38 protein-coding genes (1 of these 38 cut by a window edge) are annotated in these 46,124 nt (G+C 69.9%); 23 read left to right on the top strand and 15 right to left on the bottom strand.

The genetic code is table 11. The features are described from left to right. Positions 1 to 317: 317 nt before the first annotated feature. The 3 genes from ppdK to J2850_RS22165 all read right to left on the bottom strand — a co-directional run bounded on the left by ppdK (position 318) and on the right by J2850_RS22165 (position 9,629). Positions 318 to 3,011: a pyruvate, phosphate dikinase gene (gene ppdK, locus J2850_RS22175; protein ID WP_209986417.1), complete on the bottom strand. Its 2,694-nt coding sequence runs from the start codon at positions 3,009 to 3,011 to the stop codon at positions 318 to 320. Between the two features lie 351 nt (positions 3,012 to 3,362). After that, entirely contained in the window at positions 3,363 to 5,612 is a 2,250-nt protein-coding gene (locus J2850_RS22170) for a putative bifunctional diguanylate cyclase/phosphodiesterase (RefSeq protein ID WP_209986416.1), read from the bottom strand. 252 nt (positions 5,613 to 5,864) lie between these two features. After that, complete coding sequence (locus tag J2850_RS22165; protein ID WP_209986413.1) at positions 5,865 to 9,629, bottom strand: vitamin B12-dependent ribonucleotide reductase; 3,765 nt, start codon at positions 9,627 to 9,629, stop codon at positions 5,865 to 5,867. Positions 9,630 to 10,389: 760 nt separating this feature from the next. Between J2850_RS22165 and J2850_RS22160 the strand changes: the two genes are divergently transcribed. From J2850_RS22160 to rpmB, 4 genes are all read left to right on the top strand, one after another. After that, a complete protein-coding gene (locus J2850_RS22160) occupies positions 10,390 to 10,851 on the top strand; it encodes a PRC-barrel domain-containing protein (protein WP_209986411.1) in 462 nt (153 codons plus the stop codon). Between the two features lie 107 nt (positions 10,852 to 10,958). Next, a complete protein-coding gene (gene meaB / locus J2850_RS22155; protein WP_209986409.1) occupies positions 10,959 to 11,981 on the top strand; it encodes a methylmalonyl Co-A mutase-associated GTPase MeaB in 1,023 nt (340 codons plus the stop codon). Positions 11,982 to 12,182: 201 nt separating this feature from the next. After that, positions 12,183 to 12,929 carry a phasin family protein gene (locus tag J2850_RS22150; protein ID WP_209986406.1) on the top strand — a complete coding sequence of 249 codons (747 nt, stop codon included), beginning with the start codon at positions 12,183 to 12,185 and terminating at the stop codon, positions 12,927 to 12,929. A gap of 238 nt (positions 12,930 to 13,167) precedes the next feature. Continuing rightward, positions 13,168 to 13,467 (top strand): 50S ribosomal protein L28, encoded by a 300-nt coding sequence (gene rpmB, locus J2850_RS22145; protein WP_209986404.1) that lies wholly within the window; start codon positions 13,168 to 13,170, stop codon positions 13,465 to 13,467. Positions 13,468 to 13,683: 216 nt separating this feature from the next. Here rpmB and J2850_RS22140 read toward each other — a convergent pair whose 3' ends face one another. Beyond that, complete coding sequence (locus tag J2850_RS22140) at positions 13,684 to 14,268, bottom strand: regulatory protein RecX (RefSeq protein WP_209986401.1); 585 nt, start codon at positions 14,266 to 14,268, stop codon at positions 13,684 to 13,686. Between the two features lie 130 nt (positions 14,269 to 14,398). Here J2850_RS22140 and J2850_RS22135 point away from each other — a divergent pair, with 130 nt between their 5' ends. The 5 genes from J2850_RS22135 (at position 14,399) to J2850_RS22115 (ending at position 19,309) form a co-directional block, all read left to right on the top strand. After that, positions 14,399 to 15,202 (top strand): ABC transporter permease, encoded by an 804-nt coding sequence (locus J2850_RS22135; protein WP_209986398.1) that lies wholly within the window; start codon positions 14,399 to 14,401, stop codon positions 15,200 to 15,202. Between the two features lie 125 nt (positions 15,203 to 15,327). Then, positions 15,328 to 16,500, top strand: coding sequence for an aspartate aminotransferase family protein (locus tag J2850_RS22130; RefSeq protein ID WP_307354505.1), 1,173 nt, complete (start codon positions 15,328 to 15,330; stop codon positions 16,498 to 16,500). Next, positions 16,497 to 17,438: an ornithine carbamoyltransferase gene (gene argF / locus J2850_RS22125; protein ID WP_209986395.1), complete on the top strand. Its 942-nt coding sequence runs from the start codon at positions 16,497 to 16,499 to the stop codon at positions 17,436 to 17,438. The genes J2850_RS22130 and argF overlap by 4 nt, the downstream gene beginning before the upstream one ends. Positions 17,439 to 17,677: 239 nt before the next feature. Further along, positions 17,678 to 18,619: an Hsp33 family molecular chaperone gene (locus J2850_RS22120; protein ID WP_209986393.1), complete on the top strand. Its 942-nt coding sequence runs from the start codon at positions 17,678 to 17,680 to the stop codon at positions 18,617 to 18,619. 93 nt (positions 18,620 to 18,712) lie between these two features. Next, positions 18,713 to 19,309: a YajG family lipoprotein gene (locus J2850_RS22115; protein ID WP_209986390.1), complete on the top strand. Its 597-nt coding sequence runs from the start codon at positions 18,713 to 18,715 to the stop codon at positions 19,307 to 19,309. Between the two features lie 74 nt (positions 19,310 to 19,383). Here J2850_RS22115 and J2850_RS22110 read toward each other — a convergent pair whose 3' ends face one another. After that, positions 19,384 to 21,276 (bottom strand): potassium transporter Kup, encoded by a 1,893-nt coding sequence (locus J2850_RS22110; RefSeq protein WP_209986447.1) that lies wholly within the window; start codon positions 21,274 to 21,276, stop codon positions 19,384 to 19,386. A 356-nt stretch (positions 21,277 to 21,632) separates the two neighbouring features. Between J2850_RS22110 and J2850_RS22105 the strand changes: the two genes are divergently transcribed. From J2850_RS22105 to J2850_RS22080, 6 genes are all read left to right on the top strand, one after another. Further along, positions 21,633 to 23,201 carry a diguanylate cyclase gene (locus J2850_RS22105; protein ID WP_209986385.1) on the top strand — a complete coding sequence of 523 codons (1,569 nt, stop codon included), beginning with the start codon at positions 21,633 to 21,635 and terminating at the stop codon, positions 23,199 to 23,201. Between the two features lie 115 nt (positions 23,202 to 23,316). Beyond that, positions 23,317 to 23,883, top strand: a complete 567-nt coding sequence (locus J2850_RS22100) for a hypothetical protein (protein ID WP_209986384.1) — start codon at positions 23,317 to 23,319, stop codon at positions 23,881 to 23,883. Between the two features lie 20 nt (positions 23,884 to 23,903). Beyond that, the gene (locus J2850_RS22095) at positions 23,904 to 24,416 is read left to right on the top strand and encodes a hypothetical protein (protein WP_211113997.1); all 513 of its coding nucleotides are present in this window, start codon (positions 23,904 to 23,906) and stop codon (positions 24,414 to 24,416) included. Positions 24,417 to 24,521: 105 nt separating this feature from the next. After that, a complete protein-coding gene (locus tag J2850_RS22090; protein ID WP_209986378.1) occupies positions 24,522 to 27,704 on the top strand; it encodes an error-prone DNA polymerase in 3,183 nt (1,060 codons plus the stop codon). A gap of 122 nt (positions 27,705 to 27,826) precedes the next feature. Then, on the top strand, positions 27,827 to 28,204 hold the full coding sequence (locus J2850_RS22085) for a VOC family protein (RefSeq protein ID WP_209986375.1): 378 nt from the start codon (positions 27,827 to 27,829) through the stop codon (positions 28,202 to 28,204). Positions 28,205 to 28,228: 24 nt separating this feature from the next. Further along, on the top strand, positions 28,229 to 29,077 hold the full coding sequence (locus tag J2850_RS22080) for a helix-turn-helix transcriptional regulator (RefSeq protein WP_246513354.1): 849 nt from the start codon (positions 28,229 to 28,231) through the stop codon (positions 29,075 to 29,077). Here J2850_RS22080 and J2850_RS22075 read toward each other — a convergent pair. From J2850_RS22075 to tsaD, 3 genes are all read right to left on the bottom strand, one after another. Beyond that, the gene (locus J2850_RS22075; protein ID WP_209986371.1) at positions 28,963 to 29,409 is read right to left on the bottom strand and encodes a DUF2141 domain-containing protein; all 447 of its coding nucleotides are present in this window, start codon (positions 29,407 to 29,409) and stop codon (positions 28,963 to 28,965) included. The two genes, J2850_RS22080 and J2850_RS22075, sit on opposite strands and share 115 nt — an antisense overlap. Before the next feature lie 153 nt (positions 29,410 to 29,562). Then, entirely contained in the window at positions 29,563 to 30,582 is a 1,020-nt protein-coding gene (locus J2850_RS22070) for an NAD(P)H-dependent glycerol-3-phosphate dehydrogenase (RefSeq protein ID WP_209986368.1), read from the bottom strand. A gap of 92 nt (positions 30,583 to 30,674) precedes the next feature. Beyond that, on the bottom strand, positions 30,675 to 31,748 hold the full coding sequence (gene tsaD, locus J2850_RS22065; RefSeq protein ID WP_209986365.1) for a tRNA (adenosine(37)-N6)-threonylcarbamoyltransferase complex transferase subunit TsaD: 1,074 nt from the start codon (positions 31,746 to 31,748) through the stop codon (positions 30,675 to 30,677). Positions 31,749 to 31,951: 203 nt separating this feature from the next. Here tsaD and hemC point away from each other — a divergent pair, with 203 nt between their 5' ends. From hemC to J2850_RS22045, 4 genes are all read left to right on the top strand, one after another. Continuing rightward, entirely contained in the window at positions 31,952 to 32,890 is a 939-nt protein-coding gene (hemC, locus tag J2850_RS22060) for a hydroxymethylbilane synthase (RefSeq protein ID WP_209986363.1), read from the top strand. A gap of 25 nt (positions 32,891 to 32,915) precedes the next feature. Beyond that, the gene (locus J2850_RS22055) at positions 32,916 to 33,674 is read left to right on the top strand and encodes a uroporphyrinogen-III synthase (RefSeq protein ID WP_209986360.1); all 759 of its coding nucleotides are present in this window, start codon (positions 32,916 to 32,918) and stop codon (positions 33,672 to 33,674) included. 131 nt (positions 33,675 to 33,805) lie between these two features. After that, positions 33,806 to 35,524 (top strand): mitofilin family membrane protein, encoded by a 1,719-nt coding sequence (locus tag J2850_RS22050; protein ID WP_209986358.1) that lies wholly within the window; start codon positions 33,806 to 33,808, stop codon positions 35,522 to 35,524. Further along, positions 35,521 to 36,870 (top strand): heme biosynthesis protein HemY, encoded by a 1,350-nt coding sequence (locus J2850_RS22045; protein WP_209986356.1) that lies wholly within the window; start codon positions 35,521 to 35,523, stop codon positions 36,868 to 36,870. Before J2850_RS22050 ends, J2850_RS22045 begins: the two co-directional genes overlap by 4 nt. A gap of 133 nt (positions 36,871 to 37,003) precedes the next feature. On the opposite strand, the gene J2850_RS22040 is transcribed toward J2850_RS22045, so the two are convergent. Beyond that, positions 37,004 to 38,908 (bottom strand): right-handed parallel beta-helix repeat-containing protein, encoded by a 1,905-nt coding sequence (locus J2850_RS22040; protein WP_246513352.1) that lies wholly within the window; start codon positions 38,906 to 38,908, stop codon positions 37,004 to 37,006. A gap of 263 nt (positions 38,909 to 39,171) precedes the next feature. On the opposite strand from J2850_RS22040, the gene J2850_RS22035 reads away from it, so the two are divergent. Both J2850_RS22035 and J2850_RS22030 read left to right on the top strand, forming a co-directional pair. Further along, positions 39,172 to 40,650, top strand: a complete 1,479-nt coding sequence (locus tag J2850_RS22035) for an O-antigen polymerase (RefSeq protein ID WP_246513361.1) — start codon at positions 39,172 to 39,174, stop codon at positions 40,648 to 40,650. Next, on the top strand, positions 40,647 to 41,642 hold the full coding sequence (locus tag J2850_RS22030) for a glycosyltransferase family 2 protein (RefSeq protein WP_307354507.1): 996 nt from the start codon (positions 40,647 to 40,649) through the stop codon (positions 41,640 to 41,642). Before J2850_RS22035 ends, J2850_RS22030 begins: the two co-directional genes overlap by 4 nt. Here the strand turns inward: J2850_RS22030 and J2850_RS22025 are convergent. After that, positions 41,578 to 42,150, bottom strand: coding sequence for an MAPEG family protein (locus J2850_RS22025; RefSeq protein ID WP_209986351.1), 573 nt, complete (start codon positions 42,148 to 42,150; stop codon positions 41,578 to 41,580). The two genes, J2850_RS22030 and J2850_RS22025, sit on opposite strands and share 65 nt — an antisense overlap. Before the next feature lie 239 nt (positions 42,151 to 42,389). Between J2850_RS22025 and J2850_RS32115 the strand changes: the two genes are divergently transcribed. Beyond that, complete coding sequence (locus tag J2850_RS32115; protein WP_281415006.1) at positions 42,390 to 42,518, top strand: hypothetical protein; 129 nt, start codon at positions 42,390 to 42,392, stop codon at positions 42,516 to 42,518. Between the two features lie 164 nt (positions 42,519 to 42,682). On the opposite strand, the gene J2850_RS22020 is transcribed toward J2850_RS32115, so the two are convergent. From J2850_RS22020 to J2850_RS22000, 5 genes are all read right to left on the bottom strand, one after another. Then, a complete protein-coding gene (locus J2850_RS22020) occupies positions 42,683 to 43,807 on the bottom strand; it encodes an alpha/beta hydrolase family protein (RefSeq protein WP_209986348.1) in 1,125 nt (374 codons plus the stop codon). 76 nt (positions 43,808 to 43,883) lie between these two features. Then, entirely contained in the window at positions 43,884 to 44,285 is a 402-nt protein-coding gene (gene pspC / locus J2850_RS22015; RefSeq protein ID WP_209986345.1) for an envelope stress response membrane protein PspC, read from the bottom strand. Positions 44,286 to 44,422: 137 nt separating this feature from the next. Further along, on the bottom strand, positions 44,423 to 44,650 hold the full coding sequence (gene pspB / locus J2850_RS22010; protein WP_209986341.1) for an envelope stress response membrane protein PspB: 228 nt from the start codon (positions 44,648 to 44,650) through the stop codon (positions 44,423 to 44,425). 100 nt (positions 44,651 to 44,750) lie between these two features. Next, positions 44,751 to 45,422, bottom strand: coding sequence for a phage shock protein PspA (gene pspA, locus J2850_RS22005; RefSeq protein ID WP_209986339.1), 672 nt, complete (start codon positions 45,420 to 45,422; stop codon positions 44,751 to 44,753). A gap of 17 nt (positions 45,423 to 45,439) precedes the next feature. Next, the gene (locus tag J2850_RS22000) at positions 45,440 to 45,604 is read right to left on the bottom strand and encodes a hypothetical protein (RefSeq protein WP_209986337.1); all 165 of its coding nucleotides are present in this window, start codon (positions 45,602 to 45,604) and stop codon (positions 45,440 to 45,442) included. Between the two features lie 179 nt (positions 45,605 to 45,783). Here J2850_RS22000 and pspF point away from each other — a divergent pair, with 179 nt between their 5' ends. Further along, a protein-coding gene (gene pspF / locus J2850_RS21995; RefSeq protein WP_209986442.1) for a phage shock protein operon transcriptional activator crosses the window boundary here: on the top strand, positions 45,784 to 46,124 show its start. Its footprint extends 691 nt past the window's final position; only the first 341 of its 1,032 coding nucleotides appear in the window; its start codon is at positions 45,784 to 45,786; its stop codon lies beyond the right edge, outside the window.

The raw sequence follows: 46,124 nt of genomic DNA, 5'->3' as shown, positions 1-46,124 counted from the left end.
TCCACCGGCCGAGTTCGAAGAAAAATTCCCGCCACCAGGGCCGGGCGGCCGCCCGGCCCTGGTGGCCTGACCAATCCGGAACGTTTTATCAGTCGCCTCAGCTTCGGGGGGCGGTCCACCCCGGAAAACCGTTCCAACCTGTTCCAAACGTTCCATCCGCCCACCACCGCCCCTGTTGGGCGCCCCCGATGGAACAGTGAACACTCCGCCGAAATCTGTTCCACGATGTTCCACCCACCCACCTCCGCCCCCAAAACGAAACGGCCCCCTTCCCTTGCGGGAAGAGGGCCGAAGTCGTTTCAGCTACCGGAACCGGCTCAGTCGCGCTTGACCGTGTCGCTGTTCAGCGCGGCCTGGGCGGCGGCGAGGCGGGCGATCGGCACGCGGTAGGGCGAGCAGGAGACGTAGGTCAGCCCGACCTTCTCGCAGAAGGTGATCGAGGCCGGGTCGCCGCCATGCTCGCCGCAGATGCCAAGCTTGATGTCCGGACGGACCTTGCGGCCGCGCTCGGTGGCGATCTCCACCAGTTCGCCGACGCCGGTGACGTCCAGCGACTGGAACGGGTCCTGCTCCAGGATGCCCTGGCGCTGGTACTCCGGCAGGAAGCTGCCGGCATCGTCGCGCGACAGGCCCAGCGTGGTCTGGGTCAGGTCGTTGGTGCCGTAGCTGAAGAACTCGGCCGACTCGGCGATCTCGCCGGCCTTCAGGGCGGCGCGCGGGATCTCGATCATCGTGCCGGTCAGGTATTCCACCGTCACGCCGGTCTCGGCCTTCACCTGCTCGGCGGCGCGGTCGATCACCGCCTTGAGGATGTCGAACTCCTTCTTCGTGATGATCAGCGGGATCATCACTTCCGGAATGACGGCCTCGCCGGTGGTCTTGGCGACCTCGGCGGCGGCGGCGAAGATGGCGCGGGCCTGCATCTCGTAGATCTCGGGGTACGAGATGCCGAGACGGCAGCCGCGATGGCCCAGCATCGGGTTCGCTTCATGAAGCTGGATCGTGCGGTGGCGCACCCGCAGCGGATCGGTGCCGGTGGCCTGGGCGACCTCCGCCATGTCCTCTTCGGTGTTGGGCAGGAACTCGTGCAGCGGCGGGTCGAGCAGGCGGATCGTCACCGGCAGGCCGGCCATGATCGTGAACAGCTCGACGAAGTCCTTCTTCTGGAAGGGCTCCAGCTTGGCGAGCGCCTTGCGGCGGCCGGCCTCGTCCTCCGCCAGGATCATCTCGCGGACGGCCAGGATGCGCTCCGGGTCGAAGAACATGTGCTCGGTGCGCGACAGGCCGATGCCCTCGGCGCCGAACTTCCGCGCGGTGCGGGCGTCCAGCGGGGTCTCGGCGTTGGCGCGGATCTTCATCCGGCGGATGCCGTCGGCCCAGCCCATCAGGGTGGCGAAGTCGCCCGACAGTTCCGGCTGGATGGTCGGCACCTCGCCCAGCATCACCTCGCCGGTCGAGCCGTCGATGGTGACGATGTCGCCTTCCTTGACGGCGACGCCGCGGACCGACATCTGCCTGGTCTTGTAGTCGATGCGCAGGTCGCCGGCGCCCGAGACGCAGGCGCGGCCCATGCCGCGCGCCACCACGGCGGCGTGGCTGGTCATGCCGCCGCGGCTGGTCAGGATGCCGCGGGCGGCGTGCATGCCGTGGATGTCCTCGGGCGAGGTCTCGATGCGGCAGAGGATCACCGCCTCGCCTTTGCCGGCCATCTGCTCGGCCTCGTCGGCGGTGAAGACCACCTTGCCCGACGCCGCACCCGGCGAGGCCGGCAGGCCCTTGGCGATCACCTTGCGATCGGCCTTGGGGTCGAGCGTCGGGTGGAGGAGCTGGTCGAGCGAGGCCGGGTCGATGCGGCGCACCGCCTCGTCACGGTCGATGACGCCCTCGTTGGCCAGATCGACCGCGATCTTCAGCGCCGCCGGGGCGGTGCGCTTGCCGTTGCGGGTCTGCAGCATGAACAGCTTGTTCTGCTGCACCGTGAACTCGATGTCCTGCATGTCCCGGTAATGGTTCTCCAGCTTGAGGCGGACCTCGTTCAACTGGTTGAACACTTCCGGCATCACCTCCTCCATGGCGGGGAGGTCGGACTTGTTGGCGAGCTTGCCGGCGACGGTCAGGTGCTGCGGCGTGCGGATGCCGGCGACCACGTCCTCGCCCTGGGCGTTGACCAGATACTCGCCGTAGAAGGCGTTCTCGCCGGTCGACGGGTTGCGGGTGAAGGCCACGCCGGTGGCGCAGTCGTTGCCCATGTTGCCGAAGACCATGCACTGCACGTTGACCGCGGTGCCCCAGTCGGCCGGGATGTCGTGCAGCTTGCGGTAGGTGATGGCGCGGGCGTTCATCCACGAGCCGAAGACGGCGCCGATGGCGCCCCAAAGCTGCTCCTGGACATCCTGCGGGAAGGGCTTGCCCAGCTCGCGCTCGACCGCCGCCTTGTAGTCCTCGATCACGGCCTGCCAGTCCTCGGCCGACAGGTCGGTGTCGAGGTTGTAGGACTTGTCGCGCTTGTGGCCGTCGAGGATGTCCTCGAAATGGTGATGCTCAACGTCGAGCACGACGTTGGAATACATCTGGATGAAGCGGCGGTAGCTGTCGTAGGCGAAGCGGGCGTCGCCCGACCGCTTGGCGAGGCCGGCGGCGGTCACGTCGTTCAGGCCCAGGTTGAGGACGGTGTCCATCATGCCCGGCATCGAGGCGCGGGCGCCGGAGCGCACCGACACCAGCAGCGGGTTGGCCGGGTCGCCGAACCTGGCGTCCATCGCCTGCTCCAGCCGCGTGATGGCGGCGTTCACCTGCGCCGTCAGTTCCGGCGGATAGGAACGGCCGTTGGCGTAGAAATAGGTGCACAGCTCGGTGGTGATCGTGAAGCCCGGCGGAACGGGCAGGCCAAGATTGGCCATCTCGGCCAGGTTGGCGCCCTTGCCGCCCAGCAGGTTCTTCATATCGGCCCGTCCTTCGGTGGCACCGGCCCCGAAGCTGTAGACCCACTTGGATTCACCGTGGCTCGCCATTGCGGATTTCCTCTCGCCCCATGGTCGTCCGGCATGCGGGTGCTCCCCTTGTGCTCCATGGACGTTCCACCGGGCGGACCCCCGCTCAGCGAAACACCGTGGTCAGTTTGCTTGACCGCACATGCCGCTGAGTGGACCTTCTATCGCCCCAAACGTTGGGATACAAGACGGTCGCGTGGCCTAGAACGGGATGATCCGCGTTTCCCCGGCAAAGGTGCGTTGCGACTATATCGGATTGCACTGTTCGCCATTACTCTGGCGGAACCGCATAATCGCCGGTTCCATCGGCGGAGTTCAGCCGAAGTACCCCGCCGTTCAAAGGAAAACGTGACGGTTTCCTCGGCAAATGTTTCAGATGCTGATGCAGGCGCCCGGCTGGTGCCCGGTCCAGTGCCTGCCCTCGCCCTGCAGCCAGTCGGCCAGCGCACCCGCCGCCATCGGCCGGGCGAAGCGGTACCCCTGGCCGACGGCGCAACCCTCCGCCTCCAGCATGCGGTGCTGCGTCTCGCGCTCCACCCCCTCGGCCACCACGGTCAGGCCCAGCGCCTCGCCGATCTGGATGATCGCCCGCACCAGCGGCCGGTTGGCGGCGTCGATGTCGAGCTCCTTGACGAAGCTGCGGTCGATCTTCAGTTCGGTCACCGGGAAGCGCTTCAGGTAGCCCAGGCTGGAATAGCCGGTGCCGAAATCGTCGATCGACAGCGTCACGCCCAGGGCGTGCAGGGCGTCCAGGCCGTCATGGACGTCGATCTCCTCGCTCATCATCAGACGCTCGGTGATCTCCAGCGTCAGGTCGTTGGCGGGGATGCCGTTGGTCGCCAGGACGGCGCGGACATGGTCGGGCAGGTCGCCGCGGGCGAAGCGGGCGGCCGAGACGTTGACCGCCACCCCCGGCACCGGCACCCCCGCCTCGCGCCAGCGGGCGAGCTGCGCCACCGCCGTCTCCAGCACCCAGGAATCCAGCCGGTCGATCAGGCCGCATTCCTCGGCCAGCGGCACGAACTCCGCCGGCGACACCGCCCCCCAGCGCGGGTGGGTCCAGCGGACCAGCGCCTCCACCCGGTACAGGCGGCGCGGGTCGAGGCTGACCTGCGGCTGGTAGTGCAGCTCGAACGGGGCGCCGCCGCCGCTTTCCTGCAGCACCAGCGCCTCGCGCAGCGCCGCTTCCATCTCCAGCCGGCGGACCGCCTGGTCGTTGATGTCCTGGCGGAAGAAGTGGCAGCGGTTGCGGCCGGCCTCCTTGGCCCGGTACATGGCGGCGTCGGCCTGGCGCATCAGCGTGTCGAAGTCCAGCCCATCGTCCGGATGCACGGCGATGCCGATGCTGGCGGTCGGGGTCAGCACCAGGTCGGCGACGGTCAGCGGTGCCGACAGGGCGGCCAGGATGCGCTCGGCCAGCAGCGCCGCCTGGGCGGCCTCGCAGCCCGGCAGCAGCAGCACGAACTCGTCGCCGCCGAGCCTGGCCAGCGTGTCGCCGTCCAGGACCAGCCGCCCCAGCCGCTCCGCGACCTCGGTCAGCAGGCGGTCGCCGACCGCATGGCCGAGCGAGTCGTTGACCGTCTTGAAGCGGTCGATGTCGAGGAACATCAGCGCCACCGGCTGGCGCGTGCGCCCGGCCAGCGCCAGCGCCGCGGTGGCGCGGTCGGCCAGGAGCTGGCGGTTGGGCAGCCCGGTCAGCGTGTCGAAAAAGGCGAGGCGGTTGATCTCGGCCCGCGCCCGGTCATGCTCGATCGCCAGCGCGCACAGATGGACGCAGGCGTCGACCAGCCGCCGGTGGAAGGCGGCGGACCCGCGCGGCTCGCGGTAGAACAGGGCGAAGGTGCCCAGCACCTGGGCGTTGCGGCCCTTGATCGGGTTGGACCAGCAGGCGGCGATCCCGTTGGCGAGCGCCCGGTGGCACCGCCCGTCGGCGGTCCAGCGCGGATCGCTGGCGATGTCGGTGCAGACGACCGGCTCCCCGCGCCACACGGCGGCGCCGCAGCACCCGTTGTCCGGCCCGACCTCCATGCCGTCGATCTCGGCGCAGTAGCCAGCCGACAGCGACGGGGCGGCGGCGACGCGCAGGTGCCGGCTGCCGTCCAGCAGCATCACCGAGCAGATGACGTCTGGCGCGCTGGCCTCCACCTGGCGGCAGAGGAAGTCCAGCACCAGCTTCAGCGAGCGGCCGGTCGCCACCAGTTCCAGCACGTCCTGCTGCAGGCGGGCCACCGCCCCGGCGTGCTCGCGCTCGTCGAAGCCGCGCATCTCGCACATCAGCAGCCGCTCGCCGCCGTCTGTCAGGCTCTGCCAGTGAAGGCCGACCGGCACCGGATCGGCCCGCGGCACGCACAGCGAGCCGGTGCCGGGCAACTGGCGGCCGTCGCAGGCCGCCTGCCACACCGCGCTCCAGACGCGCCCGCCGAAATCGAGAAGGGCCGGCAGCGGGCGGCCGACCAGCGCGTCGAGCGGCTGGCCGGCCAGCCGGGCGAAGCCGGGGTTGGCGCCGACGATGGCGCCGCTGGCGGACGCCCAGACCAGCGCGGCGTTCCATTGCGCGGCGGTCGCCCGCAGCAGGCGGTCGGACGGCAGATGGTCGTCCAGCGCAGCCCCGGCCGAATCCATGAACGCTCTTCTCCCGACATGAGCAGGCGGCGCGCCGGTTCGGCACGACCTGGGGAAAGAGCTAACATGAATACACGCGAGGCGGTCAAGGCTCCTCGCATGCCGCAGAGGACGTTGCAGCGGCCCAAGAAGGAGTCACGCCATGAACTTCAAGAAAAACGTCATGAAAAAAAGGGGAGAGAGCGGCCTCCCGCTCTCTCCCCTTCATTCCGGATCACCATGCGGTGCCGTCCGGCACCGCTGCCCGTGACTTCAGCTACAACCGGTGGTCGAGCCGCAGCTATCGCACTTCAGGCAGGTGCCGTTGCGCACCAGGGTCATGTTCCCGCACTCGCCGCAGGGGTCGCCCTCGTAGCCGCGGGCCCGCGCCTCGCGGATGCGGTCGAAGCGCTGGTCGCTGGTGCTGCCGCCATAGGCGGTGCCGGTGGCGGCGGTCGCCGCGACATGGCCCTTGGCGGTGGCGGCGCCGACCGCCGGGCTGGCGCCCAGTGCCGCCTGCGCCGCGCCCTGGGTGCCGACTGAGACGCTGGCGCTGACCGCCGCGGTCTCGGTGCCGGTGGCGGCGAAGGCCGCCGCGGCGCTGGCGCGCTGGACCTGGCCACCCATCTGGCCGCCGGTCTGGCCGCCATGCAGGACGCGCAGGTTGTTGCGGACATAGCCGGTCGAGGCGATGCGGCGGACGATGTCGGCCGGCTGCACCGGGCTCTCCGGCAGGTCGCCCTGCTTGTCGCCGCTGCCCACCGTGAAGGGAACCAGATCCTCCGGCGTGGCGTGCGCCAGATCGGTGCGGTTCAGGTAGGAGATGGCGATCTCGCGGAAGATGTAGTCGATGACCGAGGTCGCCATCTTGATGGTGTCGTTGCCGGTCACCATGCCCGACGGCTCGAAGCGGGTGAAGGTGAAGGCCTCCACGAACTCCTCAAGCGGCACGCCGTACTGCAGGCCGATCGACACCGCGATGGCGAAGTTGTTCATCAGCGACCGGAAGGCAGCACCCTCCTTGTGCATGTCGATGAAGATCTCGCCGAGACGGCCGTCCTCATACTCGCCGGTGCGCAGGTAGACCTTGTGGCCGCCGACATTGGCCTTCTGGGTGTAACCCTTGCGGCGGTGCGGCAGGCGCTCGCGCGAGGAGCTCTTCCGCTCCACCACCCGCTCGATCACCTTCTCGACGATCCGCTCGGTGATCATCTGGGCGCGGGCGGCGGCCGGCGCCTCGATCACCGCCTCGACCGCCTCGCCGTCCTCCTCGTCGTCGAGCAGGGCGGCCTGCAGCGGCTGGCTCAGCTTGGAGCCGTCGCGGTACAGCGCGTTCGCCTTCAGGCCCAGGCGCCAGGACATCAGGTAGGCGTCCTTGCACTCCTCGACCGTCGCCGTGTTCGGCATGTTGATGGTCTTGGAGATCGCGCCGGAGATGAAGGGCTGCGATGCCGCCATCATCGTGATGTGCGATTCCCACGACAGGAAGCGCTTGCCGATGCGGCCGCAGGGGTTGGCGCAGTCGAACACCGGCAGGTGCTCTTCGCGGAGGAAGGGAGCGCCTTCCAGCGTCATCGCGCCGCAGCAGAAGGTGTTGGCCTGCTCGATCTGCGCCTTGGTGAAGCCGACGTGGCTCAGCAGGTCGAAGCCGGGGGCGTCCAGCGTCTCGGCCGGGATGCCCAGCGTCTGGGTGCAGAAGTCGGCGCCGACGGTCCAGCGGTTGAAGACGAACTTGATGTCGAAGGCGGTGGCGAGGTTGCCCTCCAGCCGCTCCAGCAGCTCGTCGGTGAAGCCCTTGGCCTTCAGCGCCTCGTGGTTGACGCCCGGCGCGTTCTTCAGCGTGCCGTGGCCGACCGCGTAGAGGGCGATCTGCTCGATCTGGTCCGGGGTGTAGCCGAGCGTCTTCAGCGCCTCCGGCACCAGCCGGTTGACGATCTTGAAGTAGCCGCCGCCGGCCAGCTTCTTGAACTTCACCAGGGCGAAGTCGGGCTCGATGCCGGTGGTGTCGCAGTCCATCACCAAGCCGATGGTGCCGGTCGGGGCGACCACGGTGGCCTGGGCGTTGCGATAGCCGTGGGCCTCACCCAGTTCCAGCGCCTCGTCCCACACGCGGACGGCGGCCAGCGCCAGATCCTGGTCGGGGCAGAGGTCGGCGACGAAGGGCACCGGCTCGACCGCCAGCCCCTCATAGCCGTTCATCTCGCCGTTGGCGGCGCGGCGGTGGTTGCGGATGACCCGCAGCATGTGGTCGCGGTTGGCGTCGAAGGCCGGGAAGGCGCCCAGCTCCTGCGCCATCTCGGCCGAGGTGGCGTAGGCGACGCCGGTCATCACGGCGGAGATGCCGGCGCAGTAGGCGCGGCCCTCGTCACTGTCGTAGGACAGGCCCGACGCCATCAGCAGGCCGCCGAGGTTGGCGAAGCCGAGGCCGAGCGTGCGGAACTCGTAGGAGAGCTGGGCGATTTCCTTCGACGGGAACTGCGCCATCAGCACCGAGATTTCCAGCACGATGGTCCACAGCCGGCAGGCGTGCTCGAACGCCTCGACGTCGAAGGAACCGTCCTTCAGACGGAACGACATCAGGTTCAGCGACGCCAAGTTGCAGGCGGTATCGTCGAGGAACATGTACTCCGAGCACGGGTTCGAGGCGTTGATGCGCCCCGAGGCCGGGCAGGTGTGCCACTCGTTGATGGTGCTGTCGAACTGCACGCCCGGATCGGCGCAGGCCCAGGCGGCATAGCCGACCTTGTCCCACAGGTCGCGGGCGCGGACGGTCTTCACCACCTTGTTGTTGGTGCGGCCGACCAGGTTCCAGTCGGAATCGTCCAGCACCGCCTGCACGAACTCGTTGGAGATGCGCACGGAGTTGTTGGAGTTCTGGCCCGAGACGGTCAGGTAGGCTTCCGAATCCCAGTCGGTGTTGTAGGTCTTGAACTCGATCGAGGTGAAGCCCTGGCCGGCGAACTGGATCACGCGCTGGATGTAGTTCTCCGACACCTGGTCCTTGCGGGCTGCGAGGATCGCCTTCTTGAGCTCCTTGTTCTCCTTCGGGTCGAGGCCCGACTGGGCGGCGGCCATCACCGCCGTCAGGTGCTTCTGGCAGATCTTGGAGCCGGTCACCAGGGCGGCGACCTTCTGCTCCTCGTTCACCTTCCAGTCGATGTAGGCCTCGATGTCCGGATGGTCCATGTCCACCGTGACCATCTTGGCGGCGCGCCGGGTGGTGCCGCCCGACTTGATGGCGCCGGCCGCGCGGTCGCCGATCTTCAGGAAGCTCATCAGGCCCGACGACTTGCCGCCGCCGGCCAGGCGCTCGCCCTCGCCGCGCAGCTTGGAGAAGTTGGAGCCGGTGCCCGAGCCATACTTGAACAGGCGCGCCTCGCGCACCCACAGATCCATGATGCCGCCCTCGTTGACGAGGTCGTCGGCGACCGACTGGATGAAGCAGGCGTGCGGCTGCGGGTGCTCGTAGGCCGAGGCGGACGAGGTCAGCAGGCCGGTCTTGAAGTCGACGTAGAAGTGGCCCTGGCTCGGGCCGTCGATGCCGTAGGCCCAGTGCAGGCCGGTGTTGAACCACTGCGGGCTGTTCGGGGCCGCCATCTGGGCGGCCAGCATGAAGCGCATCTCGTCGAAGAAGGCGCGGGCGTCGGCCTCGCCGTCGAAATAGCCGCCCTTCCAGCCCCAGTAGGTCCAGGTGCCGGCCAGACGGTCGAAGACCTGGCGGGCCGACTGCTCACCGACGAAGCGCTTTTCCTTCGGCAGGGCCGCCAGCTTCTCCTGGTCGGCTTCCTTGCGCCACAGCCAGGACGGGACGGTGTTCTCCTCCACCGCCTTCAGGGCGGCGGGGACGCCGGCCTTGCGGAAATACTTCTGGGCCAGGATGTCGCTGGCGACCTGCGAGAAGTTCTCCGGCACCTCGATGCCGGTCTGCTGGAAGACGATCGTCCCGTCCGGGTTGCGGATCTCGCTGGTCGCCTGGCGGAAGCCGAGGCTGGCGTAGGCGTCCTGACCTTCGTTCGTGAAACGACGCTCGATCCGCATGATGAGACTGTCCCCTGCTTGGAGCCCGCCGCGGCGGGCTCGAATGGAAATGGTGTGCGACCCTGTCCGGTGAACCGCCCTTGGTTCCGCCAAAGGACAAGGCGCCGTACGGCAGGGGCCGAAGCCCGACTGCGCGCCGTCGCCGCTATCCTTGCCGGGACCGGGGCCGCCGTTTCGCCGGCCGGGTCACGAGGCGGGCATCCTAGCCAGCGTGACCGGGGCAGGCAAGCCCCGTCTTCCATATATTGTGGTTGACATCGGAGAACTCCACAAAACCTTGGGATCTTGCTGTTCAACCCGCGACCGGGGATCCTGTTCCCGCCATCAAGCGTTTTTTTTGGCGGCTGTCCCCGGCGCATCCGGGACGCGGTCCCGGGACCATCCCCGGACACCGGGGGAGGAGGCGAGGCGCGGCCGGAAAAGGCAGGCCGCGGCGCCCGATGATTAGAACGCAAATCACGCCGTTTCGCCAGCGCTTCCTCACGGCGAAAATCAATATCTTGTTACCTATGACCGGCCGGACACACCACCGATTCGCATGGACGGCGACTCGGGGCCGACTCGTTGCCAATCCTGGACCGACTCGGCGCCGCCGTGTTTTCGCGCGTCGAGTCGGTTTCCGCGAGGGGACCGGCGGAGCGTCCGGACGCTCCGGCGGGCGCCCCCGTGGGTCCCCCACCGCCGGCCTGCCACCGGCCCGCCGCAATCTTTTCCGATGCCCCCGGTTGGAGTCGGCGGAGCCGAGGAGGAGGACTGCCTCATGCACAAGATGTGGTTCATGCTGCCCGCGCTGACCCTGCTGGCGGGGGCCGGGGCGGGGGGCGGACTGGGCACCGCCGCCGATGCGGCCGCCCAGACGCTCGGGACCGCCACCGTCGGCGCGGCGACGGAGCGCCGCACCGGTCCCAGCGTCGACCAGTTGATGAACCGCGGTGTCGTCGGCGCCGACGGCAAGCGAATCGGCACCGTCACCGACGTCATCCTCGACGAGAAGGGACAGGCACAATATATCGTCATCCACTCCGGCGGGCTGTTCGGTTTCGGCGGCAAGGACATCGCCGCCGACCTGAAGCTGGCCGACATCCGCCCCGGCGGCGACTCGATCACCCTGCGCGAGGTGACGGCCGCCAGCGTCCGCGAGATGCCGGAATTCCGCTATGACGACAGCATCACCTCGCTGACCCGCAGCCCGGAGACCCGCAGCCCGGAACCGCAGCGCTAGCGGCAGCGGCGGCCGCAGCGCCCGCCCGGCGCTTTATCGGCCGCGCGTCCGCGGGTAGGGTGGCTGTCCCGCCGACCCTGCACGCACGCGCCGCGATGACCGAGGCCATGACCGAGACCGCCACTCCCGACAGCCTTCCCCCCGAGGCCGCCCGACTCGCCGATGCCGTCCGGTCCGGGGACCGGCGGGCGCTGGCGCGGGCGATCACGCTGATCGAATCGACCCGCGCCGACCACCGCGCCGTCGCCGACGCGCTGCTGGCCGCCCTGCTGCCCCATACCGGCGACTCGGTCCGCCTCGGCATCTCCGGCGTTCCCGGGGTGGGCAAGTCGACCTTCATCGAAGCCTTCGGGCTCCACGTCATCGGGCTGGGACACAAGGTCGCGGTGCTGGCGGTCGATCCCTCCTCGCAGCGCACCGGCGGCTCCATCCTCGGCGACAAGACCCGTATGGTCGAGCTGTCGCGCGACCCGGCCGCCTTCATCCGCCCCTCCCCCGCCGGCGCCACGCTGGGCGGGGTGGCGCGGCGCACCCGCGAGGCGATGCTGGTCTGCGAGGCCGCCGGCTTCGATGTGATCCTGGTGGAGACGGTCGGAGTCGGCCAGTCGGAGACCGCGGTCGCCGACATGGTCGACCTCTTCATGCTGCTGCTGCTGCCGGCCGGCGGCGACGAACTGCAGGGCATCAAGAAGGGCATCGTCGAGTTGGCCGACCTCGTCGTCGTCAACAAGGCCGACGGCGACCTGACCGCCACCGCCCGCCACACCGTCGCCGATTACCGCCATGCCCTGGCCCTGCTGCGCCATGGCGACTGGCTCGTCCCGGTGCTGAGCTGCTCCGCGGTGCGCAAGGCCGGCATCGACGCCATCTGGCAGACGATCGGCGAGCACCGGGCCCTGACCACCGGCAACGGCCAGCGCGACGCCCGCCGGGCCGAGCAGGCGCGCGCCTGGCTGTGGAGCGAGATCCGCGAGACGCTGATCGACCGGTTCCGTGCCCATCCGGCCGTGCGCGCCGATCTGGCGCGACTCGAGGCGGAGGTGACCGCCGGAACCGTCCTTCCGGCCGTCGCCGCCCACGCCCTGCTGGCGCGCTTTCTCGGGCCGGCCCGGGGCAGCGGCGGCGCATAATCCGAACAGCTTATGCTGCACCGCAACAAAACCGTTGCGCCGCACCGGCCATTGGGGATATTTTGAATCGGGCGGGAAAGGGGCGTCTTGCAACCGATGCCGGTAACGACGCTTGGGCCGGGGTGCCCGCAGTCTCCTGGGGTTAAGCCGGAGCGGCCTTTCCGTTTCCGCCAACCGCCTTGATCCACGGGAGACAACGCCATGACCGCTCAGCCGACCCCCGCCAGCGTCCTTTCCATGTTCGCGCAGGCCGGTTCGCTCGCCAAGACCAACACCGAGACCACGACGGCCAAGTCCGCCCGCGTCGTCAGCCTGATGCAGGACGGCTACCGGCGCTGGTTCGAGAGCGTGACCGCCTCGGTGAACGACGCGAGCCGCCTCGCCGCCGGCCTGGGCAAGGCGCGCAACGCCGCCGACCTCGCGGCCCTGCAGCGCGACTGGCTCTCCACCACCCAGGCGCGGGTGACCGAGGGCGTGCAGGATTTCCTGGACGTCTCCGCCAAGATCGCCGCGGAGATCACCGCGCTGCCGCTGCCGGCCAAGCCCGTTCCGCCTGCCGCGCCTGTTTCGGAAGCCCCCGTTTCGCAAGCCGCCGTTTCGCAAGCCGCTGCCCCGAAGGCCGAGGCCCCTGAAGCTCCGGCAGCCGATGCCATGGTCAATGCCGCTGCCGCCGAACCGGCGGTGCCGGCGACGGTTGCCGACATCGCTCCGGTCGCCACCGCCGTTGCGGCCGAGCCGGTCGAAGTGCCGGTGAGCAAGCTGGTGGAGGCGATCGAGGCCGAGAAGGCCACCGCTCCCGCCGCCATCGCCCCTGCCGCCTCCCCCGCCGCCGCGCCCATCCCCGCCGCGCTCGCGGCCGCCGTCAAGGTCCCGGCCGCCAAGGCCGACGCCAAGCCGGCGCCGCGGCGCAGCGCCAAGCCGGCGAAGGCCCCCACCAGCCTGAACTGACCCCCTTCCGTGAACTGAGCGGCGGCCGGACAAGACGAAGGCAAGGCGCGTCTCTTCACCAGTTCGAAGAGGCCGCCGCGCTTCGACTCGCGGCCCGCCGCGACGACTCGGGCTTTTGATGGTTTCCTCGCGGATCCCGGCTTGACGACGACGGTTTTGTTCGACTATATAGCGGCCTCCTTCGGGCGGCAGGCCGTCCGTTACCGGGTTTCATTTGCTAAAATAAAGGATCAGTCCGATGGCACGTCGGTGCTCCGTGACCGGCAAGGGCACGCAGTTTGGCAACAACGTCAGCCACGCCAACAACAAGAATCGCCGCCGCTTCCAGCCGAACCTGCAGGAGACTTCGCTGCTGAGCGACTCCCTGGGCCAGTTGGTGCGTCTGCGCCTCTCGGTCAACGCCATCCGTTCGATCGAGCACAAGGGCGGCCTCGACGCCTTCCTGCTCGATGCGAAGGACGCGGTGCTGAGCCTTGAGGTCCGCCGCCTGAAGCGCCGCATTGCGAAGGCGCAGGAGAAGCAGCAGGCCGCAGCCTGACCGCTTCCCCGATCTGGGGCGCGTTTGGTGTGCTGAGGCGGGACGGCCAGCCGTTCCGCCGATGAGAAGATAAGACGCGTACAGGACGAATCCGACTCCCGGTAGAGAGCGGCGCGCGGCATCCGAAAGGAGGCCGCGCGTTTCGTCGTTTTTGCGGCCGGACAACGCCCTCTTCCCGCCCGACGGCCCCGTCCTTGCGGGAATCGCGGCGGAGGCTCAGCCGTCCCCGCCCAGCAGTTCGTCCGGATCGTCGGCATCCACCACCCGCCGGGCGATCTCGTAGCCGAAGCCAGCCCGCCCCAGAGCCGCCATGTCCTTCTCCCGCTGCGCCGCGCGCTGGTCGGGCCGGCGGTAGGGTCCCAGCCGGCGCCGTTTCGCCAGGGCAAGCGCCGCTGACAGGTCGAGGTCGGGCCCGACATCCTCGCGCAGGCTGTCCAGCGCCCGTGCCGCCTCGTCGCGGCCGATCCCCTTCCCGGCCAGCTTCTGGGCGATCAGCCGGGTCGAGGCGCCGCGGCGGTGCAGGCTCTCCGTGCGCATGCGGGCATAGGTCTCGTCGTTCAGCAGCCCGCTGCGGACATAGCGCGCCAGCAACTCCTCGACCCAGCGCGCGCCCTCCTCCCGGTCGGTGCCGTGCGCCTCGGCCGAGCGGGCGACCTTGCGCATCAGCACCCGGCGCAGGTTGGCGGTGGAACTGGCGAAGCGCTCCAGATAGTGCAGCGCCGCGTTCTCCAGATACTGCGGCGTCACGCGCTTCGGCGGCTTGCGCGCCGGGTCCGGCGTACGCTTATCGGCGGCGTTCATGGCAGTCCCTTCGGTGGCGGCTGTTGTCGGACGGGCAGGGGACACGTACAGTCCGGCACTCTTCCGGTGGCGCGCCGCCGGCCCGCCCGGCCCCGCAGCACTGCGAGCTTCAAAGGCAGATCGTGACGCGATGACCCTCCCCCTTCCTCCCATGCCGCGCAACGTCGGTTCCGTCAACTGGATCGGCCTGTGGACGCTCTATGCACGCGAGGTGCGGCGCTTCATCAAGGTGCACCAGCAGACGGTCTGGGCGCCGGTGGTGACGACGCTGCTCTACTACGCGGTGTTCGCCCTGTCGCTGGGCTCGGCGGTGCGGATGGTCGGATCTGTGCCCTACCTGGAATTCCTCGCTCCCGGCCTGATCATGATGGCGATGGTGCAGAACGCCTTCGCCAACACCTCCTCGTCGGTGGTGATCGCCAAGGTGCAGGGCAACATCGTCGACATCCTGATGCCGCCGCTGTCGCCGATGGAGCTGGTCAGCGGCTTCGTCTTCGGCGGCGTCACCCGCGGCATCGTCGTCGGGCTGGTCACCGGGCTCGCCATCTGGGCGGTGATCCCGCTGCATATGCCGCATCCGGGATTCGTGCTGTTCCACGCCGTCATGGCCTCGATGCTGCTGTCGCTGCTGGGGCTGGTCGGCGGCGTCTGGTCGGAGAAGTTCGACAACATCGCCGCGGTGACGAATTTCGTGGTGACGCCGCTGTCCTTCCTGTCCGGCACCTTCTATTCGGTCGACACCCTGCCGGAGATCTTCTGGTGGGTCGCCCACTTCGATCCCTTCTTCTACATGATCGACGGCTTCCGCTACGGCTTCGTCGGCACGTCGGACGGGTCGCGCTGGCTGGGCGTGGCGGTGATGCTGGGCGTGAATGCCGGTCTTTGGTGGCTGGCCTGGCGCATGTTCAAGACCGGGTACAAGCTGAAGGCGTAAAAGAGCCGCCGAAGCAGGGACTTTTCCGACCTGTCCGTTGACAGAACCCTTCAATCTCCGGATATTTGCCCTTCCCGGCGGCCAGCCTTGGCCGCCGGCTTTTCCTTTTTTGGGAGACCAAAGCCGTGATCCCCGTCGTTATGCCCACATACGCCCGCGCCGACGTCGTGTTCGAGCGCGGTGAAGGTCCGTATCTGTACGCGACCGACGGGCGACGATTCCTCGATTTCGCCGCCGGCGTCGCGGTGAACGCCCTGGGTCACGCGCATCCCTATCTGGTCGAGAAGCTGGCCGAGCAGGCGAGGAAGCTGTGGCATACCTCCAATCTGTTCCGGGTCGCCGGGCAGGAGAGCCTGGGCAAGCGCCTGACCGAGGTGACCTTCGCCGACACCGTCTTCTTCACCAACTCCGGTGCGGAAGCGTGGGAATGCGGCGCCAAGGCGATCCGCAAGTACCATTATGAATCCGGCAACCCGCAGAAGAACCGCATCATCACCTTCGAGCAGGCCTTCCACGGCCGCACGCTGGGCGCCATCTCGGCCGCCAAGCAGGAGAAGCTGATCCACGGCTTCGACCCGCTGCTCGACGGCTTCGACCAGGTGCCCTTCGGCGATCTGGACGCCGTGCGCGCCGCCATCACGCCTGCCACCGGCGGCATCTGCGTCGAGCCGATCCAGGGCGAGGGCGGCATCCGCGCCGGCTCGGTGGAGTTCCTGCGCGGCCTGCGCGCGCTGTGCGACGAGCATGGCCTGCTGCTGTTCCTGGACGAGATCCAGTGCGGCATGGGCCGCACCGGCAAGCTGTTCGCCCATGAATGGGCCGGCATCACCCCCGACGTCATGTGCGTCGCCAAGGGCATCGGCGGCGGCTTCCCGCTCGGCGCCTGCCTCGCGACCGAGCGTGCGGCGTCGGGCATGACCGTCGGCACCCACGGCTCGACCTATGGCGGCAACCCGCTGGCCACCGCCGTCGGCAACGCGGTGCTGGACGTCATGCTGGCGCCGGGCTTCCTGGACACGGTCCAGAAGACCTCGAACACCCTGCGCGGCCGCCTTGAGGCGCTGATCGCCAAGAATCCGTCGATGTTCCTGGAGCTGCGCGGCCAGGGCCTGATGCTGGGCCTGAAGCTCGGCCAGCCGGTGGGCGAGGTGGTGGCGAAGCTGCGCGCCAACGGCCTGCTGTCGGTCCCGGCCGGCGACAATGTGGTGCGGCTGCTGCCGCCCCTGAACATCGGCGACGCCGAAGTGGATGAGGCCGTCGGGATTCTCGACCGGACGGCGCAGGAGTGCGTGGGATGAGCGGCGGCGATAACACTGTTCGGCATTTCCTCGACATCGACCGGATGGACGGCGCCACCCTGCGCCGCCTGCTCGACCATGCCGTCCGCATCAAGGCCGACCTGAAGAAGGACCGGCTGGCCCATTCGACCCTGCTGGCCGGCCGCGCGCTGGCCCTGATCTTCGAGAAGCCCTCGACCCGCACCCGCGTGTCGTTCGAGGTCGGCATGCAGCAGTTCGGCGGCAACGTCGTGGTGCTCAAGCCCGACGACATGCAGCTCGGCCGCGGCGAGACCATCGGCGACACCGCCCGCGTGCTGTCGCGCTTCGTCGACGCGGTGATGGTCCGCACCACCGGCGAGGAGCGCGTGCACGAACTGGCCGCCCATGCCAGCGTTCCCATCATCAACGGCCTGACCGACCAGACCCACCCCTGCCAGATCATGGCCGACCTGATGACCTTCGAGGAGCATCGTGGTCCGATCAACGGCCGGACCATCGCCTGGATCGGCGACTGCAACAACGTCGCGGTCAGTTGGGCCCATGCCGCCGTCCGCTTCGGCTTCGAGCTGCGCCTGGCCTGCCCCGGCGTCTATGGCCCGTCGCCGGAGCTGCTGGCCTGGGCGGAGCGCGAGGGCAGCGGCCGTCTGGTCCTCACCGAATCGCCGGAAGAGGCGGTGCGCGGGGCGGAATGCGTCATCACCGACGCCTGGGCCTCGATGCACAACACCGACGTGGACGAGCGCACCGCCATCCTCGCCCCCTATCAGGTGAACGAGGCGCTGATGGCGCATGCCCATTCCGAGGCGCTGTTCATGCATTGCCTGCCGGCCCACCGCAACGAGGAGGTGACCGACGGCGTGATCGACGGCCGCCACTCGGTGGTCTGGGACGAGGCGGAGAACCGCCTGCATGCCCAGAAGGCCATCCTCGGCTGGTGCATGGGCGTGCTGGACTGAGGTTTTGCCCCCTCCCCAACCCTCCCCCGCGGGGCGGGGGAGGGGACAAGGGCTTGTTTGGAGGGGCGGCGGCAGTCCCTCCCCCGCCCCGCGGGGACGGTCAGGTGGGGGCAAAACGCCCGCGACACGACAGGCGACACCGCGCATGGGTGCCCTGCCTGCCTTGATTCGGCTCTCGCCAGCCCCGATCTTGCGGCCTACGCCTGCATCGCCGGTCTCTGTCTTAAGGAATCCGCCCTATGGACGATCCGTCCGTCCGCCCGCTCACCGATGATTTCGTCCTGCCGTTCCAGATCGAGGCGTCGCGCCTGCGCGGCCGCGTCGTCAAGCTGGGACCGGCCATCGACGAGATCCTGACCCGCCACGATTATCCGCCCACCGTCGCCCGCTTCCTGGCGGAGACGGCGACGCTGGCCGTGCTGCTCGCCAGCATGCTGAAATACGAAGGCATCTTCACGCTCCAGACCAAGGGCGACGGGCCGATCCGCCTGATGGTGGCCGACGTCACCTCGGTCGGCGACGTGCGCGCCTATGCCCAGTTCGATCCCGAGGCGCTGGCCAAGGCCGAGCGGGACGTGGACATTGCCCCGGCCGCGGCGCTGCTCGGCAAGGGCTACATCGCCTTCACCGTGGACCAGGGCTCCGACACCGACCGTTACCAGGGCATCGTCGAGCTGTACGGCAAGACGCTGACCGACTGCGTCCAGCATTACTTCCGCCAATCGGAGCAGATCGACACCGGCCTGACCGTGTCGGTCGACCGCGCCGTGATGCCGGACGGCTCCTTCGGTCCCTGGCGGACCGGCGGCATCATGGTCCAGCGCCTGCCCCAGGAACAGGGGCTGGTCGCGTCGGACAACGAGGACGACTGGCGCCGGGCCATGGCGCTAATGGCCAGCGTCTCCGGCGACGAGTTGCTGTCGACCGACCTGCCGGCCGCCGATCTGCTCTATCGCCTGTTCCACGAGGACGGCGTGCGGGTCTATGACGGCCACGCCCTGCGCTTCGGCTGCCGCTGCTCGCGCGAGCGGGTGGAGAACATGCTGCGCAGCCTGCCCCGCGAAGAGGTGCAGGAGTTGAAGATCGACGATGGCCGGGTCGAGGTCACCTGCCAGTTCTGCTCGACCGGATACTATTTCACCGACGCGGATCTCGACCGCGTGTATGGTCCCGCCTCCTGACGGAGGAATAGGGGCCGGTCCCAGCGCGTTCATCGGGGGGCGCGGCGTCCGCGCCGCGCCCCCTTTCCTTGTCCATCCCCAACCGGAGCCTCCATGCTGTCCCGCCGCCTCGCCCTTGCCGCCGGAATGGCCACCCTGCTGCTCGCCGCTTGCCAGAGCGCGCCGCCGCGTCCCTCCCCCCGGCAGATCGACTTCTCGAACTTCGGGCCGATCGTGCTGAATGCCGGGACGGTCGACGTGGTCGACGCCTATCGCCCGGTCGGCGGCACGCATGTGGAAAACCGGTCGGCGGTGCCGCCGGCCGAAGCCGTGCGGCGCTGGGCGACGGAGCGGCTGCAGGCCGCTGGCGGTCCGGGCCGCGTCCGCGTCACCATCCGCGACGCCAGCATCGTCGAGGTGGCGCTGCCCACCAAGAAGGGCGTCACCGGCTATTTCACCAACGACCAGGCCCAGCGCTACGACGGGCGCATCGAGGTCGAGATCACCGGCGAGGTGCCCGATACCGGCAGCGGCGGCTTCCGCGGCATGACGCGTGCGACCGTCACCCACTCCACCACGGTGCCGGAGAACATCTCGCTGGCCGACCGCGAGGCGACCTTCCTGGACATCACCCGCCGGATGACGGAAGACCTGAACGCCCGGCTCGATGCCGGCATCCGCAAGGACCTGGCGCCGATGGTCCGGCGCTGATCCGGTAACCGGGCAGGACCGCCGCCCCGGCGGCGGTCCTGCCCGGATCGCCCCCTTTCCGGCCTGCCCGCCCCCTAGATCTCCAGTTGCATGCCCAGCTCGACCACCCGGTTGGGCGGGATGCAGAAATACTCCGATGCGCTGCTCGACATCTTCGAGAGGAAGATGAACAGCGGCTCCTGCCAGCGCGGCAGGCCGACCTTGCCGTGGCTGCGGATCAGCGTCTCGCGGCTGACGAAATAGGTGGTTTCCATCGGCTCGAAGGGCAGGCCCGGGATTCGCTTGATCTCCAGCGCCTGGGGGATGTCGGGCTCGTCCTTGAAGCCGAAATGGACGATCAGGCGGAAGAATCCCGCCGACAGCGGTTTCAGCTCGAAGCGATGCTCGTCGGGGACGTGCGGCACGTCCTCGATGTCGACGGTCAGCAGCACGACGCGCTGGTGCAGCACCTTGTAGTGCTTGATGCTGTGCAGCAGCCCCGGCGGCAGGCCGCGCGGGTTGCCGGTCAGGAACACCGCGGTGCCCGGCACGCGCTGCACCGATCCCCCCTTCAGCCGTTCCAGCAGCAGGTCGAAGGGCAGGGCGTCCTCGGCCAGCCGGCGGCGGACCAGTTCGCGCCCGCGCCGCCAGGTCGCCATCAGCAGGAACACCAGCCCGCCGATCACCAGCGGGAACCAGCCGCCCTCCTCGACCTTGACCAGGTTGGCCAGGAACAGCGCCATGTCGACGGTCAGGAACACCGCCAGCGCCAGGATCGCCTGCCACAGCTTCCAGCGGCCGAGCGAGCGCGCCACCTTGTAGGCCAGCAGCGTGGTGGCGACCATGGTTCCGGTGACCGCGATGCCGTAGGCGGCGGCGAGGTTGCTGGAGCTTTGGAAGCTCAGCACCAGTGCGAGGACGCCGGCAAGCAGCAGCCAGTTGAGCTGCGGCATGTAGATCTGCCCCTTCGCCTCCTCGGAGGTGTGCATCACCTCCATGCGCGGCAGGTAGCGCAGATGCATCGCCTGCAGCGTCACCGAATAGGCGCCGGAGATCACCGCCTGCCCGGCGATGATGGTGGCGGCGGTGGCCAGCAGCAGCAACGGCACCTGCGCCCATTCGGGCGCGAGATGGAAGAAGGGGTTCTCGATCGCCTCGGGCTCGTGCAGCAGCAGGGCGCCCTGGCCGAAGTAGCAGAGCAGGAGCGACGGCAGCACCAGCCCGTACCAGGCGATGCGGATCGGCTTGCGCCCGAAATGGCCCATGTCGGCGTAGAGCGCCTCGGCCCCGGTCACCGCCAGGACCACGGCGCCCAGCAGCAGGAAGCCGTGCCAGCCGTGCTCGAACAGCATCTCCACCGCATGGCCCGGCCACAGCGCACCCAGCACGCCGGGATATTGCACAATCTGCCCGATCCCCAGTGCCGCCAGCGTGACGAACCAGACCAGCATCACCGGCCCGAACAGCCGGCCGACCTTCTCGGTGCCGAAGCGCTGCAGGACGAACAGGCCGATCAGGATGGCCAGCGTGATGGGAATGACGTAGTCGTCGAGCGCCGGTGCCACGACATGCAGCCCTTCCACCGCGCTCAGCACCGAGATGGCGGGGGTGATCAGGCTGTCTCCGTAGAACAGGGAGGCGCCCATCACGCCGATCGCCATGACGATGCCGGTGCGCCGGTGCCCGGGACGCATGCCGCGCAGCGCCAGCGCGGTGAGCGCCAGGATGCCGCCCTCGCCCTGGTTGTCGGCGCGCATGATGAAGACCACGTACTTGACCGTCACCGTGATGATCAATGCCCAGAAGATCAGCGACAGCACGCCCAGAATGACTTCCGGCGTCAGCGGAAAGCCGCCTCCCTCGGTCAGGCATTCACGCAGCGTGTAGAGCGGGCTGGTGCCGATGTCGCCATAGACGACCCCCAGCGCCCCCAGCGCGAGCGCCCGCAGCTTCGACGCCTGCTCCCGCCCGTCCATGCTTGCTTCCATCACCCTGGTCCGCTCCTGTCCCGTTCCACCGTCCGCACCCATTCCCGGGGCTTTCCCCCGGGAACCGGCCACACCCCCGGCCGGGGACCGGCTAAGGCCATGCCTAAGGTGGCTTGCGGTGACCGCGCAAGCACCGAATGGCGAAACACGCAATCAGCCCGACCGATCCGCGGCCGATCGTCCGCAGCCGATCATCTGCAGCCCCGCTGGACGTGGATATGGGGCGCCATGTCGTGGAACGGGGCTCCCGCGTTCGCCACCCTCGCCTTTCCGGACGGGAATCGGAACCATTGCATCCCCTGCGGCCGCATGCTTCCATTCCCGCGTGCACCGTCCAGCGTCCCGAGCCGCGAACCATGCCCAACGACTTCCTGTTCGCCGCGGACGATCCCCGGGACCCAGAGGGCGACGGCCGGGAACCGGACGCTCCCGAGTCGCACGGTCATGCCGCGCCCGCTCCCTGGCTGGTGCTGGTCGCCGACGACGAGCCGGAGGTGCTGGCCGTCACCCGCCTCGCCCTGTCGCGGCTGTGCTTCCGCGGCCGGATGGTCCGGGTTCTCGGCTGCGGCAGCGCGGCCGAGGCGAAGCGGATCCTGCACGAGGTCCCGGACATCGCCGTCATCCTGCTGGATGTGGTGATGGAGACCAACGATGCCGGACTGAGGCTGGTCCGCATCATCCGCGAGGAGATGGGCAACAGCGCCGTCCGCATCATCCTGCGGACCGGCCAGCCCGGCGAGGTCCCGGAAGAGGATGTCGTCCTTTCCTGCGACATCGACGACTACAAGACCAAGACCGAGTTGACCGCACGCAAGCTTCTGACCTGCGTGGTGGCAGCGCTGCGGTCTCATGCCGCCATCCGGGCGCTGGAAAACGGGCGGCGCGGGCTGGAGCGCGTGCTCCATGCCGCCGACCGGCTGTTCGCGCCACGGGACTCCGCCACCTTCGCCGCCGAGTTGCTTGCCCAGATGCCCGACGTGCTGGACGCCACGCCCCACGCCGTCCTCTGCCGCGGCGCGGAGGTGGTGGCGGCATCCGGACGCTACGCCGCCGGAACCGCACCGCCTGCGCCGACGCTTGCCGCGGCACGGCAGCGCGGCGGCTGCGTGGCCGGCACGGAGGGGGACGGCACGCACGGGCACAGGGAGCGCCATGGCATCGCCCTGCCCATCCGCAGCCCCGACGGCGAGGAGATGTCCGCCTGGATCGAGACCGGGCGCCGCCCGGATGCCGCCGACCTTGGGCTGGCGGAGCTCTACGCCTCCAAGATCGGCACGGCCTATGCCACGTTGCGCCTGACCGAACGGCTGCGCGAGGCGGCGGAAACGCTGGAGGCGCGGATCGCCGAGCGCACCCGTGCCCTGGAGGAGGCCAATGCGCGGCTGAACCGGCTGGCCACGCTGGATCCTCTGACCGGCATCTGGAACCGCCGCCGCTTCCTGGAGCTGGCGGCGGCCGAACTCACGCGGGCCAAGCGGTACGGCCGGCATCTCGGGCTGTTCCTGCTCGACCTCGACGGTTTCAAGGCGATCAACGACACCCACGGGCATGCCGCCGGGGATGCGGTCCTGCGCACCGTGGTCAAGCGGACGCGGGCCGCACTGCGCTCCTCCGACCACATCGCCCGCTTCGGCGGCGAGGAGTTCGTCGTGCTGCTGCCGGAAACCGATGGCGACGGCACCGCCGTGGTGGCGGAGCGGGTGCGCGCCGCCCTTGCCGACAGCCCGGTGATGGTCGGCGAGACGGCCATCGCGGTCACGGGCAGTCTTGGGATCGCCGCCTGGCGGCCGGAAGAACCGACCATCGACGACACGCTGGGCCGTGCCGACCGCGCGCTCTACACCGCCAAGCAGGCCGGCCGCAACCGGGTGGTGCAGGACACCGGCTGGGCCGGTCCGCCCTACGGTTCACCCCTCCAATCCTGACGTTTCATGTGAAAACTCGTTACAGGGCGGTGATTGAACCTTTCCGGTATCAGGGTTACTCCTTATTACAGGGGTATGCGGCGCGCGGTCGGCCCCATGTTGCGGGGGTTTGCTCATGTGGCAGGATTACACCAACGCCCTCATCACCGCTTTTGGACTGTCAGGCCTGGCGTTCGGCATCGGCAAGATCGCCGTCGTGCTTGGCGAGCGCGCCATCGAACGCCGTCACGGGGCCGAAGGGGTGCGCAACACCATCGTCCGCCGCGCCAAGATGGAGACCCGGTTCGAGTCCCGCCGATCGGAGCGGATCGCGGAGCTGAAGGAGCTGGACGGCGCGGTCGAGGACGTCCTGCGCCGCCGCAAGATGCTGGAAAAGCAGATCGAGGACTCGCGCCAGTCGGGCGAGCGGCTGGTCCGCCTGATCGGAGAGGAGGTCCAAGGCAGCCCCTGCTACATCGTCATGGTCGTGAACAGGTATGTCGGCAACGGCACCTTCCAGCAGAGCCAGCACGCACTGATCGACGCGAGCTGGTCGCAGCCGCAGACCGTCGAAGTCTGGGCTCGCTCGATGGCGGAAGCCCGGGCCGAGATCGAGCGGCGCTATCCGCCGGCCTTCGGCTACGCGGTGACCCGGATGCAGGAAATCCTCTCCGCGGACACTCCCGTGGCAAAGGCAAGCTGAGGGGGAGCGCCGTGAACAGCATGCCCTATGTCTTCGCCGCCCTGGTCGGCGTCGCCTCCTTCGCCCTGTCGCTGCTGCTGGCCATGCGCCGGCTGAAGACGTCGGAGGAGCGGATCACCAGTTCGGTTTCCCGCAAGCAGGCGCAGGTCGAGCGGATCAAGAGGATTGCCCGCGCGACGCTGCAGCAGGGCAGCGACCTGCGCAACGCCCGCCGGCGCAAGGCGATGGCGGAGATGGCCTGCGAGGATCTGGAGCAGCGCCTGAAGGCCTCCGGCTCCGCCGACCGCCGGGTCTATGTGCTGGACGACCGGCGCACCCAGAACGACCATGGCTGGCTGCTGCGGGTGGTCAACATCGACTATGCCTCCCGCGTCAACGCCGGCCTTTCCCGCCCGGCGCTGGACAGTTGGAAACGCGGCCGCCGCTTCCTGGTCTGGGCGCTCGACGAGAAGAAGGCGCGCGAGAAGATCCATGCCCGCTTTCCGGAGAACAAGGGCTTCGCCGTCATGGGCTCCCAGTCCTATTCAGGATAAATTCAAACCTTTATCCTGAAATTTGCATCGCAGGGATGACAGAAATCCCATTCCTAGACTACCGTTCCCGGACGCACCCATCCGCGCGCACCGGGGACAGCCGCCATGATCCGCTACGCCGAGCTGCAGGTCGCCACCAACTTCACCTTCCTTGAAGGCGCATCGTACCCCGACGAACTGGCGATGACCGCGGCGGCCCTGGGGCTGTCGGCGATCGGGGTGACCGACCGCAACTCGTTGGCCGGGGTGGTGCAGATGCATGCGGCGGCCCGGAAGGCGGGCATCCGCACGCTGGTCGGCTGCCGGCTCGACCTGACCGACGCAGAAAGCCTCCTCGCCTACCCCACAGACCGCGCCGCCTATGCGCGGCTGTCGCGGCTGCTCACCCTGGGCAAGCGGCGGGCACCCAAAGGCGAATGCTTCCTCGCCCGCGCCGACGTGCTGGCCCATGCGGAGGGCCTGCTGTTCCTGCTGCTGCCGCAACCGGCGGAGCGGCGGGATGGATCGCTCGTCCGGGAGTTGCGGGCATGGCGCAGCGGGCTGGCGCGCGGGCAGCTTTATCTGGCGGCGAGCCACCGCTACCAGGGCGACGACGCCCGCCGGCTGCGCTGGCTGGCCGGACTGGCCGAGGCCGAGCGGGTGCCGCTGGTCGCCACCAACGACGTGCTCTATCACGGCGCCGGGCGGCGGCAACTCGCCGACGTGCTGACCTGCATCCGCCACCACACCACCATCGACGAGGCCGGCTGGCGCCTGGCGGCCAACGCCGAACGCCACCTGAAGCCGCCGGTGGAGATGGCCCGCCTGTTCCGCGACCATCCCGATGCGGTCGCCCGAACGCTGGAGATCGCCGACGCCTGCCGCTTCTCCTTGGAGGAACTGCGCTACGAATATCCCGACGAGGTGGCGGAGGGCGGCGACCCGCAGGACACGTTGGCGCGCCTGACCTGGGAGGGGGCCGCCGGGAAATACCCGGACGGCATTCCCGACAAGGTCCGCGAGGCGGTGGAGCACGAGTTGGCGCTGATCGCCGAGCTGCGCTACGCCCCTTATTTCCTGACCGTCCACGACATCGTCCGCTTCGCGAGACAAGAGGGTATCCTCTGCCAGGGGCGGGGAAGCGCCGCCAACTCCGCCGTCTGCTATTGCCTGGGCGTCACCGCGGCCGATCCCGGACGTTTCGACCTGCTGTTCGAGCGCTTCATCTCCAGCGCTCGCAACGAGCCGCCGGACATCGACGTCGATTTCGAGCATGAGCGGCGCGAGGAGGTGATCCAGTACATCTACCGGAAATACGGCCGCGGGCGCGCCGGCCTGACCGCCACCGTGATCCGCTATCGTGCCCGCGGCGCCTTGCGCGACGTCGGCAAGGCGATGGGGCTGTCGGCCGACCTGGTGGCGCGGCTGACCGGATCGATCTGGGGCTGGAGCCGCGAGGGCGTGGACGAGGAGCGGGCGCGGACGCTCGGCGTCGATCCGGACGATCCCCGGCTGGGCCGGACGCTGGTCTTGGCGCAGGAGCTGATGGGCTTCCCCCGCCACCTGTCACAGCATGTCGGCGGCTTCGTCATCACGCGCGGGCCGCTCTCCGACCTCTGCCCCGTCGCCAACGCCGCCATGGAGGACCGCACCACCATCGAGTGGGACAAGGACGACATCGACGCGCTCGGCATCCTGAAGGTCGATATCCTGGCGCTCGGCATGCTGACCTGCGTGCGCAAGGCGTTCGACATGATCGAGCGGCTGCACGGGACGGGTTGGACGCTCGACACGCTGCCCAAGGAGGATCCGGCCGTCTACGACATGCTGTGCCGGGCGGACAGCCTGGGCGTCTTCCAGGTCGAGAGCCGGGCGCAGATGAGCATGCTGCCCCGGCTGAAGCCGCGGGTATTCTACGATCTGGTGATCGAGGTCGCCATCGTCCGGCCCGGCCCGATCCAGGGCGGCATGGTCCATCCCTACCTGCGCCGCCGCAGCGGGGCGGAGCTGGTGACCTACCCGATGCCGGCGCTGAAGCCGGTCCTGAAAGAGACGATGGGCGTGCCGCTGTTCCAGGAGCAGGCGATGAAGATCGCCATGGTCGGTGCCGGCTTCAGCGCCGGGGAAGCCGACCAGTTGCGCCGTGCCATGGCCGCCTTCCGCAAGGCCGGGCAAGTCCACCGGTTCCATGACAAGTTCGTCGCCGGCATGACGGCCAACGGCTGCCCGCCCGACTTCGCCGAACGCTGCTTCCGGCAGATCGAGGGGTTCGGCGAATACGGCTTTCCCGAAAGCCATGCGATCAGCTTCGCCCTGCTGGTCTATGTGTCGGCCTGGATCAAACGCCACCATCCGGCCGTCTTCGCCGCCGCCCTCCTGAACAGCCAGCCGATGGGCTTCTATGCGCCGGCCCAGATCGTCCGGGATGCCAAGGAGCATGGCGTGGCCGTGCTGCCGCCGGACGTGAACCTGTCCGGCTGGGACTGCGCGGTGGAACCCCAATCCCCGGCGGCGGGAGGGGACGGCGGCAAGGATGGGGTGGACCTGGTGCTGCGCCTCGGTTTCCGGCTGATCAAGGGCTTCACGGAACCCCATGCCGATGCCATCGCCCTCTCCCGCGCCGGCGGCTACCGCGACCCCTACGACCTGTGGCGCCGGGCCCGGCTGCCGGTGGCGGCGCTGGAGAGGCTCGCCAGGGCAGACGCCTTCCGCTCGGTCGGGCTCGACCGCCGGGCAGCCATGTGGGCCGTGCGGGCATTGGGCGACTCGCCGCTGCCGCTGTTCGCCCGGCTCGACGACGCGGGAGAAGCACCGGCGGTGGAGGAGCCGGCCGCCCCCCTGCCGGAGATGGCGCTGGGCGAGCATGTGGTCATGGATTACGGCAGCCTGTCCCTCTCCTTGAAGGCGCACCCGCTGTCGCTTCTGCGCGACGGGCTGCCGGGCGTCACGCCGGCGGAGCGGCTGGCAAGCACGCGCGACGGCCGGCGGCTGACCACGGCCGGGCTGGTCCTGGTCCGGCAGCGGCCGGGCAGCGCCGAAGGCGTCGTCTTCATTACGCTGGAGGACGAGACGGGGGTCGCCAACCTCGTCGTCATGCCCGACGCCTTCGCCACCTTCCGCCGGCCGATCATGACGGCGCGGCTGCTGGCGGCCACCGGCCGGGTGCAGAACCATGAGGGCGTGGTGCACCTGCGAGTGGAGTCGCTGATCGACCTCACCCACCGGCTGTCCGACCTGACGGGGGAGTGGCGGACGGCGGATGCCTCCGCCCCGGCCGGCCCCTTTCCGAAGGGCCGCAATTTCCATTGAGGCGATTTTCATTGAGGGTGCCGATTGCTCCTGACATCACGCTGTCAGGAGGGGGTGTGCTATCAAGGGGGCGTGCCGGCACGAACCACGAACACCCACACTCTCTGTCAGGAGCCCGTTCCATGAACACGTCCAACGTCGCCACCTGGTTCGAAATCCCTGCCGTCGACCTCGCCCGTGCCGTGCGCTTCTACGAGACCGTCTTCGCCATCCGCCTGATCCAGGAACCCTGCCCCAGCGGCATGACGATGGCCGTCTTTCCCGCCGACGGCGAGGCCGTGAGGGGCTGCCTGATCCAGCACGAGGCCTACAAGCCCGGCGCCGACGGCACCGTCGTCTACCTGAACGGCGGCGACGACCTGTCCGCGCCGCTGGCCCGCGCCGAGGAGGCCGGGGCACGGATCGTCGTGCCGAAGACGCTGATCACCCCGGAGATCGGCTATTTCGCCCAGTTCATCGACAGCGAGGGCAACCGCGTCGGCCTCTATTCGATGCGCTGACCGTCCCGAGCGGAGACACCCGCCATGCGCCGCGCCGACCGCCTGTTCCAGATCGTGCAGCAGCTCCGGAAGGGGCGGCTGGTGACGGCGGCCGAGTTGGCGCGTTGCCTGGAGGTGTCGGAGCGCACCGTCTACCGGGACATGCGCGACCTCGCCGCCTCCGGGGTGCCGGTGGAGGGCGAGGCCGGCGTCGGCTACCTGCTGCGTGACGGCTACGACCTGCCGCCGCTGATGTTCACGCAGGACGAGGTGGAGGCCCTGGTGGTCGGCGCCCGTCTGGCGCGTGCCTGGATCGGCGGGGCGCTGGCCGATGCCGCCGCCCGCGCGCTGGACAAGGTGGAGGCGGTGGTCCCCGAGGCCCGCCGCCGCGAACTGGCCGACAGCCGGGTCTTCGTCCCCGATTTCTCCTTCCCGTCGGCGCTGCGCGAGCGGATGGACGTCCTGCGCTGCGCCATCAACGGACGGCGCGTCGTGCTGTTCGACTACCGGCGCGAGGATGGCATCCATTCCGCCCGCGCCGTCCGGCCGCTCGGCCTGTTCTTCTGGGGGCGGGTGTGGACGCTCGGGGCCTGGTGCGAACTGCGCGAGGCGTTCCGCAGCTTCCGCATCGACCGCATGGACGCGCTCCAGGCGCTGGAGCGCCGATTCGACGAGGTGCCCGGCCGCCGGCTGGAGGATTACCTGGCGCTGTGGCGGGAGGTCCCTTGCGACGCGGCCGGACGATATGAGGCCGGGAACCGCCCCGGCGGGGCTCCGCGTCATTCCACCAGCAGGATCTCCGTCGCCGCGGTACCCGACGCCCCCACCGTTACGGCGGAGTCCTCGAAGGAGGGTGGGCCGAACCTTGCCGGAGCGTTGCGGCTGAAGCCGTAGGGCTCGCGCGGAATGCCGAGCAGGTTCTTCTCCAGCTTGCCGTCACCATCCAGATCCTGGAAGGCCACCAACCCGTAGCGGCCGGGGGGCAGGTCGGCGAAGACCACCACCATGTTCGGTGCCGCGGCGGCGACGAAATATCCGGCCCACGGGCGCTCGGCCCTGCGGGCCTCGTCGCTGTCGAACAGCGCCACCATCACCCTGCCCTGGTTGGGCTTGATGTTGCGGACGGTGGCGCGAAGCTCCCCGGCGGCAGCGGGGACGGGTCCCGCGGCAACCCCGGCCGCCACCCCCACGACCACCGCTGCCATCGCCGCCATGGAGACGGTCAATCCTGCGAACCCTCGGCGAGCCCTCATGCTTTCCCCCCTCCGTGACGGCTCCGTCGCCCGCCTCCGGGCGACGGCAGGATCCTGCGGATGCTCCCCCCTGGAGTGTGAGTCACGTTTCAAGCGGTATCGCTTGAAACGTGACTCACACAGACGCTAAACGCCTTCGCCGCGGAAGGGGCGGGAGAGCAGCCCGTCGATGGTTTCGTCCAGCCCGGCCCCCCGGTTCAGGATGGCGTCGACCGCGGCGCAGATCGGCATGTCGACACCCAGCCTCGCCGCCAGCCCGACCACCGCAGCGGCGGTGTAGACGCCCTCCGCCACCGACCGCCGGGCGGCCAGGATGTCGGCCAGCGCCCGCCCCTCGCCCAGTGCGGCGCCCAGCGACATGTTGCGCGACTGCAGGCTGGAGCAGGTCAGGGTGAGGTCGCCCAGTCCCGACAGCCCCATCAGCGTCTCCGGCCGGCCGCCGAGCGCCAGCGCCAGCCGGGTGATCTCCGCCAGGCCACGGGTGATCAGCGCAGCCCGCGCGTTGTCGCCCAGCCGCCGCCCTTCGACCACGCCGCAGGCGATGGCCAGCACATTCTTCACCGCCCCGCCGACCTGCGACCCGATGACGTCGTCCGAGCGGTAGGGGCGGAAGGTGCGGCTGCCCAGCGCCGCCACCAGCGCCGCTCCCAGGGCCTCGTCGCCGCAGGCGAGCGTCACCGCCGTCGGCAGGCCGCGGGCCACCTCCGCCGCGAAGGTCGGACCGGACAGGATCGCCACCGGCGTCCCGGCCGGCAGCGCGGCGGCGACCGCCTCGCTCATCAGCGCGTGGCTGTCCAGCTCGATGCCCTTGGCACAGACGACGACCGGGGCTCCGGCCGCCAGGTGGGGGGCCATCTGCGCGGCGACCGTCCGGGCATGCTGCGCCGGCGAGACCAGCAGCACCGCATCGCAGCCGCCGAGATCGGCGAGATCGCCGGTGACCCGCAGCGCGTCGGGCAACGGCACCCCCGGCAGATAGTCGCGGTTCTCCCGCCGCATCCCCATGGCCTCCACCACCGCCGGCTCGCGTGCCCAGAGCAGGGTATCGCGTCCCGCGCGCAAGGCGGCCAGCGCAAGCGCCGTACCCCACGCGCCGCCGCCGACGACGCCGATGCGGTGAAGGGAGGAAGAGAGCGGGACGGTCATCGGGGATCACTCACGGGGGGCAGGGAGCGGAGAATTGCGGAGCCCCCTCCCCCGCGGTGCGGGTTCGGGGTGACGGGCGCCGGATACGCCACTCACGCCTTCACGCCCGAGCCGACCCCCGCCTTGCCGATCGCAGGGGCCGCATCGGGGTCCAGCGGCCAGCGGGGACGCGGGGCGAAGTTCAGCGGATCGCTCTGGCCCAGCCGGAAACGCTCGATCCCGGCCCAAGCGATCATCGCCGCGTTGTCGGTGCACAGGCGCAGCGGCGGCGCCACGAACGGCATCCGGTGCTTGTCCGCCAGCGTCGACAGGCGCGCCCGGATCGCCTTGTTGGCGGCCACGCCGCCGGAGACGACCAGGGCGCCGCCTTGCGGATGGTCCTCCTTGAAGCGGCGGATGGCACGGGCGCAGCGGTCGGCCAGCACCTCGGCCACCGTCGACTGGAAGGCGGCGGCAAGGTCGTCGCGGTCGGCCTCCGACAGGCTGCCCCCAAGCTCCTCGGCATGGCGGCGCACCGCGGTCTTCAGTCCGGAAAAGGAGAAATCGCAGCCCGGCCGCCCCAGCATCGGCCGCGGCAGCTCGAAACGACCGGGGTTGATGGCGCGCGCCGCCGCCTTCTCGACCAGCGGGCCGCCGGGATAGCCCAGACCCAGCAGCTTGGCCGTCTTGTCGAAAGCCTCGCCGACCGCATCGTCGATGGTGGTGCCGAACCGCCGGTAGCGCCCAACCCCCTCGACCGCCAGGAGCTGGCAATGGCCGCCCGACACCAGCAGGAGCAGGTAGGGAAAGGCGACGTCGTCGGTCAGGCGCGCGGTGAGGGCGTGGCCTTCCAGATGGTTCACCGCGACGAAGGGCAGCCCGCGCGCCGCGGCGATGGCCTTGGCGGTCATCACACCGACGATGACGCCGCCGATCAGGCCGGGGCCGCCGGTGGCCGCCACCGCGTCGAGGTCGCCGAAACCGATCCCGGCCTCCGCCATCGCCCGGCGGATCAACCCGTCCAGATGCTGCAGATGGGCGCGGGCGGCGATTTCCGGGACCACGCCGCCATAGGGGGTGTGGTCGTCAAGCTGCGACAGCACGACATCGGCGCGGATCTCGCGCGCGTCCGTGACGACGGCCGCGGCCGTCTCGTCGCAGCTCGTTTCGATTCCAAGAACGATCATGACGCCAAACTAGCCGCCTTGGCCGTCCGGGTATAGCGCCGAGTGGGGTCGCCTCGCCGCCATTCCCGCCGCCACCCCCGCCCCGCTCCCCGCCCAAGCCCACTCCCGGCCCACTCCTCGGCCCGGGTTGATCCGCCTCAATCTTCGGGATGAGCGGGCGAGGAGTCCTTGCAAAGCTGCGCGGATCCCCTAGAACTCGCCCTATGACGACCCACCCGCTCCGTATCGGGACGCGCGGCAGCCCGCTGGCGCTGGCGCAGGCCCATGAAACCCGCGACCGCCTGATCGCTGCCCATCCTCATCTGGCCGCTCCCGGCGCCATCGAGATCGTCGTCTTCAAGACCACCGGCGACCGCATCCTCGACCGCACCCTGGCGGAAGCGGGCGGCAAGGGCCTGTTCACCAAGGAACTCGAGGAGGCGTTGTTCGACGGCCGCGCCGACCTCGCGGTCCATTCCATGAAGGACGTCCCGACCGCACTGCCCGACGGGCTGGAGATCGCCACCCTGCTGCCGCGCGAGGATCCGCGCGACGCCTTCTTCGCCCGCACCGGCAGCGGCCTTGCCGACCTGCCGCCCGGCGCGGTCGTCGGGACCGCCGGCCTGCGCCGCCAGGCCCAGGTGCTCGAACTCCGCCCCGACCTGACCGTCGTCCCGCTGCGCGGCAACGTGCAGACGCGGCTGTCGAAGCTCGACGCCGGCGAGGTCGACGCCACGCTGCTGGCGCTGGCCGGCCTGCGGCGCCTCGGCCTGACCGACCGCATCACCGCGGTGCTGGAGCCGGAGACCATGCTGCCGGCGGTCGCCCAGGGCGCCATCGGCATCGAGATCCGCAGCGCCGACGACGCGACCCGCGCCCTGCTGGCACCGCTGAACTGCGACGAAACCATGGTGCGCGTCACCGCCGAACGGGCGCTGCTGGCGGCCCTGGACGGTTCCTGCCGCACCCCGATCGCCGCACTCGCCACGCTGGACGGCGACGCCCTCCACCTGCGCGCCAAGGTCCTGTCCCACGACGGACGCAGCATCTTCCGCACGGAGCGCCGCGGCACCGCGGCGGAAGCCGAGTCGCTCGGCACCGACGCCGGCGAGGAGATCCGTGCCCTGCTGCCGCCGGGTTTCTTCACCGCACCCCCCCATTGAACCGTCGGCTTGGCGGATTTTCCGGATGACGGAAAAACAGGTCGGCTCCCCTCCCGCACGCCTTCTCGTGACCCGCCCGCTGGAGGATGCGGCGCCGCTTGTCCGGCGGCTGCGCGCGCTCGGCCACGACAGCGTGATCGAGCCGATGCTGTCCATCGTCCCGGTTGAGGGTCCGGAGCCCGACCTCTCCAACGTACAGGCCCTGCTGTTCACCAGCGCAAACGGCGTACGGGCCTACGCCAAACGTACGAGCCGGCGCGACCGTCCGGTGCACGCCGTCGGAGACGCCACGGCGCGGGCGGCGCGTGACGCCGGCTTTCCCGAGATCGACAGCGCATCCGGCGACGTGTACGCACTGGCGGAACGGGTGCGTCTCCAGCGCGATCCGGCAGGCGGTACGCTCCTCCACGTGGCCGGCAGCAAGGTCGCGGGCGACCTTGCCGGACTGCTGGGAGCGTCCGGGTTCACTGTGCAGCGCAGCGTGATGTACGACGCCGTACCGTCCCGACGGCTGTCCGAGGCGACCGCGACATTTTTGCGTACGTCCTCGATCGGGGGCGTGCTGTTTTTCTCTCCCCGTACCGCTCGATCCTTTGTTAGGCTGCTGGCCGAGGCCGGACTGGTCGACTGTTGTCGTACGGTCGACGCGTTCTGCCTCAGCCCCGCGGTCGCGGAGGCTGCCCGCACGTACGGCGACGGGGGAGTGACGCCGTGGCGAAGCGTACGGGTGGCATCCCGGCCGGAGCAGGACGCCTTGCTCGAACTGTTGCCGGACGCCGGTTGACCCGGCGGCTACCGGTTGCCGCCGTCGTGCCGAGGGGGTGCCCCCAAGGAGTGGACCGGACGGACAGGGAGAGGGGAGCGGTTCGGGGGCTGTGGCGTTAGACGAACAACAGCGAACCGAAGGTACAGCCCATGAGCTCTCGTCCAGGCTCCGAACGCCCCGGTACCGACCGTGACGGCGACGGCGCCACCAGCGGCAATGCGGCCGTCGACCGCATCGTCGAACGTTTCGGCGGCATCCGCCCGATGGCCAACAAGCTGGATACGCCGGTGACGACGGTGCAGGGCTGGAAGAAGCGGGGCGCCATCCCGCTGGCCCGCCATGCCGACCTGCGCGCCGCGGCGGCCAAGCACCGCATCAAGCTGGACGACGCCGACCTCGACGCCGCCACTCCCAGCGAGGACCGGCCCGCCGCCGACGCGGCCGCCGTCACCGTCATCCCGGCCGATCCGATCCTCCCGGCCGAGCCGGTGCCGACCGCCGCGCCCGCCGATACCATTCCGGGCACGGACACGCCGGCAGTCACGCCGGTCACGCAGGACGACGCGCTGATTCCGCCCGCCGCGCCGATCGGGCCGAAGGACGAATCGCCGGCCGTCGACCCGAACGCCCCCAGGATCGACGCCCCCGGGATCGACGCCGCGGCGACGGACACCTCGAAGGCCGGCACCCCGAAGACGGAGCCGTGGACGGTGCAGGACGCCAAGCCGGCCGAGGCCGCCGCCCCCTGGACCGCCTCCACCGTCGCGGATCCCGAACCGGTCCGGCCGACCATCACCCCGGCGCCGTCCTACATCGACGAGCCGCGCTCCGGCGGCGGGTTCGCCACCGCCCTATCGGTCGTCGCGCTGCTGGTCGGCGCCGCCGCCCTGTCCGAACCCTGGTGGGGCCCTGCGCTGCCCGGCTGGCCCGCGACACCGGCCGCGTCCTCGGCCGCTGCACCGGCGCCGGCACCGGCCGACCCCGCCCTGCGTGCGCAGATCCAGCAGCTCGCCGACCGCCTCGGCAAGCTGGAGCAGCGGCCGGCGACCACCGGCGAGGCAGGCGGTTCCGATGCGGGTGCCGCCGTCGCCCAGTTGTCCCAGCGGCTCGACGCCCTGGAGAAGAGCCGTTCCGGCGATACCGGGGCCGCCGACGCTGCCAAGGCGCTTGCCAACCGCGTCGCCGCCGTCGAGCAGGCGGTCTCCGCCGCGGCCGGCGGCAGCCAGGCGGCCCAGGCCCTGCGCGGCGAGGTCGACTCACTGAAGCAGCAGGTTTCCAGCGTCAGCCAGTCGGTGGAGCAGCGGCAGGATGCCTCCACCGCCGCCCAGGCGCTGGTGCTCGCGGCCGGCCAGCTCCGCGCCTCGCTCGCCGGGGGCCAGCCGTTCCAGCAGGATCTCCAGGCGGTCCGCTCGCTCAACATCGCCGACGCCGGCGTGACCCAGCCGCTCGACGCGGTGGCGCCTTATGCCTCCAAGGGCGTCCCGACCCGCGCCCAGTTGAACGATCGTTTCGAGCCGCTGGCCGGCGAGATCGTCCGGGCGGAGGCGCGCGGCGACGGCAGCGGCTGGCTCGACAAGGTGACGGGCAAGTTGTCGACCCTGGTGACCGTCCGCCGCGAGGGCGGCGGGGTGGTCGGCACCGGCGCCGATGCCGTGGTCGCCCGCGCCGAAGCGGCGCTGAAGGAGGGCAACCTCGCCAAGGCGGTCGATGAACTCGGGACCCTGCAGGGACCGGCCGCGCAGACCGCCGCACCCTGGCTGGCCGACGCCAAGGCACGGCTCGCCGCCGACCAGGCCGCGCGTCAGCTCAACGACCGCGCCATCGCCCTGATGTCCGCCGCCGCCGGCGGGAAAGGGGCCGCCCAATGATCCGCGCCCTCTGGTTCATTCTGAAGGTCGCGGTCGTCATCGCGATCGCCATCTGGCTGGCAGACCGGCCGGGAACGGTCAGCCTGCACTGGCTGGGCTACGCGATCGAGGCGCCCTTCTGGCTGGCGCTGCTGGCCGCCCTGGTGGCGCTGGGCATCGCGGCGCTGGGCTACCGCCTGCTCCGTGCCGTCATCGGCGCACCGCGGCGGATGCGCATCCGCAGCCGCACCCGCCGCCGCGAGCGCGGCTATCGCGCCCTGACCCAGGGCATGGTGGCCATCGCCGCCGGCGACGCCCAGACCGCGCGCAAGATGGCGCGCAAGGCCGACGTGCTGCTGAACGAGCCGCCGCTGACCATGCTGCTGTCGGCCCAGGCCGCCCAGCTTCAGGGCGACGAGCGCGCCGCCAAGGAGTATTTCACCGCCATGCTGGAGCGGCCGGAAACGGCCTTCCTCGGCATGCGCGGCCTGCTGACCCAGGCGATCAAGTCCGGCGACCGGGTCGAGGCGCTGACCCTCGCCCGCAAGGCCCGCACGCTGCAGCCGAACACGCCCTGGCTGCTCGGCACGCTCTATGACCTGGAGGCGCAGGCGGGCGACTGGGCTGCCGCCGAGGGCACGCTGCAGCAGGCGATCCAGGCCGGCGCCATCCCGACCGACGAGGGACGCCGCCACCGCTCGGTCCTGCTGCTGGAGCGCAGCTTCGAGGCCGAGCGGCGCGGACGTGCCGACGCCGCCCTGTCGCATGCCCAGGCGGCCTACGACACGATGCCCGGCTTCGTCCCGGCCGCGGTGCGGCTGGCCCGCCTGCACATCGACGCCGACCGCCTGAAGCCGGCGGCCAAGGTGGTGGAGCGGGCCTGGCGCCAGTCGCCGCATCCGGAACTGGCCGAGGTCTACCGCAGCATCGTCGACAGCTACGACCCGCTGACCCGTGTCCGGCTGTTCCAGAAGCTGGTGCGCCAGTCGCCCGATTCGGCCGAATCGCACATGGCGGTCGGCCGCGCGGCGATGGACGCCCAGCTCTGGGGCGACGCCCGGCAGCACCTGGAGCGCGCGCTGGAGATCGCCCCGTCGCGCCGCCTCTACCGCCTGATGGCCGAGCTGGACCGGACGGAGCGTCACGACGAGGACGCCGCCGCCGCCTGGCTGGCCAAGGCCGCGGCGGCTCCGGCCGACCCGTCCTGGACCTGTCGCTCCTGCGGTGCGGTCAGCCACGCCTGGGGCGGGCTGTGCGGCAATTGCGGGGCCTTCGACAGCCTGACCTGGAAGGCCGCAGTCACCGCGCCGCCGCTGATGGAGCCGACGGACATCCCGCCGGCGCTCGCCCGGCCGGCGACGGCCTGAGGCCGGCGACAAAGGACGCGAATGGAAACGCCCCCTCCCATCGGGAGGGGGCGTTTCCTTTTCAGCGCTTTCCCTTTCAGCGGCGGCGCCTCTCCGGTGGCGGCCCGGCCGGCTTCATCATCTCATCCTCCCGTCACCTCATTCCCTCCGGCCCGACGCGGTCGAGGGGAAGCTCCTTCAGGCCGCGGATGCCGTCCAGCGCCGCGGCCCCGGCACGGGGCGCCGCATTCTCGGTCCGGGTCCCCTCGATGCGGAACTCGCCGCCGCTCAGGCTCTGGACGACCTGCGCCTCGACCTGCGACCTGGTGCCGGACGCGCCGGCGACCAGGTTTCCGCTTGCGACGTTGCCATGCATCAGCCCGGCCTTGCCGGCGCTCGGCACCCATTCCAGCCGCAGGAAGCGGTCCTTGGGATCGGTCAGCAGCGCAACGTTGTCCTGCACGCGGTTGTCGTCGCCGCCATGCAGGAAGATGGCGGCCATGCCGGTGTTCTCCAGCAGGTTGCCCTCCACCGCCACGCCGCTGGTCATGTCGTCCAGATAGATGCCGAACCCCTTGTAGCGGACCAGCCAGCGCCCCTGCGCGTCGGTGGCGAGGCCGCCGGTGTCGCGGATGTCGTTGAAACGGATGGCGCTGCGGGTGTCGTTGCCGCTGCGTCCCAGCATCTCGATCGCCCCGGCGTCCGCGGTCTGGCGGGCGACGTCGCGGATGCGGTTGTATTCGACGACGTTGTCGCTGTTCTGCGTCTCGGCGTTCCAGTTCTTGATCGAGATGCCGTAACGCGCCGCGCGGCGGATGTCGTTGTGGGCGATCAGGGTGCCGTGGATCCCGGCCCCCATCACCCCGGCGCCGAAGAAGCGCACCTCGCCGATGTCGCTGATCCGGTTGCCGAGGATGCGGTTGTCGGTGCTGCCCGGAGCCAGCATCACGCCGCTGCGGCCGAGATGCTCCATCCGGTTGCCGGACACCTCGCTGCGCGCCGCGCCGTCCAGCGTCACCGCGGTGCCGACCAGGGCGAAGCGGTTGCCAGAGATGCGCAGGCCGCTGCCGCCCTTGGCGAGAACGGCGCTGCCGTCCCACGGGACGTCGGCGAAGGACAGCCCTTCGACCGTCACGTCCCGCGCGTTGTCCAGCCGCAGCAGGGTCGCGGTCCGCGCCACCACCAGTTCGGCACGCCCCGGATCGAGTCCGGTCGGCGGGCGCACCAGCAGCCGCTTGGCCTTGGCGTCCCAGGCGAACTCGCCCGGCCGCGTCAGGAAATCGGGATGGCCGAGCAGACGGACGGTGGATCCGTCGCGGTAGGGATACTGTCCGTCCCCGTCGAAGGTCAGCAGCCCGCCGGGATCGCTGGAGACGACCCCGAGCAGGTCGTCCGACAGCCGCTCGCGGTCGAGCGCCTGTGCCCGCACGCCCGGCCCGGCCCATCCCGCCTTCAGGGTTCCGGCCGGCAACTGCATCCGGCGCTTGCTGCCGGGATCCTTGGAACCGCCGTCCTTGGAGCCGGCGCCCTTGGAGCCCGACGTCACGGCCCGCCCCGGGAACCAGCCGCTGCGCGGATCGCCCGGATCGGCGTCGCCGCTGCGCGCCGCATCCAGGCGCTGGCCGCCGAAGGCGACGTCCAGGCCGGGCTCGCGCGGCAACGGCGCCGACAGGACGCCCTTGGCCAGGCTGGCGCCGCCGACCGCCTCGCCGCCTGACAGGATCGCCTCCTCGCCCTCCATGCCGGTCAGGCGCAGGCCGGCGAGGCCGGCCCCGACGACCAGCGGCCCGGTCAGGCGATAGGTCCCGCCACGCAGGCGGACCGTCACGGCCCCGCTTCCCTTCTCCGCCGCCACCAGCGCGCGGGCGGGGGTGGCGAAGGGGCCGTCGCCGCCGTCCGCCGCCGGCTCCGCCAGCCGTCCGGACCAGCGGTCGTTGCCGAGCGGCGAGACATAGAAGGTCCGCTCGGCGACAGTCCGCTCGGCGGCCGATGCCGCCCACGGCGGCACCAGGAGGATCAGCGACAGGATAAGGGCCGCTCCCGCCCGGATATGCGGCATGGATAACCTCCTCTCCCGTGGCAGGCGGTCCATTCGACCGAGGATCCGCCGAAGGGGGCAGACTGACCCACGGCGACCGCACCGGCAAAAGCGCGAAGGGGGTGCGGGGCTACGAAGGGCGCACACCCTCTGCACCCCTGCCCGACCGGTTCGGGACGTATAGGCTGGCTACTCTTCCTAGCCGGACCGGCTGGTCCTACGCGCCTGTCCGCGTTCCGGGCCGACCGCGATCCGCCGTGCATGCAACTGGCGACGGGGTGCCGATGATCGAAATGGCGCTGATCGCGCAGGTCCTGGTCCTGGTACTGGTGACCGCGGTGTTCCTCAGCACCGGCAGCGCATCGATGTTCCATCCGCTGACGCTCTATCTGATCTTCCACACCCTGGTCTTCGTGATGCGGCCGATCCTGGTCTACACGCAGCACTTCGACGACGTCTGGCTGTTCATGGGCTTCTGGCCGGACGAACAGCAGTTCGTCATGACGCTGGTGGTCAGTTCCGTCGGGCTGGTGGCCTTCGCCGCCGCTTGCATCTGGGCCGGGCTGGTCAGGCCGGACTGGACCCCGAACGGCGAGCCGGCCCCGGCCTTCACCTTCGACCGCGTCGACGTCGTCGCCTTCCTGACCACCGCGGCGCTGCTGGGTCCGCTCGCCATCTATTCGGCGGTCCAGCGCCAGGCCGGCGCCAGCTTCGACGGCACCGGCGACGTGCAGATGGAACGCGACCCGCTGACCGGCCAGCCGATCTACACCAACACCACCGGCTACATCGCGGAAGCCCATTCGATGGGCCTGCCGCTGACGCTGGGGCTGATCTGGGTGTGCCGCTTCCACCCGCTGTCCTTCATCCCCTTCGCCGGCTTCGTCGCCTACCGCGCCTATCTCGGCTGGGGGCGCTGGGCCATCATCATGGGCATCCTGGGGCTGGTGCTGCTGATGCTGTACCGCAGCCGCACCAAGTGGTTCCGGCTGTGGCATGTGCTCGCCGCCATTCCGGTGATGGGGCTGTTCACCGTGCTGGGCAACAACCGCGACGCCTTCCGCGACGTGCTGGCCGGCGACGCCCCGGCCTCCGTCCTGCTGAAGTTCAACGGCGGCAGCGGCAGCGGCCGGGCGCTGGACGCGCTGGCCGGCCAGGATCTGGCGAACTTCGACTTCCTCGCCTACATACTGTGGGTGGTGCCCAAGCAGTCGGCGACCTACACCTGGTTCACCCAGTACCTGCAGCTTTTCACCGAACCGATCCCGCGCCTGCTGTGGCCGAGCAAGCCGGTTGGCGCGCCGGTGAAATGGGTTGACCTGAACGACTACGGTGTCTTCTACAACCTGACAACCTCGCTGCCGGGCGACGGCTGGATGAGCGCCGGCTGGATCGGGATGATCGTCACCATGGTGGTGGTCGGGCTGATCCTCGGCCGGCTGCACCGCTGGTTCTGGACCAGCGGTTTCAGCAACCGCTACGCCGTGCTGTTCTATTGCGCCTTCCTGCCGCTGTGCCTGCAGTGGTTCCGCGACGGCAACATCACCATCGTGAAGTTCGGCTTCTTCTCGCTGCTGCCGATCCTGCTGTGGATCGGCCTGACCCGCGCCCTGCGCGCCTGGGGCATCCTTGAGGACGATCCGCTGGGAGCGATCGTGGCGCCGCCGAAATTCGCCCCGAAATTCGCCCGGACGGACTTCGCCCGGACCCATTTCGCCAAGGCCGATTTCGCCCGCGGCATCGACGGGAGGGAGGCTCCGTGACCAAGCCAGCCGACACCGGGCGGCCCGGCGGCCCGATGACCGTCAGCGCCGTGATCGCCACCTACAACCGCGGGCCGGAACTGCGCATCGCGCTGACCCGGCTGATGGCGCAGACCATGCCGCCGATGGAGATCATCGTCATCGACGACGGCTCCACCGACGGCACCGGCGCCATGATGCGGGCCGAGTTCCCGGCAGTCCGCTATGTCCGGCAGCCGCACAACGCCGGACTGATCCTGGCGCGCAACTTCGGCTTCGTGAACACGACCGGCGACCTGATCCTGTCGGTGGACGACGACAGTTGGTTCGTCGACCCCGACGGGCTGGCCCGCTGCGTCTCCTACCTCGCGGAGCATCCCGAGGTGGCCGCCGTCGCCTGCAACATCGAGACACGCGACGGGCTCGTCTATTTTCCGAAAGGCGCCGCTCCCTTCGACGTGCCCTGGTACGTCGGCTGCGGCCACCTGCTGCGCCGGAGCGCCATCGAGGCGGTCGGGCTCTACATGCCCGAGCTCTACCGGCAGGGGGAGGAGAAGGACCGCTGCCTGCGGCTGGTCGGCGCCGGCTACCGGGTGGTGGCCCTGCCCGACGTCATGGTCTACCACGACAAGAGCGAGAAGGGGCGAAAGCCGGGGCTGGAGCGCTTCTACAACCACCGCAACGACCTGATCCGCGAGGTGGCGCGCTGCCCGGCCCCGCTGATGGCGTGGCGGCTGGCGCGAAGCTGGGCCGGCAATAGCTGGAAGAACCTGCGCCACGGCCCGCGGGCGACCGACCTGAAGGTGCTGGCGGCTCTGCCGCAGATCCTGCGCATCGGGCTGAAGCACCGCGCCCCGGTCAGCGTCGAGGCGTACCGCCGCTGGCTGCATCTGGCGCAGACCGCGGCACCCGCCAGCGCCCCACCCGCGGACGGCAGGGCTGCACCGGTCAGCCGCCCGGCTGCATCCCGCCCACTTGCAACAGAACGGCCCAGCCCAGCACGATCAGATTGACGGTCAGGGTCATCGCCATGCCGGGGGCGCGGGCGAAGGGATGGATGAGATAGCCGGCCCAGAACAGCAGCCGCCCCAGCACGAACAGCCAGGTCGCCACCGCCGCCACCCCCAGCGAGGGGACCGGCAGGGTGGCGACCAGCGCCGCCAGCGCCGGCACGAAGATGGCGGTCTGTTCCACGCTGTTCGCCAGGACCCGCTGGCAGACGCGCTGGGTCCGCGATTCCGGGTCGTCTATGGGGTTGAGGGCGGCGGTACGGCCGCGCATCGCCATGACGCCCAGCACCATCGCGAAGAGCACCAGCGCCGGCCACAGGACCTGCCGCGCCCAGTAGGCCATGCGCGCCCCCGGGGCGTTGAGGCCGGCGGGCGGCAGCACCAGGGACAGCAGAAGGGCGAAGAGCAGCGCCGTCAGCACCACCACGGCGCCGTTGAGCAGCAGGGCGCGGAAGACGAGGGACGGACGCCGGCTCGTTGCGGAATCGGGACGGGGCAGGGTGTCGGGCATGTGGGCGGACTCCGTCGAAGGCTGGGCGTGGGACGGCGGCGGCCGGCAAGGCGGCACCCGTCCCGACGATCAATAACGGCCCCGCTCATGATTTGGATCAAGGCTGCGATGCGCCGGCGGGTGTCCCATGACGAGGTGTCCCGTTGGGAGAACTGTTGTCAGCCTATCTTTTCGCTACCATGTTCTAACCATCTTGCTTCACCATAAGGGGTGAGGCGGAGAGCGATGGTGGAGGGTCTATGATGGATCTCGTTCTGCTTGGCGGTGTGGCAGCGGCAGCGGCGGCTTTGGCCGGCCTGATCGCCACGATGCCCACGCCGAAACCGATCCCGATCCGCACGCGTGACGGGCGGCGCCAGCGCCGCTGACGGGTCCCGGCGCCCGCTTGCGCCAGAGTTCGCGGGCCTGGGTTCGCATCCCCGGGTTCACGGCCCCGGATTCATGGCCCCGAGTCCATGGCCACGCCATGACCGGCACGCCGGAAAAGGGCGGGCAGCGGCTGGCTGGCGGTTGGGGATTGGAACGAAGGCCATCAGAAGGGTGGCCGGAACGGTGGCATGACCTCGTTCATGAAGTGAACGACGATGTCGGATGTCTGCCGATGGATGGCTGGACGGTCGCGACCGCCGCCGTCACGGCATATCATGCCGCCACCAGGCTGCTGCGCCTCCAGCAAGGGAACGGCGCCGGCCTTGCACACACCAAGAAAACTGAAATGGCCGGCATCGGCAATGGTGGCACGTTCGGACCTGCCGGCCGGCAGGTGATCGGCAAGGTGGCCTGATTCGAGGTCGGCGGGCATATCTGCATCGCCAGGACCGGCGGCCACCACCAGGACCGGGACATCGACCGCCGCCAAGCTTGCCGGATCGAAGCCCTGCGACAGACCGAGATCGAGCGTCACGGCCGCCCTGATGCGACGGTCGGCCATCGGCCGTGCCCATGCCGCCAGCGCGTCGGGATCGCGGCGGAGCCCGCCGATTTGCGGCCGGCATGCGGCCATCGCCGGATGAGCCTTGCAGGCGCCGGCCAGCCGCTCCGGATCGAACCGGCCGCCGGCAAGGACCATCGCGGTCCATCCCCCGAGCGAGTGGCCGATCACGGCGGCATCGCCGGAAATGAGCAGGCCGGACCAGCGCCCGTCGCCGTTCAACCCGCCGTTCAGCCCGTCGATCACGCAACCGATCTCGCGGGGGCGCGTCCATGGCTTGGCCGCCTGCGGATGCGCCGCCGCCGGATGCGCCCCCGCCGGATGCGCCCCCGCCGGATGCGCAATGTCGCGGCTGGTCGATCCGGGATGGTTGGGAGCGGCCACGACGTAGCCGTGGCGTGCGAGATCGACCGCCAGCCATTGCTGGCTGGTCCAGTTGCCGCCGTAACCGTGAGAAAGAACCACCAGCGCGTGACGTCCCGGCTGCGGCTCGGCGCCGGGCCGCACGACCTCGCCGGCAAGGATCGGGTCGTCCCCGACAAGTGCGCTTTCCCGCGCCACGTCCGTGGTCGGATACCAGAGGCCGCCTTCTACGGCCCGGCAGTCGCCGGCTTCCGGAAAGGACAGCCTTTGGAAGCCGACCAGGCTTTCCGCGCGGGCCGCGGCCATCCCGAGGCCGCACAGCGCGGCGGACAGGGCCAGCGCAACCGATAAGGGCGATTCCATCGTCTGGTGCCTCCGGATGGCGGCGGACCGGGCGGGAGCCCGCCGGTGGCCTGTTCAGTTGCCCATCGGCGATCCGTCAGCGATCCAGGTCGCGGATGGCACGGTTCAGCTCGAATTCCTTGGAGGCGACATAGGCCTCCATCCCGACGATCCGCCTCTCCATGTCGCGGAAACGCTGGGTCAGGCCGGCGAGCGTGCGGTCCGGCTTGGTCGACACCGTGCGCCAGAACGCCTCTTCGTCGGCATCGCGGTAGAGCTCGGCCGGGCGCACCGGCAGCACCAGCAACGCGATCACATAGCCGATCACCAGCGGCAGCGAGAAGAAGAACAGGGCGAACAGCATCGCCAGCCGGACCATCCCCGGCTGGACGCCGAAATAGTCGGCGATGCCGGCACACACTCCGCCCAGCACGCCGCGCTGCGGATCACGATAGAGCCGGTGCGGATTGGGCGAGTCGAAGCGGGACGCGCGGTCCATGGCGGCCTCGTTCCTTTCGTTTGAGTCTCAGGTCGGATGTTCGGCGGAAGGCGTCGCCTGCCCCGGGCCCTCCCCCGCTCTCGCGGGAGAGGCACATGGCCCGGGAGGGGGCCGCCCATGCAGGCCGGCGCAAGGCCTCAGACCTTGTCGCGCCAGTGCGGCGCCTCGGCGTCGAGCACCCGTTCCAGCGTGTGGACGCGGGCCTCAAGCCGGTTGGAAATCTCCCAAAGCTCGGCGAGAAGCCGTTCGTCCTGTGCGGTCAGCCCGCGTTGGGACCGCCATTTGGTGATGTAGTGGAAGACGATCCAGACCGGCGCCACCACCACCATGAACAGCACCGCGAGGACGAAACCCAGGAACCCCATGGTCGTCGGGTCCTCTTATTGTCGTGAGGAAAACGGATGGGGCGTCGCCGCCCCATCCCGGCACCGGGTCGATCCCGCCGCCTGCCGCCGTCAGCGGCCGTCAGCCGTTGCGGCGGGCGGCGATGCGGGCCTTCAAGGCGGCCAGATCCTCCTCGACCTTGTGGGACGCCTCAAGCTCGGCGATCTCCTCGGTCAGGCTCTTGGTCCGGCCGACGTCGTAGGCCTCCACCCGGCCTTCCAGCTCGTCGAGGTTGCGCTCCACCTGCTCGAAGCGGGACAGGGCGTCGTTGATGCGCTCGTCATGCAGGGCGCTGCGCAGCTTGACCCGGTTGGTCGCCGTCTGGCCGCGGACGACAAGCGCCTTCTCGCGGGTCTTGGCGTCGGTCAGCTTGGCCTGCAGCCGGGCGATGTCATCGTTGGCCTTGGCCAGCGCCGCTTCGACCTGGACGAGTTGCTCGGTCAGCGCGTCGGCCTGCTCGGCGACCTTGGACTTGGCCAGCAGGGCGCCCTTGGCGAGATCCTCGCGGTCGCGGGTCAGCGCCACCTCGGCCTTGCGGTCCCACTCGTCGCGCTCGCGGTGGAGATCGGCGACCCGGCGCTCGATCTCCTTCTTCTCCGCGATGATCTTGACGGTCGAGGACCGCACCTCGACCAGCGTGTCCTCCATCTCCTGGATGATGAGGCGGATCAGCTTCTCCGGATCCTCGGCGCGGTCGAGCAGGGAGTTCAGGTTGGACTGCACGATGTCGGTGAGGCGCGAAAAGATGCTCATGGTCGGTGTTCCGTCGATCAGCCGAGGATGGCGCCGGCGATGATGCCGGCGAAGAAGAACAGCCAGCTTTCGGCCGGCCGGGTGGCGAGATAGCTACGCACGCGGCGCGCCAGCGGGCGGCCCTGCGCGGTGTCGAAGCGGTGACCGCCGTAGCGGCGGCGGAAATCGCTGAAATCGCTCATGGTTGATCTCCTTGCCATGCACTCCCTATCGCAACCTCCGTGCCAATCGCTGTGGCGCAGCCTGGACGCCTTGGTTCTGCTGGCTTTCCCGCCAGTCGGGGCTGGGCCGGCCCGCTCTTGCGGCATCGGCATTCACGCCATAAGTTCTTCTCTATAACGATGAAGTGGTGAAAAGCGCGATGTCGGCCGCACCGCCCTCCCTGCTCGGCGAATCGCCGGCCTTCCTGACGGCCCTTGCGCATGTGTCGCGGGTGGCGCCCCTGGAACGGCCGGTGCTGGTGATCGGCGAGCGTGGAACCGGCAAGGAGTTGATCGCCGCCCGGCTGCACTACCTGTCGCGCCGCTGGGATCGCCCCTTCGTCAAGGTGAACTGCGCCGCCCTGCCGGAATCGCTGCTGGATTCGGAGCTGTTCGGCCATGAGGCGGGCGCCTTCACCGGCGCCACCCGCCGACAGATCGGCCGGATCGAACAGGCCGACGGCGGCACGCTGTTCCTGGACGAGATCGCCACCGCCTCGCC

The organism is Azospirillum picis (assembly GCF_017876115.1).
Taxonomy (GTDB): Bacteria; Pseudomonadota; Alphaproteobacteria; order Azospirillales; family Azospirillaceae; genus Azospirillum; species Azospirillum picis.
This window is presented reverse-complemented; position numbering and strand designations above follow the sequence as displayed.

What these genes read in the sequence shown, in the direction of transcription:
- ppdK (WP_209986417.1), bottom strand. Translation starts at nt 3,011, where the DNA reads ATGGCGAGCCACGGTGAATCCAAGTGGGTCTACAGCTTCGGGGCCGGT.
- J2850_RS22170 (WP_209986416.1), bottom strand. Translation starts at nt 5,612, where the DNA reads ATGGATTCGGCCGGGGCTGCGCTGGACGACCATCTGCCGTCCGACCGC.
- J2850_RS22165 (WP_209986413.1), bottom strand. Translation starts at nt 9,629, where the DNA reads ATGCGGATCGAGCGTCGTTTCACGAACGAAGGTCAGGACGCCTACGCC.
- J2850_RS22160 (WP_209986411.1), top strand. Translation starts at nt 10,390, where the DNA reads ATGCACAAGATGTGGTTCATGCTGCCCGCGCTGACCCTGCTGGCGGGG.
- meaB (WP_209986409.1), top strand. Translation starts at nt 10,959, where the DNA reads ATGACCGAGACCGCCACTCCCGACAGCCTTCCCCCCGAGGCCGCCCGA.
- J2850_RS22150 (WP_209986406.1), top strand. Translation starts at nt 12,183, where the DNA reads ATGACCGCTCAGCCGACCCCCGCCAGCGTCCTTTCCATGTTCGCGCAG.
- rpmB (WP_209986404.1), top strand. Translation starts at nt 13,168, where the DNA reads ATGGCACGTCGGTGCTCCGTGACCGGCAAGGGCACGCAGTTTGGCAAC.
- J2850_RS22140 (WP_209986401.1), bottom strand. Translation starts at nt 14,268, where the DNA reads ATGAACGCCGCCGATAAGCGTACGCCGGACCCGGCGCGCAAGCCGCCG.
- J2850_RS22135 (WP_209986398.1), top strand. Translation starts at nt 14,399, where the DNA reads ATGACCCTCCCCCTTCCTCCCATGCCGCGCAACGTCGGTTCCGTCAAC.
- argF (WP_209986395.1), top strand. Translation starts at nt 16,497, where the DNA reads ATGAGCGGCGGCGATAACACTGTTCGGCATTTCCTCGACATCGACCGG.
- J2850_RS22120 (WP_209986393.1), top strand. Translation starts at nt 17,678, where the DNA reads ATGGACGATCCGTCCGTCCGCCCGCTCACCGATGATTTCGTCCTGCCG.
- J2850_RS22115 (WP_209986390.1), top strand. Translation starts at nt 18,713, where the DNA reads ATGCTGTCCCGCCGCCTCGCCCTTGCCGCCGGAATGGCCACCCTGCTG.
- J2850_RS22110 (WP_209986447.1), bottom strand. Translation starts at nt 21,276, where the DNA reads ATGGAAGCAAGCATGGACGGGCGGGAGCAGGCGTCGAAGCTGCGGGCG.
- J2850_RS22105 (WP_209986385.1), top strand. Translation starts at nt 21,633, where the DNA reads ATGCCCAACGACTTCCTGTTCGCCGCGGACGATCCCCGGGACCCAGAG.
- J2850_RS22100 (WP_209986384.1), top strand. Translation starts at nt 23,317, where the DNA reads ATGTGGCAGGATTACACCAACGCCCTCATCACCGCTTTTGGACTGTCA.
- J2850_RS22095 (WP_211113997.1), top strand. Translation starts at nt 23,904, where the DNA reads ATGCCCTATGTCTTCGCCGCCCTGGTCGGCGTCGCCTCCTTCGCCCTG.
- J2850_RS22090 (WP_209986378.1), top strand. Translation starts at nt 24,522, where the DNA reads ATGATCCGCTACGCCGAGCTGCAGGTCGCCACCAACTTCACCTTCCTT.
- J2850_RS22085 (WP_209986375.1), top strand. Translation starts at nt 27,827, where the DNA reads ATGAACACGTCCAACGTCGCCACCTGGTTCGAAATCCCTGCCGTCGAC.
- J2850_RS22080 (WP_246513354.1), top strand. Translation starts at nt 28,229, where the DNA reads ATGCGCCGCGCCGACCGCCTGTTCCAGATCGTGCAGCAGCTCCGGAAG.
- J2850_RS22070 (WP_209986368.1), bottom strand. Translation starts at nt 30,582, where the DNA reads ATGACCGTCCCGCTCTCTTCCTCCCTTCACCGCATCGGCGTCGTCGGC.
- tsaD (WP_209986365.1), bottom strand. Translation starts at nt 31,748, where the DNA reads ATGATCGTTCTTGGAATCGAAACGAGCTGCGACGAGACGGCCGCGGCC.
- hemC (WP_209986363.1), top strand. Translation starts at nt 31,952, where the DNA reads ATGACGACCCACCCGCTCCGTATCGGGACGCGCGGCAGCCCGCTGGCG.
- J2850_RS22055 (WP_209986360.1), top strand. Translation starts at nt 32,916, where the DNA reads ATGACGGAAAAACAGGTCGGCTCCCCTCCCGCACGCCTTCTCGTGACC.
- J2850_RS22050 (WP_209986358.1), top strand. Translation starts at nt 33,806, where the DNA reads ATGAGCTCTCGTCCAGGCTCCGAACGCCCCGGTACCGACCGTGACGGC.
- J2850_RS22045 (WP_209986356.1), top strand. Translation starts at nt 35,521, where the DNA reads ATGATCCGCGCCCTCTGGTTCATTCTGAAGGTCGCGGTCGTCATCGCG.
- J2850_RS22040 (WP_246513352.1), bottom strand. Translation starts at nt 38,908, where the DNA reads ATGCCGCATATCCGGGCGGGAGCGGCCCTTATCCTGTCGCTGATCCTC.
- J2850_RS22035 (WP_246513361.1), top strand. Translation starts at nt 39,172, where the DNA reads ATGATCGAAATGGCGCTGATCGCGCAGGTCCTGGTCCTGGTACTGGTG.
- J2850_RS22025 (WP_209986351.1), bottom strand. Translation starts at nt 42,150, where the DNA reads ATGCCCGACACCCTGCCCCGTCCCGATTCCGCAACGAGCCGGCGTCCG.
- J2850_RS32115 (WP_281415006.1), top strand. Translation starts at nt 42,390, where the DNA reads ATGATGGATCTCGTTCTGCTTGGCGGTGTGGCAGCGGCAGCGGCGGCT.
- J2850_RS22020 (WP_209986348.1), bottom strand. Translation starts at nt 43,807, where the DNA reads ATGGAATCGCCCTTATCGGTTGCGCTGGCCCTGTCCGCCGCGCTGTGC.
- pspC (WP_209986345.1), bottom strand. Translation starts at nt 44,285, where the DNA reads ATGGACCGCGCGTCCCGCTTCGACTCGCCCAATCCGCACCGGCTCTAT.
- pspB (WP_209986341.1), bottom strand. Translation starts at nt 44,650, where the DNA reads ATGGGGTTCCTGGGTTTCGTCCTCGCGGTGCTGTTCATGGTGGTGGTG.
- pspA (WP_209986339.1), bottom strand. Translation starts at nt 45,422, where the DNA reads ATGAGCATCTTTTCGCGCCTCACCGACATCGTGCAGTCCAACCTGAAC.
- J2850_RS22000 (WP_209986337.1), bottom strand. Translation starts at nt 45,604, where the DNA reads ATGAGCGATTTCAGCGATTTCCGCCGCCGCTACGGCGGTCACCGCTTC.